The sequence below is a fragment of the Promicromonospora panici genome (genome assembly GCF_900608595.1).
GTDB lineage: Bacteria > Actinomycetota > Actinomycetes > Actinomycetales > Cellulomonadaceae > Promicromonospora > Promicromonospora panici.
On the sequence record NZ_UWYY01000015.1, the window covers coordinates 1 to 57,671 of the forward strand.

The following is a 57,671-nucleotide window of genomic DNA, read 5'->3' on the forward strand; positions in this document are numbered from 1 at the left end:
TCGGTCGTACCGTAGTCACATGCGACCCGTGACCGATCTGCAGCGCACGGTGGCCCCGTTCGAGGTCATCTCCGAATACGAGCCGGCAGGCGACCAGCCGACGGCGATCAGCGAGCTGTCCGACCGCATCCAGGCGGGCGAGAAGGACGTGGTGCTGCTCGGCGCCACCGGTACGGGTAAGTCGGCGACGACGGCCTGGCTGGTCGAGAAGCTGCAGCGACCCACCCTGGTGATGGCGCCGAACAAGACGCTCGCCGCGCAGCTGGCCACGGAGTTCCGGGAACTGCTGCCGAACAACGCCGTCGAGTACTTCGTCTCGTACTACGACTACTACCAGCCCGAGGCGTACATCGCGCAGACTGACACGTACATCGAGAAGGACTCGTCGATCAACGACGAGGTGGAGCGCCTCCGGCACTCGGCCACGTCGTCGCTGCTCACGCGGCGCGACGTCATAGTGGTCGCCTCGGTCTCGTGCATCTACGGCCTGGGCACGCCGCAGGAGTACGTGGACCGCATGGTCCGGCTCGACGTGGGCGACGTCGTGGACCGGGACAAGCTGCTGCGCCAGTTCGTGACCATGCAGTACACGCGCAACGACATGTCGTTCACCCGCGGCACGTTCCGGGTGCGCGGCGACACCGTGGAGATCATCCCGGTGTACGAGGAGCTCGCGATCCGGATCGAGATGTTCGGCGACGAGATCGAGTCGATCCAGACCCTGCACCCGCTCACGGGTGACGTCGTCCGCAACGAGCAGTCGATCTACGTGTTCCCGGCGACGCACTACGTGGCGGGCCCGGAGCGCATGGAGCGGGCCATCGGCGGTATCGAGAAGGAGCTCGAGGACCGGCTGGCCGAGCTCGAGAAGCAGGGCAAGCTGCTGGAGGCGCAGCGCCTGCGCATGCGCACCACGTACGACATCGAGATGATGCGCTCGATCGGCACCTGCGCCGGCATCGAGAACTACTCGATGCACATCGACGGCCGCGACCCCGGCACGGCGCCCAACACGCTGCTCGACTACTTCCCCGAGGACTTCCTCCTCGTGATCGACGAGTCCCACCAGACGGTGCCGCAGATCGGCGCGATGTACGAGGGCGACGCCTCGCGCAAGCGCGCGCTGGTCGACCACGGCTTCCGCCTGCCGAGCGCCATGGACAACCGCCCGCTGAAGTGGGAGGAGTTCACGGAGCGCATCGGGCAGACGGTCTACCTGTCCGCCACCCCGGGCGACTACGAGCGTTCGCTGTCCGACGGCGTGGTCGAGCAGGTCATCCGCCCCACTGGCCTGGTCGACCCCGAGATCGTCGTGAAGCCGACGACCGGACAGATCGACGACCTGCTGGGCGAGATCCGGGACCGGGTGGACCGCAACGAGCGCGTGCTGGTCACCACCCTGACCAAGAAGATGGCCGAGGACCTCACGGACTACTTCCTGGAACGCAACGTGCGGGTACGTTACCTGCACTCCGACGTCGACACGCTGCGCCGCGTCGAGCTGCTGCGCGAGCTGCGGCTCGGCGAGTACGACGTGCTCGTGGGCATCAACCTGCTGCGTGAGGGCCTCGACCTGCCCGAGGTGTCGCTCGTGGCGATCCTCGACGCCGACAAGGAGGGCTTCCTGCGGTCCGGGCGGTCCCTCATCCAGACCATCGGCCGCGCGGCTCGTAACGTGTCCGGCCAGGTGCACATGTACGCGGACAAGATCACGCCGGCCATGCGCGAGGCGATCGAGGAGACCACCCGGCGCCGCGAGAAGCAGGTCGCCTACAACACCGAGCGCGGGCTCGACCCGCAGCCGCTGCGCAAGAAGATCGCGGACGTCACTGACATGCTCGCCCGCGAGGACCTGGACACCCAGGAGCTGCTGGCCGGCGGGTACCGGAACGCCCGCAAGGCGAAGGGCGAGGGCCGGGGCGCCCGCGTGCCGGGTACGCCGAAGGAGGCCGCGACGTCGGGCAACCGGCTGGCGGGTGCGGCGGCGAGCGAGCTGGCCGAGCTCATCCAGGAGCTGACCGAGCAGATGCACGCGGCCGCAGCAGAGCTGCAGTTCGAGGTGGCGGCCCGGCTGCGTGACGAGATCTCGGGGCTGAAGAAGGAGCTGCGGCAGATGCAGGCCGCGACGGCGTGAGGTTCATCCTTGACCTGGTCACGGGCCTGGAGGACGCTGATCCCGCGAGAATCCAGAGCACGTCAGGGAGCGGGGCAGGGCCAGGAGGCCGTGATGCGGGCACTGACGCAGGACAGGTACGGCTGGGACGCCCTCGGGGTGCGTGACCTGCCCGACCCGGTGCCCGGCGCGGAGCAGGTCCTGGTGCGGGTCTACGCGGCCGGCGTCAACCCGTACGACTGGCACTACGCCGCGGGGCAGCCGTTGGTCGCCCGCCCGATGCTGGGCGGGTTCACCGGACCGCGACCGCGGGTCCGGGGCGCCGACCTGTCCGGCCTCGTCGTGGCGGTCGGGCCCGGCGTCACCACCTTCGCGGTGGGCGACGAGGTGTTCGGGTTCGGTGTCGCGGGGACTTTCGCCGAGCTGGCCGTCGCCGCGGTGGACGGTCTCGCCCACCGGCCGGTCGACCTCACGCACGTGGAGGCGGCGGCCATGCCGATGGCCGCGGTCACGGCGCTGCAGTTCCTGCGTTCCGCGGGCCTCACGGCTGGGCAGCGGATAGCGATCACCGGCGCGGGCGGTGGGATCGGCCACTTCGCGGTGCAGATCGCGACCGCCTGGGGCGCTGACGTCACGGGCGTGTGCAGCGGGCGCAACGCCGCGATGGTGCGTGAGCTGGGCGCCTCCGACGTCGTCGACCACACCCGCGCGGACTTCACCGCCGGAGACCAGCGCTACGACGTCGTCTTCGCCAATGCCGGCCGGTACCCGCTGCGCGCGCTCGGGCAGGTCGTGGCGCCGGGCGGGGTGGTCCTCGCCAACGACGGGAGCAAGGACGGCCTGCTCGGATCCATGCCCGACATGGTCTCCGCGCCGCTGGTGTCGAGGTTCCGGCCGTACCGGGTCGTCAACGTCGCGCTGTCCGAGAGCGGCGCGGACCTCGCCGCGCTCGCCGGGATGGTGTCGCACGGCGTGCTGCGGCCTGTCGTGAGCGCCACGTACCCGCTCGACGACGCGGTGGAGGCGATCCGGCAGGTGGCGGGGCACGGCCACGCGCGGGGCAAGCTGGTCGTCACGCTGGTCTGACCGGCACCGACCCGCGCCTGGCGGGGCACCTGCCCGCACTCCGGCGGCTCGCCGTTCCGTGCCGTACGTCACGTTCAGGAACAAACCTCGCGTCCCGTATGCTTCCTCCGTTGGAGGGGAGTACCTCGAAACGGCTTGGTCGTCATCACAGCTGCCGATGACGTCAGCTCGGCCTGGCCGGCTCGTCGTGCGTCATCGCCTGGTTTCGTCCAGGCTGGTGCGCGGGCGAGCGAGGAAGACCTCCGGTGCCCTGCTGTACTCACCGGAGGCTCGATGCGGTCGCGCGTTCCTCCCAGTTCCGGAAGGAAACAATGGTCCACGAACTTCCCGTGACCTTCGAGGCGATCTCGCTCGGGGCGATGCTCGTCCTGCTGATCGCCGACCTCCTCATCGTCGGCCGACGACCGCACGTCCCGTCCATGAAGGAGAGCGCCATCTGGGTGGGCTTCTACGTGGGCCTGGCGGTGATCTTCGGGTTGGTCGTCTGGGGCGTCGGTGGCGTCACGCCGGCGGCGGAGTTCTATGCCGGCTGGCTCATGGAGTACTCCCTGAGCGTCGACAACCTGTTCGTGTTCGTCATCATCATGGCCCGGTTCGCGGTGCCCCGGGACCAGCAGCAGCGCGTGCTGATGATCGGCATCATCATGGCGCTGATCTTCCGCGCCGTGTTCATCCTCGCGGGTGCGGCACTGATCGAGCAGTTCACCTGGCTCTTCTACATCTTCGGCGCGTTCCTCATCTACACGGCGATCCAGCAGGCGATCCCGGAGACGCCGGAGGAGCACGACGACTACAAGGAGAACGCGCTCATCCGCGTGATGCGGCGGGTCCTCCCGCTGCACCACCAGTACAACGAAGGGAAGCTGACGACCACGATCGACGGCCGCCGGCTCTTCACCCCGCTGATCATCGTGTTCCTGGCGATCGGCTCCACGGACGTCCTGTTCGCTGTCGACTCGATCCCCGCGATCTTCGGCATCACGCGGGACCCGTTCATCGTGTTCGCGACGAACCTGTTCGCGCTGATGGGCCTGCGCCAGCTCTACTTCCTGCTGGGCGGTCTGCTCGACCGGCTGGTGTACCTGCCGTACGCCCTCTCGGCGATCCTCGGCTTCATCGGTATCAAGCTGATCCTCGAGGCGCTGCACACCAACACGCTGTCGTGGATCAACGGCGGTGAGGGCTTCGAGTGGGCGCCCGAGGTCCCGATCTGGCTGTCGCTCACGGTGATCGTCGTATCGCTGGCGGTCGGCACGGTCGCGAGCCTTATCAAGTCGGCGTACGACGAGCGGATCGACGCGGCGCGGATCGCCGCCGAGAAGGCCGAGGAGGAGGCCGAGGAGGCGGCGGAGGAGGCGGCGAAGTAAGGGCCTGACCGCCGCGAGCTTCGCCGGCCAGGTTCCGCTGGTCGAGCTCGTTCCGCTGGTCGAGCTCGTCGAGACAGGTCTCGACGAGCTCGACCGGCGGAGACCGGCGGAGACCGGCGGGGACACCAGTAGTCAGACGGTGGTGTAGTCCATCTGGATCGCGAAGACGTTCCTGTCCCCGGACCGGAGCGTCCCGGAGAACGCCCGGTCGTGGGTGTCGGGCTCGGCGGGCGCCCTCGGCTCGACGTCGACCACGCAGGTCTGGCCCGCCGCCGCGAGATGGTCGGCCCGTAGCCGGTAGACGCCGGCCTGCCACTGGGCGTCCGGTCCGGCGGCCGCCTCCAGGACGTGGTCGAAGAGCGCGAACGACGCGTAGCCCGCCACGGACACGGGCAGCGCCGGGTAGCCGGCGAAATGCCCCTGGCACATGATGGCCTCGACGGCCAGCTTGGCCGTGGCGTTGTGGGTGTCGGCGGCGACGTCGGCGAGCGGTGCCGGCGCGCTGTACGGATTGCCGGGCTCGGCCGCGTCGGGGCCGGTGGCCGGGCCCATGAGGCGCCGGAAGACCGGTACCGACATCACGAGGTACTCGAGGTCGAGCCGCGCGACGATGTTCCCGTCGTCGTCGTGCAGCTCGGTCTCGGCGACCGCCCGGTTGCGCCCGGTCATCCGGGCGCTCGCGGTCCCGTGGAGAGTGGTCAGGGTCCCCACGGGTGGGTACATCCGGCCGACGCCGCGGTGGGCGAGGTAGTAGTGCCGAGTGCTCTTCGGGTTGGTCGACGCGGCGGCGCACAGGCCGAGGATGGCGAGGTGCCGGCCCGCTTCCGCCACGTTGATCAGGGTTGCCTGCCGCCCGGTGGGCGTCTGGACCGGGACCGTGGCACCGGCGAGCCCGGGGGCGGGGCTGGCCAGGTCGCGGAGTGCGTAGTACGGCGGCGTCACGCAGATGCGCGGGCCGATCTCCTCGTAGGTTGCCGTCGTACTCTCGACAGAGGTCATATGGTGCCTCCCCGAACGTAGTCAGCAGTGCTCGAACAGGCATCATGCGCACCACGAAGCACGCCACGCTATGCCTCGAACGTGACTATTGCGTAAAACTATTCCTATGACCTGATATTGGGTGAATTTTGGCGGTTCTCTACCCCGCCAGGCCGCCGATCACCACGTCCCACTGGCGCACGCTGCGCTCGGCGATGACGCCCCGGACCTCGAACGGGTCTGCGTCGAGGACGGCCAGCGCCGCGTCCGAGGACTCCGCCTCCACGATGACGAGCGCACCGATCCCGCCGTCGACCGGGCCGGAGGCGCGGACCACGCCCTCCGCGTTGAGGCCGCGCAGGAAGTCACGGTGGCTGGGGCGGACCTCGTCGCGGGTGGCGACGTCGTCGGTGTAGGTGTAGCTGACGGCGTAGATGCTCATGGGCGTCAGCCTGCCATCCGGGCGGCGGCACCGGTAAATTCTTGATGAAGTCGCTCGTCACTGACGGTTCCTACCGCCACACTCGGACCATGGACGCACGTGAGAACCACTACGACCTCGTCGTGATCGGTTCCGGCCCCGGTGGCCAGAAGGCCGCGATCGGCGCCGCGAAGCTCGGCAAGAGAGTCGCCGTGGTCGAACGGCGCGACAAGGTCGGCGGCGTGAGCCTGCACACCGGCACCATCCCGTCCAAGACCCTGCGCGAGGCGGTGCTCTACCTGACCGGGCTGCAGATGCGCGACGTGTACGGCTCCAGCTACCGGCTCAAGGAACACATCACCGTCCCGGACCTCCTGGCCCGCCTGCAGCACGTCATCGGGCGCGAGATCGAGGTGGTGCGCAGCCAGCTCGCCCGCAACCACGTCGAGACCGTCGTAGGCAGCGCCCGGTTCGCCGGGCCGCACGACATCGAGGTGACGGACGCCGAGGGCGACGTCGTCCGGCGGCTGACCGCCGACAAGATAGTCGTCGCAGTCGGCACCCGGCCCGCCCGGCCCGCCAACATCGCGTTCGACGGCGTCCGCGTCGTCGACTCGGACGGGATCCTCGACATGACCGAGGTGCCGCGGACCATGGTCGTGGTCGGCGCAGGCGTGATCGGCATCGAGTACGCGTCGGTCTTCGCCGCGCTCGGCGCACGCGTCACGGTCGTGGAGGCCCGCGAGAAGATCCTCGACTTCTGCGACTCGGAGGTGGTCGAGGCGCTCAAGTTCCAGCTGCGCGACCTGTCGGTCACGTTCCGGCTGGGGGAGACCGTCGAGTCCGTGACCGCCGGCGAGGACGGCACGGTGACCGCCCTGGCCTCCGGCAAGCGGATCCCGGCCGACTGCGTGCTCTACTCGGCCGGCCGGCAGGGCTCCACCGACGGGCTCGAGCTCGCTGCCGCCGGGCTCGCGGCGGACAAGCGCGGGCGGCTGCAGGTCGACAAGCAGTTCCGCACCGACGTCGAGCACATCTACGCCGTCGGCGACGTCATCGGGTTCCCGGCGCTCGCCGCCACGTCGCAGGAGCAGGGGCGGCTCGCGGCCTACCACGCGTTCGGCGAACCGGTCTCGTCCGTGCTGGAGCTGCAGCCCATCGGGATCTACACGATCCCGGAGATCTCCTACTGCGGGGACACCGAGGACCAGCTCACCACGGCGGGCGTGCCGTACGAGGTGGGGGTCGCGCGCTACCGCGAGCTGGCGCGAGGGCAGATCGTGGGCGACTCCTACGGGATGCTCAAGCTGCTCGTCTCCACCGAGGACCGCAAGGTGCTGGGCGTGCACGTCTTCGGTACGGGGGCCACGGAGATCATCCATATCGGGCAGGCGATCATGACCACCGGCGGCACCGTCGACCATCTCGTCGACACCGTGTTCAACTACCCGACGCTGTCCGAGGCCTACAAGGTCGCGGCGCTGGACGCGACCAACAAGATGCGCGACGTTGAGCGGTTCGGGCTCTGACGGCGGGGCGATGGCGGGCTCCGGCGGCGACGTATTCGTGAACTGCGTGAAACGGTTTGCGTCTACCCCTTGCGGTGCTGGACGTTCGTCCGGTTGACTGGCTCATCGTGGTGGTCTCGGAGGTGTCGACCCGGTTGGCCGCCGCGGTCCGGGCCGCCCGCACGGCGGTACGCCGCGGCCCGCTCCAGGCTGCTCCGGGCGACGCGCCACGGGACGCCGCCCAGTGGCCGACTGCGCTCCTCGACCCGGCCGAGGCCGTCGTCCCCTTCATGGGCCGAGAGCAGGAGCTCGACGAGCTCCGCTCGTGGGCCGAGCGCTCCGCGCCGATCAGCCTGCGGCTCGTCATCGCTCCCGTGGGCTTCGGCAAGACCCGCCTCGCGAACGAGTTCGGCACCCGCATGGGCGAGTCCGGCTGGACCGTGGTCCCCGTGCCGCGCGGCCGGGAGGCCGCCACGGTCCGCGCCCGACCGCAGGGCGACGTGCTGTTCGTCGTGGACAACGCCGCTACCCGGCTCGGCCTGGCCACCATGCTCGACGCCGTGGCCCGCCGCGCGCACGGCCGCACCCGCGTCCTCCTGCTCGCCCGCGTCGCCGGGGAGTGGGTACGCCGGCTGCGCTGGGGCTCGACGCTCTGGACGCGCCTCGAGCGCGACGACGCCACACAGACCGCGCTCGACCTGCCGCTGGCGCCCGGGCTGCCCGACCTGACCGTCCTGGAGGCCGCCGTCGCGGCGTTCGCCGAGCGCCTCGGCGTCGAGGACCCCGGCGTGTCCGCGGTGCGCCTGCCCGAGCCGGTCGGCGGCACCCGGGTGTCCGACCTGCACGCGGCCGCGGCGCTCGCGGCCCTCGAGGCGGCGGGTGCGCCCGTCCCGGCGACCGAGCCGAACCCGGTGCGCGGGCTCCTGGAGGTCGCTGCGAGCTCGTGGGCGTGGTCGGCGCGCGAGGCCGGGCTGGAGCTCACCATCGACGAGGTCCAGGACGTCGTGGCGGCGGCGTGCCTGCTCGGCGCGGACGACGTCGCGAGCGCGCGCGACGTGCTGCGCCGCGTCGTCCCGGGGCTGCCGGGACGCGCGGGGGCGCGCTGGCTGCTCGGGCTGCAGGGTTCCGCGGTCGAGCTCGGGGCGAGCGCGGCCGGGCACGACCGGATGGGCGACCTGCTCATCGTGGAGCGGCTCGGCAGGTCGGTCGCCCTGGTGGGCTCCTGCACGTGGGGCCTGTCCCGCAAGGTCGCGCTCCGGGTGGTGCGCATCGCCCGCCGGCTCGAGGTCGAGCTGGGCGAGGTGTCCGGGGTGGCCGACCTGACCGGCGAGCTCCTGCGCCGCGCCGCCGACTCCTGCGGCGACGACCCGCGCGCCCTGCGGACGATGTTCGTGCTCAAGCCGCGCAGCCTCCTCGGCGGGACCGCCGACGACGTCGACCGCGGCCAGCAGGCGGTCGCGGCGGCTCGGGATGCCGTGGGCCGGGCCGAGGCACTCTCCGACCTGGGCGTCGCGCTGAAGGAGTCGGGCCGGCTGGCCGAGTCGCTCGACACCCTGGACGCCGCCGTCGCGGCCTGGCGCCGGCTCGCGGCGGGCGACGCCGACCGGTACCGCACTGCGCTGATCGACACGCTCAACACGCTCGGTAGTGCGCACTGGGGGGCCGGGCTGCCGCAGGAGGCGTCGGTGCTGCAGCTCGAGGCGCTCGAGCTGTGCCGGGCGGCACCGGACCGCGACGTGAGCTGGGTGGAGCCCGAGCTGGCCCGGACCCTGATCAGCCTGACCGTCTCGTTCGACGAGACCGGGCGCCCCCAGGAGCACGAGGCGGGGATCGCGGAGGTGATCCCGATCCTGCGGACCCTCGTGGCGCGCGACCCGCGGCAGTGGGGCGTCGCCCTGGCGCAGACGCTGTCCAACCGCGCGGTGACGCTGACCGAGAGCCGCCCGGAGGAGGCACCGCCGGTCGCGCTGGAGGCGCTGGAGCTCAGCCGCAAGCTCGTGCTGCAGTCCGCCCAGCGGCACCGTCCGCAGCTCGGTTTCGCGCTGACGAACCTGGGCAACGCGTATGCGGCGCTGGGCCGGGACCGGGAGGCGATCGAGCCGCTCGACGAGGCCGTCGCCCTGCGGCGCGAGCTCGCCCGCGAGAATCCCGTCGCGCACACGTGGACCCTCGCTTACACGCTCGCGTCGCTCGGCGCCGTCCGCTCCCGGCTCGGCGACCTGGACGAGGCGATCACGGTCGAGCGCGAGGCGGTCCTGCTCCGTCGTCGGCTCGTCCGGGAGAACCCGACCCGGTACCGCCGGATGCTGGCGGCGTCCCTGTCGAACCTCGCTGTCACCTACTCGCGGTCCGGCGAGCCGGAGGAGGCGCTGCCCCTGGAGCAGGAGGCGGTGGCGATCCGGCGCGGCCTGGCGGACGAGGGGCAGCCCGGCGAGGAGTACCTGGCGCGCTCGCTGTCCAACCTCGGCGTGCTCTTCTCGGAGCTGGGCCGGGCCGCCGACGCCGTGGCGCCCAGCGAAGAGGCAGTCGCCCAGCTGCGGCTCCTGGCCGTGAGCGATCCGGACCGCTTCGAGCCCGACCTCGCCGACGCGCTGCTCAACCTGGGGGCAGCCCTCATCGACGCCGGCCGGCCGGACGCGGGCGCCGAGCCGACGGCGGAGGCGGTGCGGGTGCGCCGGGACCTCGCGCGCCGGAGCCCGGACCTCCACCTGCCGGGCCTGGCGGCTGCGCTGTCGAACATGGTGTCGGTCCACCTCGAGCTGCAGAAGCTCGACTCCGCAGCGGAGTACGCGCAGGAGGTCGTGGACGTGCGGCGTCGGCTCGTGGACGGGTCCTACGCCCACGAGCAGGACCTGCTGCGGGCGCTGGACCTGCAGGCACGCGTGCGGCGATCGGGCGTGGCCGGCGGCCGTCCGGTGCACTGACGCACCCGGGTGTGACGAGTCTGTCAGAATGAGTCATAGAACAGGCGTGCGAATGTCAGTGGGTCGCCCTAGTATGCCTCTGTGAGCAATCGCCTCGTCGTCTCGGGAGCCCGAGAGCACAACCTCAAGAACGTTTCTCTGGACCTGCCCAGGGACCGGCTGATCGTGTTCACAGGGCTGTCGGGTTCCGGTAAGTCGTCGCTCGCGTTCGACACGATCTTCGCCGAGGGTCAGCGCCGGTACGTCGAGTCCCTGTCCGCGTACGCGCGCCAGTTCCTGGGTCAGATGGACAAGCCTGACGTCGATTTCATCGAGGGGCTGTCGCCCGCGGTGTCGATCGACCAGAAGTCGACCAACCGCAACCCGCGCTCCACGGTCGGCACCATCACGGAGGTCTACGACTACCTGCGCCTGCTCTTCGCGCGCGCGGGTACGCAGTACTGCCCGGTGTGCGGCGAGAAGGTGCAGTCGCAGACGCCCCAGCAGATCGTCGACCAGATCCTCGAGCTGCCCGAGAACACGCGGTACCAGGTCCTCGCGCCCGTGGTTCGCGGTCGCAAGGGCGAGTACGCCGACCTGTTCAAGGAGCTGCAGGCCAAGGGCTTCTCCCGGGCCCGGGTCGACGGCGAGGTCGTGCAGCTGACCGACCCGCCCACGCTCGAGAAGAAGCTGAAGCACGACATCGAGGTGGTCGTGGACCGGCTCGTGTCGCGCGAGGGTGTGCAGCGCCGGCTCACGGACTCCGTGGAGACTGCGCTCACCCTGGCGAACGGCCTCGTGATGATCGAGCTGGTCGACGCCGACATCGACGACCTGACGCGTACCCGGAAGTTCTCGGAGAAGCGTGCCTGCCCGAACGAGCACACCCTGGCGCTCGACGAGATCGAGCCACGGACCTTCTCGTTCAACGCGCCCTACGGTGCATGCCCGGAGTGCACCGGCATCGGCTTCCGCCTGGAGGTCGACCCGGACCTCATCGTGCCGGACGACGAGCAGACGCTGCGTGGTGGCGCCGTCGCCCCGTGGGCGCAGACGTCGTCGGAGTACTTCGAGCGCGTGCTGACGGCGCTCGCCGACGAGATGAAGTTCTCGATGGACGTGCCGTGGCGGGCGCTGCCCCAGCGGGCCAGGGACGCGATCCTGCACGGGCGCGACCACAAGGTGCACGTCAAGTACAAGAACCGCTGGGGCCGCGAGCGGCAGTACTCGACCGGGTTCGAGGGTGCGGTGACGTTCCTTGAGCGTCGGCACCGCGAGACCGACTCCGACTGGTCCAAGGAGAAGTACGAGGCCTACATGCGCGAGGTCCCGTGCCCCACGTGCGGCGGAGCGCGCCTCAAGCCCGAGGTGCTCGCGGTCAAGGTGGACGGGCTGTCCATCGCCGACGTCTGCCGCCTCCCCGTGGGCGAGGCCGCCGAGTTCCTCAAGGGCATCGAGCTCGGCGTCCGCGAGGCGCAGATCGCGACCGAGGTGCTCAAGGAGATCCACGCGCGCCTCGGCTTCCTGCTCGACGTCGGACTGCACTACCTGACCCTGGAGCGCCCCGCCGGCACGCTGTCCGGCGGCGAGGCCCAGCGCATCCGGCTCGCCACCCAGATCGGCTCCGGCCTGGTCGGCGTCCTGTACGTGCTGGACGAGCCGTCGATCGGCCTGCACCAGCGCGACAACCGCCGCCTCATCGAGACGCTGACCCGGCTGCGGGACCTGGGCAACACGCTGATCGTCGTCGAGCACGACGAGGACACGATCCGCGCGGCCGACTGGATCGTCGACATCGGCCCGGGTGCCGGCGAGCACGGCGGCGACGTCATCCACTCGGGCGACTACGCCGGGCTGCTGGAGAAGAAGGACTCGCTCACCGGCGCGTATCTGTCCGGCCGCCGCTCGATCCCGGTCCCGGCCGTGCGCCGCCCGATCGACAAGGACCGCCAGGTCACGGTCGTGGGCGCCCACGAGAACAACCTGCGGAACGTCGACGTGTCGTTCCCGCTGGGCGTGCTGACCGTCGTGTCCGGCGTCTCCGGGTCCGGCAAGTCGACGCTGGTGAACTCGATCCTGTACACGGTCATGGCGAACCAGCTCAACGGCGCCCGCCGTGTGGCGGGGCGGCACAAGCGCGTGACGGGCCTGGAGAACCTCGACAAGGTCGTGCACGTCGACCAGGGGCCGATCGGCCGTACACCGCGCTCGAACCCCGCGACGTACACGGGCGTCTGGGACCGGATCCGCAAGATCTTCGCCGAGACCGAGGAGGCGAAGGTCCGCGGGTACGGGCCGGGCCGGTTCTCGTTCAACGTCAAGGGCGGCCGCTGCGAGGCCTGTGCGGGCGACGGCACGATCAAGATCGAGATGAACTTCCTGCCGGACGTCTACGTGCCGTGCGAGGTGTGCCACGGGGCGCGGTACAACCGCGAGACGCTCGAGGTGCACTTCAAGGGCAAGACGGTCGCAGACGTCCTCGACATGCCGATCGAGGAGGCCGCGGAGTTCTTCAAGGCGTTCCCGGCGATCTCCCGGCACCTGTCCACGCTGGTCGACGTCGGCCTGGGCTACGTGCGGCTCGGGCAGCCTGCGCCCACGCTCTCCGGTGGTGAGGCGCAGCGCGTCAAGCTGGCGGCGGAGCTGCAGAAGCGGTCGTCGGGCCGCTCGGCGTACGTGCTGGACGAGCCGACCACGGGCCTGCACTTCGAGGACGTCCGGCGGCTGCTGGGCGTGCTGCAGTCACTGGCCGACAAGGGCAACACGGTCATCGTGATCGAGCACAACCTCGACGTCATCAAGAACGCCGACTGGGTGGTCGACATGGGGCCCGAGGGCGGCAGCGGCGGCGGCATCGTCGTCGCGCAGGGTACGCCCGAGGCGGTCGCGACGGTCCCGGAGAGCCACACCGGTACGTACCTCGCGGAGATCCTCGAGGTGCACGCGCAGGCCGGTGAGGTCCCGGTGCTGCAGCCCACGAACGGCGCGGCGAAGCGGAAGCCAGTGGCCAAGAAGGCGCCGGGCAAGGTCAAGGCCGGCGCGGGCGCCTGACCAGAGCTCGCGAGGGGAAACGGGTACGCCTGGGACGAGGTAACGGTGAGGTAGCAGTGCTCCCTCTCCGTTACCTCGTCCCGGGCGTTTCCGTTTCCCCCGGACCGGTTTACCCATAGGGTGGGCAGCATGAGCGGAGCCACGCATGACTACGCCGTAACGGTGCGGTGGACGGGCGCAGGGGACGCGGGTACGTCGTCGTACACCTCGTACTCGCGTGACCACGAGATCGATCTGCCGCACAAGCCGCCCCTGCTCGGGTCATCGGACCCCGCGTTCCGGGGCGACCCTGGCCGGTACAGCCCGGAAGAGCTGTTCGTCGCGAGCCTGAGCCAGTGCCACATGCTGTGGTTCCTGCACCTGGCGGCGGAGTCGGGCCTGGTCGTGCGGGAGTACACCGACGCGGCGACCGGCACCATGCGCGTCGAGTCGCGGGGTGAGGGTGCGTTCAAGGACGTGACGCTGCACCCGAAGGTCGTCACCGACCCGGGCGAGCTCGCGACGGACGAGCACCTCGCGGCCCTGCACCACAAGGCCCACGCGATGTGCTTCATCTCCCGGTCGGTGAACTTCCCGGTCCTCGTCGAGCCCACCCCGCTGCGCGTCGCCGTGTGACGCTGCGCGTGGTGGCCTGACCGCGGTTCACCGCGTGTCAGTGGCAGCGCATAGGTTTGGGTCATGGCGGATCCAGCTACCTATCGACCCAAGGCGGGAGAGATCCCGACGTCGCCCGGTGTCTACCGGTTCCGCGACGAGCACGGCCGGGTCATCTACGTGGGCAAGGCGAACAACCTGCGCCAGCGTCTGGCGAACTACTTCCAGGACGTTGCGCACCTGCACGAGCGCACCCAGCGCATGGTGACGACCGCGGCGTCGGTCGAGTGGACCGTGGTCGGCACGGAGGTCGAGGCGCTGGCCCTCGAGTTCACCTGGATCCAGCAGTACGACCCGCGGTTCAACGTGAAGTACCGGGACGACAAGTCCTACCCGTATCTCGCCGTGACCCTGGGCGAGGAGGTCCCGCGCGCCCAGGTCATGCGCGGGGCCAAGCGCAAGGGCACCCGCTACTTCGGCCCGTACGGGCACGCGTGGGCGATCCGTGAGACCCTCGACCTGCTGCTGCGGGTGTTCCCGATCCGGACGTGCTCGGCCGGGGTCTACAAGCGGGCCGGCCAGTCGGGCCGCCCGTGCCTGCTCGGGTATATCGACAAGTGCTCCGCACCCTGCGTGGGCCGCATCAGCGTGGACGACCACCGGGCCCTGGTGCTGGACTTCTGCGACTTCATGGCCGGTGACACCGCGAAGTTCGAGCGGCGGCTCACCAAGCGCATGCAGGAGGCGGCCGCCGAGATGGAGTACGAGCAGGCGGCCCGCCTGCGCGACGACATCGAGGCGCTACGGCGCGCCACCGAGAAGAACGCGGTGGTGCTCGGCGACGCCACGGACGCCGACGTCTTCGCCCTGGTGGGGGACGAGCTCGAGGCCGCGGTCCAGGTGTTCCACGTGCGCGGGGGCCGCATCCGCGGCCAGCGCGGCTGGGTCGTCGAGAAGGTGGAGGACATCACCGACGGCGAGCTCGTGGAGCACCTGCTGCAGCAGGTGTACGGATCCGCTGAGGAGACGACGGGGGCGGAGGCCCGGGACGCCGTGCCGCGCGAGGTCCTCGTGCCGGTGCTGCCGCCCGACCTGGAGCAGATCGGCACCTGGCTCAGCGGCCTGCGCGGCGCCCGCGTGGACGTGCGCGTGCCCCAGCGCGGCGACAAGAGGGAGCTCGCGGCCACCGTCCGCAAGAACGCCGAGCACGCCCTCATGCTGCACCGCACGCGGCGCGCCGGTGACCTCACGACCCGCAGCCAGGCCCTGCAGGAGATCCAGGAGGCGCTCGACCTGGAGTCGGCTCCCCTGCGCATCGAGTGCTACGACATCTCGCACACGCAGGGCACCTACCAGTCGGCGTCGATGGTCGTCTTCGAGGACGGCCTGCCCCGCAAGAGCGAGTACCGCTCGTTCAGCATCCGGGGGTCCGACGGCGATGGTGCCCGCGACGACACGCAGGCCATGCACGAGGTCATCACGCGCCGCTTCAAGCGCTACCTCAGCGACCGGCTCAAGGCCAACGACGTCGAGATGGCCGACGGCGAGGTCGTCGCCGACGCGCCGGAGGAGAAGGCGCGCTTCGCGTACCCACCGAGCCTCGTCGTGGTCGACGGCGGGCCGCCCCAGGTCGCCGCCGCGAAGCAGGCGATGGACGAGCTCGGCATCACCGACGTCGCGCTCTGCGGCCTCGCCAAGCGGCTGGAGGAGGTGTGGGTGCCGGGCGAGGACTACCCGGTCATCCTGCAGCGCTCCAGCGAGGGCCTGTACCTGCTGCAGCGCGTCCGCGACGAGGCGCACCGGTTCGCCATCACGCAGCACCGCAGGCGGCGCAGCAAGGGCATGACGGCGTCCGTGCTCGACGACGTACCGGGGCTCGGGCCGGCGCGCAAGAAGATGCTGCTGACCCACTTCGGGTCGGTCAAGCGGCTCAAGGCCGCGAGCGTCGAGGAGATCGCCAGCCTGCGCGGTATGGGGGACAAGACCGCCGAGGCGGTGGTGGCGGCCCTGAAGGCCTGACGCTGGCATGCTTGGAGCCATGAGCAACACCGAGCCGTCGCCCACCACCGCACCCGACGGAATCGCCGAGGTCGAGGCGTCCACGCCCGCTCCCGAGCACAGCCAACCGCAGGTGCTGGTGATCACCGGAATGTCGGGCGCCGGCCGTTCGCGCGCGGCTGCCGTGCTGGAGGACCTCGACTGGTACGTGGTCGACAACCTGCCGCCCATGATGCTCGTGCCCCTGGTCGACCTCATGGCCAAGGGTTCGAGCATCGAGCGCGTCGCCGTCGTCGTGGACGTGCGCGGCCGGCACTTCTTCCCGGAGCTGGACAAGGTCCTCGCGCACATGACCGAGGCCGGGGTGGCCTACCGGATCCTCTTCCTGGACGCCAGCGACGAGGTCCTCGTGCGCCGCTTCGAGCAGGTGCGCCGCCCGCACCCCCTGCAGGGCGACGGCCGCATCCTGGACGGCATCGCCGAGGAGCGGTCCGTCGTCGCGACGCTTGCCGAGCGGGCCGACCTGCGGATCGACACGTCCGAGCTGTCCGTCCACGACCTCGCCCGCGAGATCCGCGCGTGGCTCGCACACGACGCCACCGAGGTGCTGCGCATCAACGTCATCTCGTTCGGGTTCAAGTACGGCATACCCCTGGACGCCGACCACGTGGTGGACGTACGGTTCCTGGCCAACCCGTACTGGATCACCGAGCTGCGGCACCTGACGGGACGTGACCAGCCCGTACGCGACTACGTGCTCGCCCGACCGGGCGCCGTCGAGTTCGTGGACCGCTACGTCGACGCCCTGGCGCCGGTGCTCGCCGGCTATCTCAACGAGGAGAAGCGCTACGTGACCATCGCCGTGGGATGCACGGGCGGCAAGCACCGGTCCGTCGCGATGTCGGACGCCATCGCCGAACGTCTTCGCGCCCGGGGACAGCTCGTCTCCGTCTCGGCGCGTGATCTGGGCCGCGAATGATCCCGCACGCACCGGGGCTGCCCGACGCGCCCGCACCGGAGTGGAGCAAGAACCCGTCAGTCGTCGCACTGGGCGGGGGCCACGGCCTTTCGGCAAGCCTGTCCGCGCTGCGCCTCATGTCGGACCGCCTCACGGCCGTCGTCACGGTGGCCGACGACGGCGGCTCCTCCGGCCGGCTGCGCGAGGAGCTCGACGTGCTGCCCCCGGGCGACCTGCGGATGGCGCTCGCGGCGCTCTGCGATGACTCGGAGTGGGGCCGTACGTGGAGCGCGATGCTGCAGCACCGCTTCTCGTCGTCGGGCGAGCTGGACAACCACGCCATGGGCAACCTGCTGATCGTGGCGCTGTGGGAGCTGCTCGGCGACGAGGTGGAGGGCCTCGACTGGGTCGGCCGCTTGCTCGGCGCCCGTGGCCGGGTGCTGCCGATGGCCTCGGTGCCGCTGGTCGTCGAGGCGGACGTCCGGCACGCCGCGGCGCCGGGGGAGCCCGAGCCGGCGCTGCAGACCGTGGTCGGGCAGAGCAAGGTGGCCGTCACCGAGGGCCGGATCGAGCAGCTGCGCCTGCTCCCGGCGGATCCGCCCGCCGCGCCGGAGGCGGTGCAGGCCGTGCTCGACGCCGACTGGGTGGTCCTGGGGCCGGGGTCCTGGTACTCGTCGGTGCTCGTCCACCTGCTGGTGCCGGCCCTCGCGGACGCCCTGCACACCACCAAGGCGCGACGCTGCGTGACGCTGAACCTGTCGGCGGAGAACGGCGAGACCGAGGGGCTCACCGCCGTCGACCACCTGGAGGCGCTGCACAAGCACGCTCCAGGCCTGCGGATCGACGCCGTCCTGGCCGACCCGTCCGCCGTCGAGGACGTGACGGCCCTGGAAGCCGCGGCCGCGTCCATGGGCGCACGCGTGATCATGCGGCAGGTCCGGCGCGGCGACGACACCGCCCGGCACGACGGGCTACGCCTCGCCGCCGCCTACCGGGACGTGTTCGAGGGCATCTACGGCGACGTCTGACGTTGCCCGCCTGCGGCCGGTCCCGTCCGGGCTGCGGGGCCTGGACGGGCCGTGACCCGGCCGGCGGTGCGCTCCGTTGACATGCCCTGATCAGCGACGTAACTTCGAGCAGACAATTCCCTATCAATCCGATACACATTGGACTGATAGGATAAATTGCCTGCGACTTCACCCGTTCGCAGAACAACCATTCGGGCCGCCCAGCCGTCCTGTAGCGGTGGGGGCAATTGCTGCTACAGGCGGCACCCCGACCGAGAGGACATGAGACATGACCGAGGCTCCGCAGACCGGTACGCCCAGCGTGACCACCATCGACGACGCCGCCGTCCGCGCGCACGTCGCATGGCGCGCCGCGCGCGAGCGTGAGCTGCGTGAGCCATACGGGCCCTTGAGTCCGGTCGCCCTGCACTGGCCGACGTCGCGGCCCCAGCGCCTGCCCGGCCTGCCCGGCGAGTGGTGGTCCGCCAACGGGGCGCTGTTCACGCAGCCCGTAGCGGGGGACACGACCGCGCTGACCGGCGAGCACATCGAGCCGGACGGCCCGACGGCGATCGGCGTCCGCGACGGGCGCAGCCGCATCCTCGGCACGTTCCTCCCGGACGGGCGCGACAGTTCCGTGGAGGGCCCGGACGGCGAGCGCGCGGTCGCGGTCGAGGTCGTGCTGCGCACGGGCCGGCACGGCGTCCGACCGCTCGATCCGCAGGCCGCCACGCGTACCGCGTTCGACGGCGTCCCGACGTTCGACTACGACCCCGCGTGGGTGCTCGACGTCCCCGTGCGCTGGTACGACGAGCCGGAGGCCGTCACCGTGGGCAGCGCGCGGGCGGGACTGGTGCACCACGTCGAGGCGTTCGGCGAGGTCGACCTCGTGGTCGGGGGGCACGCGGCCACCCTCGCGCTCACGGGCAGCCTGACGGCGCCCGTCGTCGTGTTCAGCGACGAGGCCGACGGCGTCGCGCCGTGGCGGGTGCTCCAGGTCACCACTCCGGACGGCGCGGGCGCCGGCGCGGACCAGACGGACGAGGCGGCGGAGGTGGCGATCGCGACGTCGGACACGCTGCGCCTGGATCTGAACCGCGCGGTGAACCCGTCGTACGCGTTCACGGACTTCGGGACCAGCGCCGCGCCGCTGGCGGGCAACCACCTGCCGTTCGCCGTGACGGCGGGGGAGAAGGCGCCGCGGTGAGGCGCGTTTTCGCGAGGGCTGGCCGGTCGTGGCGTGGCGAACAACATGTGTGACGCGACACGCCGAGACAAAACGCCCGAGTTTCCGCGATTCCACCCGGTTGGTCGGCGCGTGACCATGGCAGTATGACGCCATGGCGCTCACGGGACAGGTCAAGGAGGAGCTCGCGCGGGTGAGGGTGGCGAAGACGTCCTGCCGGAAGGCGGAGGTCTCCGCCACGCTGAGGTTCTCCGGCGGGCTGCACATCATCTCCGGTCGGGTAGTGATCGAGGCCGAGCTCGACACGGAGTCGGCCGCTACCCGTCTGCGGCATGCCATCCACGACCTGTACGGGCACACGAGCGAGCTCATCGTGGTCCAGGCGGGTGGGCTGCGGAAGACCTCGCGGTTCGTGGTGCGGGTGGTGCGTGAGGGCGAGTCGCTCGCCCGCCAGACCGGACTCCTCGACGCGCGAGGCCGCCCCGTGCGCGGCCTCGCGCCCGAGGTCGTGTCAGCGGGCGTGCAGGAGGCGGAGGCCGTGTGGCGCGGCGCGTTCCTGGCGCACGGCTCGCTCACCGAGCCCGGCCGGTCGATGGCCCTCGAGATCACCAGCCCCGGGCCGGAGGCGGCGCTCGCGCTCGTCGGGGCAGCCCGCCGCCTGGGCGTGGCCGCCAAGTCCCGCGAGGTGCGCGGCATCGACCGCGTGGTGATCCGCGACGGCGACTCGATCGGGCGGATGCTGGAGCGGATCGGAGCCCCCGAGACGCTCAAGGTCTGGGAGGAGCGGCGGGAGCGCCGCGAGGTGCGCGGCACGGCCAACCGCCTCGCGAACTTCGACGACGCGAACCTGCGCCGCTCCGCCCGGGCCGCCGTGGCGGCGGGCGCGCGGGTGCAGCGGGCCTTCGAGATCCTGGGCGACGAGCTGCCGGACCACCTGCGCCAGGCCGGTGAGCTGCGCCTCGCGCACAAACAGGCGTCGCTGGAGGAGCTGGGACGGCTGGCCGAGCCGCAGCTGTCCAAGGACGCCGTGGCGGGCCGGATCCGCCGTCTGCTGTCGACGGCGGACAAGCGCGCCCTCGAGCTGGGTATACCCGACACCGAGGCAGGGCTCCCCGCTGACCTGCTCGATCTCTGACCCGCGCCCGCTCGGCCTGTGCTGCCCGCCCGCCCACCCTGGGGCCGGGTCGGATCCGGTTTGTGAGAACGAACAGAACCGTGAGTTCCATGCTGTCCGGCTCGGGTCACGGTTCGGCCGGGTTCGGGTATAGGCTCGAATTCGTCAGGTGACGACGCCGTGACCATCGCGTTTCCCGTTCGGGTCGTCGCGGGGTCGCGGCGCCCGGAAATCCCGGCAACGCACTTCGCCGTCGGGCATCGACGGCAGTCGCGAAAGAACCAAGGAAACGTGTGCGCCGGGACGGCCGGCGCCCCCTGAGGAGGGCATTGTGACCATCCGCGTCGGCATCAACGGCTTCGGCCGTATCGGCAGGAACTTCTACCGGGCTCTCGTCGAGTCGGGTGCAGACATCGAGGTCGTCGGTGTCAACGACCTGACCGACAACAAGACGCTCTCGCACCTGCTCAAGTACGACACCGTCCTGGGCCGGTTCGGCAAGACCGTCGACTTCGACGACGAGAACATCATCGTGGACGGCAAGAAGATCCGTGCGCTCGCCGAGCGCGACCCCGCGAACCTCCCCTGGGGCGAGCTGGGCGCGGACATCGTCATCGAGTCCACCGGCTTCTTCACGGACGCCACCAAGGCCAAGGCGCACATCGACGCCGGCGCCAAGAAGGTCATCATCTCGGCCCCGGCCAAGAACGAGGACGCCACCTTCGTGATGGGCGTCAACAACGAGCTGTACGACCCGGCGGCGCACCACATCATCTCGAACGCGTCGTGCACCACGAACTGCCTGGCCCCGCTGGCCAAGGCGCTGAACGACTCGATCGGCATCGAGCGTGGCCTCATGACCACGATCCACGCCTACACGGGTGACCAGAACCTGCAGGACGGTCCGCACAAGGACCTGCGCCGCGCCCGTGCGGCCGCGCAGAACATCGTCCCCACCACGACCGGTGCCGCCAAGGCCGTGTCGCTGGTGCTCCCGGAGCTCAAGGGCAAGCTGGACGGCTACGCGCTGCGCGTGCCGGTCATCACGGGCTCGGCCACGGACCTCACGTTCGAGGCGCCGCGTGACGTGACGCTCGAGGAGGTCAACGCCGCGGTCAAGGCCGCCGCCGAGGGCCCGCTCAAGGGCATCCTGGAGTACGTCGAGGACGACATCGTCTCCTCGGACATCGTGACCAACCCGCACCAGAGCATCTACGACGCGAAGCTCACCAAGGTGATCGGCAACCAGGTCAAGGTCGTCTCCTGGTACGACAACGAGTGGGGCTACTCGAACAGCCTCGTGAACCTCACCGTGTTCGTCGGCGAGAAGCTCTGACCTTCTTCGTCCCAGCGTGAACCACGACGTCCGCGTGCGCATCGGCCTGCCGGCGCACGCGGACGTCGTCGTGTCACGGAACCTCGGCAGCTGGAATCTCACTCTGGAGTGCTCATGAAGACCATCGACTCCCTCGGCGACCTGCGCGGCAAGCGCGTCCTGGTCCGCTCCGACTTCAACGTCCCGCTCGACGGGACCACCATCACCGACGACGGCCGCATCCGCGCGGCCCTGCCGACGCTGAAGCGGCTGACCGACGCCGGCGCGCGCGTCGTCGTGATGGCACACCTCGGCCGCCCCAAGGGCACGCCGGACCCCCAGTACTCCCTCGCGCCCGTCGCGGCCCGCCTGGGTGAGCTGCTCGGGCAGGACGTGGTGCTCGCCGAGGACCTCGTCGGCCCGTCGGCGAAGGCGACCGCGGAGGCACTGGCCGACGGCCAGGTCGCCCTCCTGGAGAACGTCCGGTTCGACGCCCGCGAGACCGCCAAGGTCGACGCCGAGCGCGCCGAGCTGGCCGGCGAGCTGGCGCAGCTCGCCGACGCGTTCGTCTCGGACGGCTTCGGCGTCGTGCACCGCAAGCAGGCGTCGGTGTACGACGTCGCGCAGGTGCTGCCCGCCGCGGCCGGTGACCTGGTGCTGGGCGAGGTCGAGTCGCTGTCGAAGGCGACCGGCGACCCCGAGCGGCCCTACGCCGTCGTGCTCGGCGGGTCCAAGGTGTCGGACAAGCTGGGCGTCATCGCGAACCTGCTGACCAAGGCGGACCGCCTGCTCATCGGCGGCGGCATGGTCTTCACGTTCCTGGCGGCCAAGGGGCTCTCGGTGGGCAACAGCCTGCTGGAGGAGGACCAGATCGAGACCGTCAAGGGCTACATCGCCACGGCGGAGGAGAACGGCGTCGAGATCGTGCTGCCCGTCGACATCGTGGCGGCGGACTCGTTCGCCGCGGACGCGCCGCACCAGGTCGTCGGCGCCGACGCGATCCCCGACGGCACCCTGGGCCTCGACATCGGCCCGGAGTCGGGCAAGCTGTTCGCCGGCAAGCTCGCCGACGCGAAGACCATCGCGTGGAACGGCCCCATGGGCGTCTTCGAGTTCGAGGCGTTCGCCGCGGGCACCAAGGCCGTGGCGCAGGGCATCATCGAGGCGACGACGGCGGGCGCGTTCTCCATCGTGGGCGGCGGCGACTCGGCGGCTGCCGTGCGCGCCCTCGGCTTCGACGAGGCCGGGTTCAGCCACATCTCGACCGGCGGAGGCGCGAGCCTGGAGCTGCTGGAGGGCAAGGAGCTCCCGGGGCTCACCGTCCTCGCCGACTGACACCAGCCGTACCTCCACAGAACTCATAACGAAGGAAGAAACACGTGGCTACCACTCGCACGCCGCTGATGGCGGGCAACTGGAAGATGAACCTGGACCACCAGCAGGCGATCAGCACGGTCCAGAAGCTGTCCTGGTCCCTGAAGGACGCCAAGCACGACTACTCCGCGGTCGAGGTGGCTGTGCTGCCGCCGTTCACCGACCTGCGGTCGGTGCAGACGCTCGTGGACGGCGACAAGCTGGAGCTCGTCTACGGCGCCCAGGACATCTCCAAGCACGAGTCCGGCGCGTACACCGGCGAGATCTCCGGGTCGATGCTGTCGAAGCTGGGCTGCACCTACGTCGTCATCGGGCACTCGGAGCGCCGTGAGTACCACGCCGAGTCCGACGACCTCGTGAACGACAAGGTGCGCGCCGCCTTCGCCCACGGCCTGACCCCGATCCTGTGCGTCGGCGAGGGCCTGGAGGTCCGTAAGGCGGGCAACCAGGTGTCGTACACGCTGGCGCAGGTCGAGGCCGCGCTGGTCGACGTCCCGACCGAGCAGATCGCGCAGATCGTCATCGCCTACGAGCCCGTCTGGGCCATCGGCACCGGCGAGGTGGCGACCCCGGAGGACGCGCAGGAGGTGTGCGGCGCGATCCGCCGGGTGCTCGGCGAGCTGTGCGACCCGAGCGTCGCCGACGGCGTCCGCGTCCTGTACGGCGGCTCGGTGAAGTCGGGCAACGTCGCGCAGATCATGGCGCAGCCGGACGTCGACGGCGCCCTGGTGGGCGGGGCGAGCCTGGACCCGGAGGAGTTCGCCAGAATCGCCCGCTACCAGTCCCACGTCACCGCCTGATTGGTTGTGGGCGTGATCGTTGCGCCTAGAACGGGCACGTAGCAGCAACGATCACGCCCACAACCACGCCGTGTGAGACCGTCTCGCAACCTGGCTGAGGTACCCTCGCTCGGGCGTGATGTTCCGGGTGTGACTCCTGCTCAGGGCGCTACAAACCCCTGAGCAGGGCGTTCGCACTGTGAGGTACGTCTCGCTTACTCTTGACCGATCCGCCGCCGGGAGACGCCCGGCACACCTACAACCGAGGACGTGAACCCGTGGACGCGCTCCGCATCATTCTGGAAGTCCTGCTGGTCCTGACCAGCGGCTTTCTCACCATGCTCATCCTGCTCCACAAGGGCAAGGGTGGCGGACTGTCCGACATGTTCGGTGGCGGTATCTCGATGGGCGCCGGCTCGTCCGGCGTTGCCGAGCGGAACCTCAATCGCATCACCATTGCCTTCGCCCTCGTGTGGGCCGTGGTGATCGTCCTGCTCGGACTCATCCAGAAGGTCAGCTGACCCGGTCGCCAAGCGCCTAGCAGCTGACGGCCACACACAGAGGGGACGACAGACGTGGCATCAGGCGGTCATGCGATTCGGGGGAGCCGGGTAGGCGCCGGCCCCCTCGGGGAGACGGAGCGCGGCGACACAGCGCCCCGGATCCGAGTTTCTTACTGGTGTGCCAACGGGCACGAGACAGCACCGAGCTTCTCGGTGGGCGAGGACGTCGAGGCCCCAGCGCAGTGGGACTGTCCGCGCTGCGGCTTCCCGGCGGGGATGGATCCGGTGAATCCGCCGTCTCCGGTGCGGAACGAGCCGTACAAGACGCACCTCGCCTACGTGAAGGAGCGCCGGTCCGACGAGGACGGCGCCGCTCTCCTGGAGGAGGCGCTGGAAGCACTGCGCATCCGCCGCGGCGGACGCGTAGCACGCTAACGTTTTTTGCAGTGGCGACGTAGAGCGCCTGTCCTGGTCATCTGACCGGGACAGGCGCTCTACGTGCTTCGCGGGTCAGTTCCGGGCGCCGGCCGCTTGCGCGTCCAGCAGCCACAGTGTGCGGGCCTGGCCGACGGCGCCCGCGGCCGGGACCTCCGTCACCGGGCCGTCGGCCAGCGCCGCGGCCACCTGCTCCGCCTTCTCGGCGCCCGCCGCCACGATCCACACCTCGCGGGCGGACCGGATCGCGTCGAACGTGAACGAGATCCGCTCGGGCGGCGGCTTGGGTGAGCCGTGCACGCCCGTCGTCGTGCCCTGGGCGGCCAGACCGTCGTGGCCGGGGAACAGGGACGCGACGTGCCCGTCCGGCCCCATACCGAGCAGCAGGACGTCGAAGGCGGGGACCGCGACGGTGCCCTCGCTCTGCTTGCTCGCGCCCCGCTCGCCCGCGTGCTCGCGCAGGAGCGCCGCGTAGGCCGTGGCGCCCTCCTCGGGAGTCGTGACGGACGTCGGCCCCGGCATGGGGTGGACGTTGGCCTCGGGGAGCCCGTGCTCGGCGACGAGGCCGTCGAGCAGGGCCTCCCGCGCCTGCGTCTCGTTCCGGTCGGGGTCGCCGTCCGGCAGGAACCGCTCGTCGCCCCACCACAGGTGGACACCCGACCAGTCGACGGCCGGCACCAGCGGGCTCGCGGCGACCGCCGCGAGCGTCGCGATGCCGACCGAACCACCCGTGAGCACCACGTGCACGGGGGAGCGCACCGACTGCACGTCCAGCACACGCGTGAGCAGCCGTGCGGCCGCCGCCTGCGCGAGCACCTCCTTGTCGGGGTGCACGACGACGAGCCGCACGCCCGGCGTCGTGCCGACTGCCGGGTGAGCCATCAGGCCGCCGTCCGCGTGGTGATGTTCCCCAGGCCCCGCATGAGGGTCTCCTCGAAGACCTCGTCGGGGTCGAGCCGGCGCAGCTCCTCGATCAGTGCCTCGTTGAGCGCCCGGATCGGCAGGGCGATGCGACGCGCCGGCTTGCCCGGCTGCGTGATCGTCACGGTGCGCCCGTCGGGACGGTCGAGCACGATCGGCCCGCTCCTGCGCTCCAGGGTCACGCGGGTGATCGCGTCGTCGCTGTCGGTGCGCACCACCTCGGCCGGGCAGTTCAGCCGGGTGCCGAGCCAGGCCGCGAGCAGGTCGAGCGATGTGTGCCGCTTCTGGCCCTCGACCGTGACGCCGAGCACCGGCTCGTACGGCGGCTGCTCGACGGCGGCCGCGATGAGCGCCCGCCAGAGCGTGACGCGCGCCCACGCGAGGTCGGTGTCCCCGGGGGCGTACGTCCCGGCGAGGTTGCCGAGCATCTCCACGGGGTTCTTCGCGATGGTGCTGTCGATGATCCGGCGGGCCGCCATGGCGCCCACCGGGTCCTGCGACGGCACCGCCGGCGCCTCACGGGGCCACCAGGCCACGATCGGGGCGTCGGGCAGCAGGAGCGGCATCACGAGGGTGTCCGTCCGCTCCAGGAGCGGACCGAAGGCGCGCAGCACCACCACCTCGGAGGCGCCGGCGTCACCGCCCACGCGGATCTGGGCGTCCAGCCGGGCGTCGGTACCCCGCGCCGCCGGGGCGACGACGATGACCCGGCACGGGTGCTCGCGGCTCGCGTCGTTGGCGGCCTCGACCGACTCCTCGACGTCACGCTCGTCGGCCAGGACCACGAGCGTGAGCACGCGGCCCAGGGCCACCGCGCCACCCTCGTCACGCAGGCGTACGAGACGCTTGTTGACCTGGTTGGTCGTGGTATCCGGCATGTCGATGATCATTGCGCCGTACTCGCCTTCTCGATGTGGCGTCGTGTCGTCAACCGCGTCACTGGGCTGTCCCCACCTCTGCGTGGTGGAGCCATGTCGCCAACCGCGTCATCAGGGCCTCCTCCAGGTCCTGCCGTCGCGCTCCATCATGGCGTCGGCCGACGGCGGGCCCCAGGTGCCCGACGCGTAGGGCTCGGGCTTGCCCTTGCGTGCCCAGTAGGCGGTGATCGGGTCGAGGATCTTCCAGGAGAGCTCGACCTCCTCCCGCGTCGGGAAGAGCGGCGGGTCGCCGAGCAGCACATCGAGGATGAGCCGCTCGTAGGCCTCGGGGGAGGACTCGGTGAACGAGTGCCCGTACCCGAAGTCCATGGTCACGTCGCGCACCTGCATGGCGGTGCCCGGCACCTTGGCGCCGAACCGCATGGTGACGCCCTCGTCGGGCTGCACCCGGATGACCAGCGCGTTGTTGCCGAGCTCGGACGTCAGGGACGACTCGAACGGCAGGTGGGGCGCCTTCTTGAACACCACCGCCACCTCGGTGACGCGGCGGCCCAGGCGCTTGCCGTGCCGCAGGTAGAACGGGACGCCCGCCCAGCGGCGGTTGTCGACGTCGACCCGGATCGCGGCGAAGGTCTCCGTGGCGGAGTCCTTCGCGATGCCGTCCTCCTCGAGGAAGCCCGGCACCTCGTCGCCGCCCTGCCAGCCGGCCTCGTACTGTCCGCGGGCGGTGTGCTTGCCGAGGTCGCGCGGCAGGCGCACGGACGAGAGCACCTTGATCTTCTCGGCGCGCAGCTCGGCGGCGTCGAAGTTGACGGGCTCCTCCATGGCCACCAGCGCCAGGAGCTGGATCAGGTGGTTCTGGATGACGTCGCGTGCGGCGCCGATCCCGTCGTAGTACCCGGCGCGGCCACCGATGCCGATGTCCTCGGCCATGGTGATCTGCACGTGGTCCACGTAGTTCGAGTTCCAGATGGGCTCGAACATGGTGTTCGCGAAGCGCAGCGCCAGCAGGTTCTGGACAGTCTCCTTGCCGAGGTAGTGGTCGATGCGGAACACCGACTCCGGCTCGAAGACCTTCGACACGACGGCGTCGAGCTCCTTGGCACTGGCCAGGTCGTGCCCGAACGGCTTCTCGATGACCACCCGCCGCCACGCGTCCACGCCGTCGCCGTTGGCGTCGTTGTCGGGGTGCGACAGCCCGTGCTTCGAGAGCTGCTCGCACACCACGGGGAACGCCGAGGGCGGGACCGACAGGTAGAACGCATGGTTGCCGCCCGTGCCGCGCTCCTTGTCGAGCGTCTCGACGGTCTCCCGCAGACGCTCGAACGCGTCGTCGTCGTCGAACGAGCCCTGCACGAACCGGATGCCCTCGGCGAGCTGGCGCCACGTCGCCTCCCGGAAGGGAGTGCGGGCGTGCTCCTTGACGGCGTCGTGCACGACCTGCGCGAAGTCCTGGTTCTCCCACTCGCGCCGGGCGAAGCCCGTCAGGGCGAAGCCCGGCGGGAGCAGACCGCGGTTGGCGAGGTCGTAGACGGCCGGCATGAGCTTCTTGCGCGCCAGGTCACCGGTCACGCCGAAGATCACCAGGCCGCTGGGCCCGGCGATGCGGGGCAGGCGGAGGTCGAGGGGGTCGCGCAGGGGGTTGACCCCCCGCGCGATCTTCGTCGGCCTCACCGGGCGCCGGCCTCGTCGAGACCGGTCTTCGTGGTCGTCAGGAGCTCGTCCCAGCTGACCTCGAACTTCGTCACGCCCTCGTCCTCCAGCTGTGCCGTAACGGAGGCCATGGAGATGCCCTGCGCCTCGATCGCCGCGATCGTCGCGGCGGCCTCCTCGCCCGAACCGGTCACGGTGTCGGCGAGGACTATGCCGTGGTCGGCGAACGCGTCGAGGGTCTTCTCAGGCATGGTGTTGACCACGCCGGCCACCACGAGCTCGTCCACGTACATCGTGTCGCGGTAGCTCGGGTCCTTCACGCCGGTGGACGCCCACAGCGGACGCTGCGGCTGGGCGCCGGCGGCACGGAGGGCGTCCCACCGCTCCGACGAGAAGACCTCCTCGTAGGCGGCGAAGGCCAGGCGGGCGTTCGCGATGGCGGCCTGACCGCGCAGCGCGAGCGCCTCGTCCGTGCCGATCGTCTTGAGGCGCTTGTCGACCTCGGAGTCCACTCGGGACACGAAGAACGACGCGACCGAACCGATCACCGACAGGTCGTGGCCCGCGGCCCTGGCCTGCTCCAGGCCGGCCAGGAATGCGTCCATCACCGCCCGGTACCGCTCGATCGAGAAGATCAGCGTCACGTTCACGCTGATGCCCTTCGCGAGGGTCGACGTGATCGCCGGCAGCCCCTCGACCGTGGCGGGGATCTTGATCATCACGTTCGGCCGGTCGACGGTCTCCCACAGCCGGACGGCGGTGGCCTCCGTCGCCTCGGTGTCGCGCGCCAGCCTCGGGTCCACCTCGATCGACACGCGGCCGTCCACGGCGGACGTGGCGTCGTAGACGGGGCGCAGCAGGTCTGCGGCGTCGCGGACGTCGTCCGTGGTGATGCGCTCGACGGCCGCCTCGACGTCGCCGCCGTTCGGCGGCCCGGCCAGCTCGGCCAGGATGCCGTCGTAGGCGTTGCCCTGCGCGAGGGCGGCGGCGAAGATCGTCGGGTTCGTGGTGACACCCACGACGTTCTTGGTCGCGATCAGCTCGACGAGGTTGCCGGTGCGCAGACGCTCACGCGACAGGTCGTCCAGCCAGATGGCAACACCCGCCTCGGACAACCGCTGGGTGGGACTGACGTTCTCGCCTGAGCTGTCGGTGCTGTCGGTCATCGTGCCCTTTCCTCTCGTGTCCGTATTCGATCCGGAGCGGTTCAGGACGCCGCCTCGATCGACTCCTTGGCGGCCTGGGCGACCGCCTGGGCCGTGATGCCGTACTCGGTGTAGAGCGTCTTGTAGTCGGCCGACGCGCCGTAGTGCTCGAGCGACACGATGCGGCCGGCGTCGCCGACGATCTCGCGCCAGCCCTGCGCGACGCCCGCCTCGACAGAGACGCGCGCCTTCACACCGGACGGGATGACCGACTCGCGGTAGGAGTCGTCCTGCTTGTCGAACCACTCGCGCGAAGGCATGGAGACCACGCGGGCCCGGATGCCGTCGGCGGCGAGGATCTCGCGCGCCTCGACGGCGAGCTGGACCTCGGAGCCGGTGCCCACGAGGACGACGTCGGGCGTGCCCTCGGTGTCCAGGAGCGTGTAGCCGCCCTTGAGGGTGCCCTCGGCGCCGGCGAAGCCGTCGGTGCCACGCGGGTAGGTGGGCACGTTCTGGCGGGTCAGCACGAGGCCGGCCGGGTTGTCCCGGTTCTCCAGGATGCCGCGCCAGGCCCAGGCGGTCTCGTTCGCGTCGGCGGGGCGGACGATGTCGAGGTTCGGGATGGCCCGCAGCGCCGCGAGGTGCTCCACCGGCTGGTGGGTGGGGCCGTCCTCGCCGAGGCCGATCGAGTCGTGCGTCCAGACGAACGTGCTGGGGATGCTCATCAGCGACGCCAGGCGCACCGAGGCGCGCATGTAGTCGGCGAACTGCAGGAACGTCCCGCCGTAGGGGCGGGTCAGGCCGTGCAGCACTATGCCGTTGAGGATGGAGCCCATGGCGTGCTCGCGGATGCCGAAGTGCAGGGTGCGGCCGTAAGGGTCGCCCGGGAACTTCTTGGTCGCGTGCTCCGCCGGTACGAAGGACGGCGCGCCGTCCATCGTCGTGTTGTTGGAGCCGGCGAGGTCGGCCGAGCCGCCCCACAGCTCGGGCAGCACGTCGGCCAGGGCGCTGAGCACCTTGCCGGACGCCGCACGGGTCGCCACGCCCTTCGCGCTGGCCTCGAACTCCGGCAGGGAGTCGGTCCAGCCGGCGGGCAGCTCGTGGGCGCGCAGGCGCTCCAGGAGCGCCGCCTGCTGCGGGTTGGCGTCCTGCCACGCGGTGAAGGCGGACTCCCAGGTCTCGCGCTGGGTGGCCTGCCGCTGCGCGACGGAGCGCGTGTAGGCCAGCACCTCACCGTCGATGGCGAACGACGCCTCGGGGTCGAGGCCGAGCACGGACTTGAGGCCCTTGACCTCGTCGGCGCCCATGGCCGAGCCGTGGATGCCGCCGGTGTTCTGCTTGGTGGGGGCGGGCCAGCCGATGATCGTGCGGAGCGCGATGATCGACGGCTTGCCGGTCTCCGACTTCGCGGCGTCCAGTGCCGCGGCCAGGGCGTCGGTGTCCTCCGCGTAGCCGCCGTCGCCCGAGGTCCAGTCCACGCGCTGGGTGTGCCAGCCGTACGCCTCGTAGCGCTTCAGGACGTCCTCGGTGAACGCGATGTCGGTGTCGTCCTCGATCGAGATCTTGTTGTCGTCCCAGATCAGGATGAGGTTGCCGAGCTGCTGGTGGCCCGCGAGCGACGAGGCCTCGGAGGTCACGCCCTCCTGCAGGTCGCCGTCGGACGCGATGACGTACACGTGGTGGTCGAACGGGGACTCGCCGGGGGCGGCGGCCGGGTCGAGCAGGCCGCGCTCGCGGCGCGACGCCATCGCCATGCCGACGGCGGAGGCGAGGCCCTGGCCCAGCGGGCCGGTGGTGATCTCGACGCCCTTGGTGTGGCCGTACTCCGGGTGGCCCGGGGTCTGCGAGCCCCAGGTGCGCAGGGCGGCGATGTCGTCGATCTCGAGGCCGTAGCCGGCGAGGAAGAGCTGCAGGTAGATCGTCAGGGACGAGTGGCCTGCGCTCAGCACGAACCGGTCGCGGCCCAGCCATTCCGGGTCGGACGGGTCATGGCGCATGGCCTTCTGGAAGAGGAGGTACGCGGCTGGCGCCAGCGAGATCGCGGTGCCGGGATGTCCGTTGCCCACCTTCTCGACGGCGTCCGCGGCCAGTGCCTTGATGGCCTTGACGGCTCGCTCGTCGAGCTCCGACCACTCCAGGGGCTTCAGCACGGGGTCGAAAGCGTTCACGAGTCCTCTTTCTCTCCGCCGTCGACTCTCGCCTGCCCTATGAGCGGACGGGTCGGAGAGCCGCGCAGCGTGCCTGCGGCGGCGGCGGGATGCCGGCCGCCCTTGGTTCTTCGTTCGATAACGAAATCAACCCTATACGCGCACCCCGACACCCGCGCAGACCTGTCCACCGTCTGTCATGTCACATGTCTGGTCGGGAATTTCACAGCGTTCCGCGGGAATGTGGTGCATTACCTCGCGACGGCTCGACGTACGATGGGCACGCGCCGGGCGGCAATAGGGCCTACCAGGTGCCTTGTCGACTTCAGAACTCTCCCGAACGGAACTGCGACGCGCGTGAGAACGAGCCACACGACAACCGGCCAGACCGCGCGTCCCGAGACGTCCGGTGCAGGCGAGCCCGGCGCCGACGTCGGGCAGCGTCCCGGGGGATGGTTCCTCAGCCGGGCCGGCGCGTACGTCGCGCTGACCAAGCCGCGGGTCATCGAGCTGCTGCTCGTGACGACCGTGCCCACCATGATCCTGGCGGCCGACGGACTGCCCGGCTTCTGGCTGATCATCGCCACGCTCATCGGCGGGGCCGGTGCCGCGGGCAGCGCCAACGCGTTCAACATGTGGTGGGACCGCGACATCGACCAGGTCATGAACCGGACCAAGAAGCGTCCGCTGGCCACGGGGGAGATCACCCCGCGCGCGGGCCTGGTGTTCGCCTCGATCCTGGGCCTGCTGTCGCTGACGTGGTTCGCGCTGGTCATCAACTGGGCGGCGATGTGGCTCACGCTGGGCGCCATCGCCATCTATGTCGTCGGCTACACGATGATCCTCAAGCGCCGCACCCCGCAGAACATCGTGTGGGGCGGCATCGCGGGCTGCATGCCCGTGTTCATCGGCTGGGCGTCCGTGACGGGTGAGCTGAGCTGGGCCGCTCTGGCACTGTTCGGCATCATCTTCTTCTGGACGCCGCCGCACTACTGGCCGCTGTCCATCAAGTTCAAGAAGGACTACGCGAACGCGAAGGTCCCGATGCTGCCGGTCGTCAGTGACGACAAGCGCGTGGCCGCCGAGATGGTCGGCTACACGCTCGCGATGATCGCCTGCTCCCTCCTGCTGACGCCGCTCGCGGGTATGTCCTGGGTGTACACCGTGGTGGCCGCCGCGCTGGGCGCGTGGTTCCTCTGGTCCACGATCGCCATGCTGCGCCGGGCGCAGGGCCGGGCGAGCGGCAAGCTGGGCGCCATGAAGGTGTTCCACGCGTCGATCACCTATCTGTCGCTGCTCTTCGTGGCCGTCGCGGTGGACGTCTTCCTGCCGTTCTGACGCTGCTTCGTCAAGGTGGTCTTCTGTTCATATTGTTCGCGCCCATGTAGTGGTTCATGATTCGGTCGGTGTCGGTGTCCCCGCCTAGGCTGAGCGCGTGACCGAGACCCCAGCCGACCGAACCACCGACTCCGCCGAGCAGTCCGCGGGCTACTCCTCCGGCCTGCCGACGGCGTCCGCCGTCGCGCCGGAGGGCGACCTGGCTCCCCGCCGGGCCGCGCGCGAGAAGTCGCGGGTCGCCCCCGACTACGCGCGCGCCTGGCTCCTGCTGTCCGCGATGCGCAGCGAGCTCTTCGACAAGGCTCAGCTCTCGCGCGCGGACCAGGTCATCCTCGACTGCGAGGACGCCATCGACGACTCCCTGAAGGACGAGGCGCGCGAGAACGTCATCCGGTGGGTCAAGAACGGCGGCAGCGCCTGGGTCCGGATCAACGACCGGCAGGCGCCGTCCTGGGCGGACGACGTCGCCTACCTGCGCGGCCTCAAGGGCCTCAACGGCGTCATGCTCGCCAAGACCGAGAGCGCGGACGACGTCATCGACACCGCGCAGCGCCTCGGCGGCGACGTTCCCGTCATCCCGCTGGTGGAGTCCGCCCTCGGGATCGAGGAGGCCGTCAACATCGCCAAGGCCCGCGGCGCGTTCCGCCTCGCGTTCGGGTCCGGCGACTACCGTCGCGACACCGGCGCCGCGAACGAGCCCATGGCCATGGCCTACCCGCGCACGCGCCTCGTGGTCGCGAGCCGCATCGGCGGCCTGCCCGGCCCGGTCGACGGCCCCACGGTGGGCTCGTCGCACGCGCTGCTGCGCGAGCAGTCCGCCGACGCCGTCAACCTCGGCATGACCGGCAAGCTCTGCCTGGACTTCGAGCAGCCGGCGGTCATCAACGAGTCCTTCGCGCCGTCGCCGTCCGACGTCGCCTGGGCCGTCGACTTCTTCGCCGAGTTCGAGGCCGGCGGTTCGGTCATCCGCGACGGCAGCGACAAGCCGCGCCTCGCACGCGCGCAGGTGATCCACTCGCGCGCGGAGCTGTTCGGGATCAACCCGGCCTGACCCGGCGTGGCCCGCCTGCCCGGCGGGCCACGCTCGGCATGATGGGGCGGTGTCCACCGTACTGGCCAACCTGCCGTCGTCCCGTGCGACCCAGCCCGGACCGTCGCCGAGCGCCCGGCTCGACCGCGCGCTGCGCGACTACCTCGCGCACCTGAGCGTGGAGCGCGGTCTCTCGGCGAATACCGTCGCCGCCTACCGCCGCGACCTCGTGCGGTACGCCGGGTTCCTCGCCACAGCGGACCGGGCCGGCCTGGACGGCGTGACGGAGGCGGACGTCACCGGTTTCATCGAGTCCGTCCGGCAGGGGTCCGACGGCGGCCGGCCGCTCTCGCCGTCGTCCACCGCGCGGGCGCTCGCCGCCGTGCGGGGCTGGCACCGGTTCGCGCAGGCCGAAGGACTCGCGGTGGACGACCCCTCCGCCGACGTGCGGGCCCCCACCCAGCTGCGGCGCCTGCCGCACGCGCTGTCCGTGGACGATGTCGCTGTGCTGCTCGACGCCGCGGGCACCGGCGACGGGCCGCTGCCCCTGCGGGACCGGGCGCTGCTCGAGCTGCTGTACGCCACGGGCGCGCGGATCTCCGAGGTCGTGGGGCTCGACGTCGACGGCGTGGGCGACGCCGCCGCGGTCCGGCTGTACGGCAAGGGCTCCAAGGAGCGGGTGGTCCCCGTGGGCTCGTTCGCCCGCGACGCGCTCGAGGCCTACCTGGTCCGGTCGCGCCCGGCGCTGATCGCCGCCGGCCGGGGCACGCCGGCTCTGTTCCTCAACACGCGCGGCGCACGGATGTCCCGGCAGACCGCCTGGGCCGCGCTGCAGTCCGCCGCGGCGCGGGCGGGCCTGACGGAGCACGTCTCGCCGCACACCCTGCGCCACTCTTTCGCCACGCACCTGCTGTCGGGCGGCGCGGACGTGCGCGTGGTCCAGGAGCTGCTGGGGCACGCGTCCGTCACCACGACGCAGATCTACACGATGGTCACGCCGGACGCGCTGCGCGAGGTCTACGCGGCGGCCCACCCGCGGGCCCGGTAGCCCGGCGAGGAAGTCCCGGGGAACGGGCCGTCGGCCGAAGGACGCCACGCCGAGGCTTTCGCGGAGCCGCGCCCACACTCTGGTATAGCGTGGCGGGCGTGAGCGAGGCACCCAGCCAGGAGGGAGCGGACACGATGACCGACATGCTTCTCGGTAAGACGGTCGTCGGCGCACCCACGGACTCGGAGATCGTGCGCGACGTGGTCGGGCGTGTGATGCCCGAGCTGCCGGAACCGGCGCCCCTCACGAGCCACGGCCCGGCGCGCATCATCGCGATGTGCAACCAGAAGGGCGGGGTCGGCAAGACGACGACCACCATCAACCTCGGCGCGTGCCTCGCCGAGTACGGCCGCAAGGTGCTCCTGGTCGACTTCGACCCGCAGGGCGCCGCGTCGGTCGGCATCGGCGTCAACCCGCACGAGCTCGACCTCACCGTCTACAACCTGCTCATGGAGCGGGGCGTGGACATCGCCGACGTGCTGATCCCGTCGGGGATCGAGAACCTCGACGTGCTGCCGGCCAACATCGACCTGTCGGCCGCGGAGGTGCAGCTCGTGGGCGAGGTCGCGCGCGAGTCCGTGCTCGCCCGCGCCCTGCGTCCGGTGATGGACGACTACGACGTCATCCTCATCGACTGCCAGCCGAGCCTCGGCCTGCTCACCGTGAACGCCCTGACCGCGGCGCACGGCGTGCTGATCCCGCTGGAGTGCGAGTTCTTCGCGCTGCGCGGCGTCGCGCTCCTGGTGGAGACCATCGAGAAGGTGCGGGACCGGCTCAACCCGGCCCTGGAGATCGACGGTATCCTCCCCACCATGTACGACTCGCGCACCCTCCACTCCCGGGAGGTCGTGGCCCGGGTGCACGAGGCCTTCGGCGACACGCTGCTGCACTCGATCATCGGGCGCACGGTGAAGTTCCCCGACGCCACGGTCGCCGCGGAGCCCATCACCGCCTACGCCCCGGGACACCCGGGCGCGGCCGCATACCGTCAGCTCGCCCGGGAGCTCGTGGCCCGTGGCGACGCTGCCTGACGCGGCGGTGTCGCCCGACACCGTGTCGACGGTGACGGCGGTGACGGCGGCGGAACGGGTCGGCGTCCTGGAGGCGGAGCCGGTCGCGGAGCCCGCCCCGGACCGGGACCAGCAGGGGCCCGACGCCGAACCGGCCCCGCCAGTGGACGAGCGGCGCGCCTCCCGGACGTTCCAGGTCCACCTGCACAACTTCGAGGGCCCGTTCGACCTGCTGCTCTCGCTCATCGCGAAGCACAAGATGGACGTCACCGAGGTGGCGCTCGCGGTCGTGACCGACGAGTTCGTCGCGCACATCCGCGAGGCGGAGCGCGCGTCCCGTGAGGCCGCCGCGCGCGGCGAGGACCACGAGTCCTGGGACCTCGGGGTGGCCAGCGAGTTCCTGGTCATCGCCGCGACCCTGCTCGACCTGAAGGCCGCGCGCCTGCTGCCCGGCGTCGTCGACGAGGACGAGGAGGACCTCGAGCTGCTGGAGGCCCGCGACCTCCTGTTCGCCCGGCTGCTGCAGTACCGCGCGTACAAGGAGGTCTCGAAGTTCGTCGCGGAGCGGCTGGTGTCGGCCGGACGCCGCGTGCCCCGCCTGACGCCGCTCGAGCCGCACCTCGCCGCGATCCTGCCCGAGCTGGTCTGGGACACGACGGGGGAGCAGCTCGCCGAGCTGGCCGCGCGCGTGCTGGCCCCCAAGCCGCCGCCCGTGGTGGGCCTGGCCCACCTGCACGGGTCCGCGGTGAGCGTGCGCGAGGAGGCGGGCGTCATCGTGAAGCGCCTGCGTGCCGAGCGCTCGGTGACGTTCAGGTCGCTGACGGCAGGGACCGAACGTCTCGTGACCGTCGCCCGGTTCCTCGCGCTGCTGGAGCTGTTCCGCGACTCGCTGGTCGGGTTCGAGCAGGTCAGCCCGCTGGGCGAGCTCACGGTGCGGTGGACCGCAGGGCCCGGGGACGGCGAGAAGTACCTCGACCCCGAGGCCGGGCCGAGCGAGTTCGACGAGGGCGATCTGGTCGTGCCGTCGGGGGCCGGTCCGGAGCGCTCGGTGACCGAGCAGGCGCAGGCCGAGCAAGCAGAGACCGAGCAGGCAGAGACCGAGCAGGCAGAGACCGAGCAGGCAGAGACCGAGCGGACCGGAACGGAGGCGCCAGTATGACCGTCGAAGAGCAGGCCCCCGAGGCGGTGCAGGCGGACGCCCCGGCCGACACCGCCCCGGCCGACACCGCGACGCAGGACGAGCTGGCGTTCGTCGACGTGCACACGCTCCCGGGCGGCGCGCACGCGGCGGTCGAGGCGGTGCTCATGGTGGCCGACGCGCCGATCGGCGCGGACCGGATCGCCGCGGCGCTGAACCTGACGCAGGACGAGACCGACGACATCCTGCACGAGCTGGCCGACGAGTACGCGGGCCACCTGGGGTCGCGCCCGCGCGGGTTCGAGCTGCGCCGCACCGTCGAGGGCTGGCGCATCTACTCGTCGGCGGCGCACGCGGACCCGGTCGGGCGGTTCGTCCTGGACGGCCAGTCAGCGAAGCTGAGCCAGGCCGCCCTGGAGACCCTCGCGGTGATCGCATACCGTCAGCCGGTGACGCGAGGCCAGGTCAGCGCGGTGCGTGGCGTGAACGTCGACGGCGTCGTGCGGACCCTGCTGACCCGCGGCCTGATCGCCGAGATCGGCCAGGACCCGAGCTCGGGTGCGGTTCTGTTCGGAACCACGGGATACTTCTTGGAGCGGATGGACTTCTCGTCGCTCGACGAGCTGCCTCCGCTGGCGCCGCACCTGCCGGACCTCGACATGATCGAGGGCCTCGACGGGCTCGATTCCTAGCCCCTCCGCGGGGTCCGTGCACCGGATCCCGCAGCCAGGTCCGCAGCGCCTTTCCGACTCACCGAGAGACGAATCATGAGCAACGAACGCCGCGGCGGGAGCCGCCGCGAATCCAGTGGTGGCCAGCAGCCGCGCCGTCCCGCACAGGGCGGCAAGAACTTCCGGGGCGGCAGCTCGGCCAAGAGCCGCGCCCAGGCGAACACGCCGCGCCGTCGGCCCGCGAAGCCCGAGGAGCAGGGCCGCGACGTCCACGTCGAGGGCGGCGTGCGGCTGCAGAAGGTGCTCGCGCAGGCCGGGATCGGGTCCCGCCGCGCGAGCGAGGAGATGATCGCCAACGGCCGCGTCGAGGTCGACGGGCAGATCGTCACGGAGCTCGGGGTGCGGATCGACCCGGCCACCGCCGTCGTGCACGTGGACGGGCTGCGGATCCAGCTGGACCAGGCCAAGGTGACGATCGCGCTGAACAAGCCGCTGGGCGTGGTGTCCACGATGGACGACCCCAAGGGGCGTCCGACCGTGGCGGACCTCATCAAGAACCGCGAGGAGCGGCTCTTCCACGTGGGCCGGCTCGACGCCGACAGCGAGGGGCTGCTGCTCCTGACCAACGACGGCGAGCTGGCCAACCGCCTGTCGCACCCCAAGTACGAGATCGCCAAGACGTACCTCGTGACCGTCGAGGGCGAGATCTTCCCGCGGGTCGGCAAGCAGCTCCTGAAGGGCGTCGAGCTCGACGACGGCATCGCGAAGATGGACGCGGTGCACGTGCTGCAGCAGATCGACGGCTTCGCGATGCTCGAGGTCGTGCTGCACGAGGGCCGCAACCGGATCGTGCGCCGGATGTTCGACGCCGTCGGGCACCCCGTGACGCGCCTCGTGCGCACCCGGATCGGGCCGATCCCGCTGGGCGACCTGAAGCCGGGCCGCACCCGCGTCCTGGGCCGCACTGAACTGGGCACCCTCATGGGTGCGGTAGACCTGTAACCTCTCTCGCTGAGTGCTGGGTATTCGCCCTTCGTACGCACTCTGACGGGCAAATATCCAGCACTCAACGAAAGCGAGCGGGACTGTGACCAGCCCTGTTGTTGTCGCCATCGACGGGCCGTCCGGGTCCGGGAAGTCGAGCGTGTCGAAGGCCGTCGCCGCCCGGCTGGGCCTCGCCTACCTCGACACCGGCGCCATGTACCGGGCGGCCACCGTCTGGAGCATGGAGACGGCGGACCTGGACGACGCCGCCTCCGTGGCCACGGCGGTCCGGGCGATGCCGCTGGTCATGGGCTTGGACCCGGCGGAGCCGGGCGTCGAGCTGGACGGCCGGGACGTCGTGGTGACGATCCGCAGCACCGAGGTCACGAGCGCCGTCTCGAAGGTGGCGTCCAACCTGGAGGTGCGGGCCGAGCTCAAGCGGCTGCAGCGCCAGATCATCGACCAGGAGTCCAGCGTGGTGCAGGCGGTGCACTCCCACGGCCGCGGGATCGTCGCCGAGGGCCGCGACATCACCACGGTCGTGGCGCCCGACGCCGACGTCCGCGTGCTGCTCACCGCGTCCGAGGAGGCGCGCCTGCGCCGCCGGTCGCTGGAGGTGCACGGCGCCGCCGACGCCGGTGCGGTGGACGCCACGCGGGACCAGGTGCTGCGCCGCGACCGGGACGACGCGAAGGTGACGCAGTTCCAGGTCGCCGCGGACGGCGTCGCGACGGTCGACTCCAGCGACCTCGACTTCGAGCAGACGGTGGACGCCGTCCTCGCCGTCGTCGCGCAGGTGACGGGGCGTGCGGTGGCGCCGTCCGCCTGACCTGCTCGTGTCAGACGCTCAGGTCACCTGAGCGTCTGACACGTCGCCGGGGCGGGGCGGGAGCGACGCAGGTCATACGGCCGCGAGGCGGCCTCAGGGCGCCAGGCCTGCGACAATGGGCGCATGACCCACGACTCCTCTGCATCGGAGGCTGCTGCCCTGGACGCGGTGGCCCGAGATGATGCTGCCCTGGACGCTGCCGCTCCGGCCGCTCCCGACCTCGATCTCGCCGAGTCCGAGGACGACCTCGCGCGCGAGCGTGCGCTGCGCGCCGGCCTCGAGGAGTTCGAGCTCGACGAGTCGGACCAGGAGCTCCTGGAGTCCGAGTGGACCGACGAGCAGGCGGAGGCCGAGCAGGCGCTGCCCGTGCTCGCCATCGTCGGACGGCCGAACGTCGGCAAGTCGACCCTGGTCAACCGGATCCTCGGCCGCCGCGAGGCGGTCGTGGCGGACAAGCCGGGCGTGACGCGCGACCGTGTGTCCTACCCGGCCGAGTGGGCCGGCCGCCGGTTCATGCTCGTGGACACGGGCGGCTGGGAGGTCGACGTCGCCGGCATCGAGTCCAAGGTGGCCGAGCAGGCCGAGGTGGCGATCTCCCTGGCTGACGCCGTGGTGTTCGTGGTCGACGCCGCCGTCGGCGCCACCGCGACCGACGAGCGCGTCGTGGAGCTGCTGCGCCGCTCCGGCAAGCCCGTGGTGCTGTGCGCCAACAAGGTGGACGGCGCGTCGGGCGAGGCGGACGCCACCTACCTGTGGGCCCTCGGCCTGGGGGAGCCGCACCCGGTCTCCGCCCTGCACGGCCGCGGCACGGGCGACCTGCTCGACGCCGCGATCAAGGCGCTGCCCACCACGTCCGAGCACGGCAAGGTGCGCCCCTCCGGCCCGCGGCGTGTGGCGCTGGTCGGGCGGCCGAACGTCGGCAAGTCCTCGCTGCTGAACAAGATCGCGGGTTCGGAGCGCGTGGTGGTCGACGAGGTCGCCGGCACCACACGTGACCCGGTCGACGAGCTCATCGAGCTGCGCGGTATCCCCTACTGGTTCGTGGACACCGCCGGCATCCGCCGCCGCGTGCACCAGACCAAGGGCGCCGACTTCTACGCGTCGCTGCGCACCGCAGCCGCGATCGAGAAGGCGGAGATCGGCGTCGTCCTGGTGGACGCGTCGCAGCCGCTGACCGAGCAGGACATCCGCGTGATCCAGCAGGTCGTGGACGCCGGTCGTGCGCTCGTCATCGCCTACAACAAGTGGGACCTCATGGACGAGGACCGCCGCCCCTTCCTCGAGCGCGAGATCGAGAAGGAGCTGGTGCAGATCGCCTGGGCACCGCGGGTCAACCTGTCGGCGCGCACCGGCTGGCACAGCGAGCGACTGGTCCCGGCGATCGAGCGCTCGCTCGCGTCCTGGGACCGGCGCGTCCCGACGGGCAAGCTCAACTCGTTCCTCGGCGAGCTCGTGGCCGCGCACCCGCACCCGCTGCGCGGTGGCAAGCAGTCCCGCATCCTGTTCGCGACGCAGGCCTCGACCCGGCCGCCGCGGTTCGTCATCTTCGCCACCGGGTTCATCGAGGCCGGCTACCGCCGGTTCATCGAGCGCCGCCTGCGCGAGACGTTCGGTTTCGAGGGCACGCCGATCGAGATCTCGGTGCGCGTGCGGGAGAAGCGCCGCCGCTGACGCATTCGTCGCCGAGTCGATGCCCACGATGTGGGTGAGTCGCGGTACCTTCGGGTCGTGCTTCCGGCCAGTATCCCCAGCCCCGATCCGGTGTGGTCCCAGTTCAACGTGGGCCCGCTCACCATCCATACCTACGCCCTGTGTCTGCTGGCCGGCATTGCCGCCGCCGCGTACATCACGGACCGGCGGCTCCGCGCGCGCGGAGCCGCCCCCGGGCTCGCCCTCGACATCGCGATGTGGGCGGTGCCGATCGGCATCGTCGGCGCCCGGATCTACCACGTGCTCACCCACCTGAGCGACTTCACCGGACCCGGCGTCGACACGTGGGCGTGGATCCGGATCTGGGAGGGCGGCAACGCCCTGTTCGGGTCGCTCCTCGGCGGCGCCGTCGGCGTCTGGATCGGGTGCCGCCAGACGGGCCTGCGCTTCGGGTCGTTCGCCGACGCGCTCGCGCCGGGTCTGCTCGTGGCCCAGGCGATCGGCCGGCTCGGCAACTACGTGAACCAGGAGCTGTTCGGCCTGCCGACGACGCTGCCGTGGGGCCTGGAGATCCGGTCCGACGCGCCGATGTTCCCGGCGGGCACGCCCGAGGGCACGCTGTTCCACCCGTTGTTCCTGTACGAGATGATCTGGAACCTCATCGGGGTCGCCCTGCTGCTCACCATCGAGCGGCGGGTCTCCCGCCGGAACGCCGCCCTGGAGAACCCGGGCCCGGGCCTGCGCTGGGGCCGCATGTTCGGCCTCTACCTGATCTGGTACGGGCTGGGCCGCAGCTGGCTCGAGGCGATCCGCATCGACCCCACGAGCGACGCACCCCTGGGCATTCCCGCGAACATCTGGACGTCGGGGCTCGCGATCCTGCTCGGCATCACGATCGTCGTGGTGCAGGGACGGCGGCACTCCGGGCCCGAGCCCTCGGTGTACCAGCCGGGGCGGGAGCCTGAGGACGAGGACGCCGAGAGCACTGGGGCGGAGTCCGACGCCGAGGACTCCGGGGCCGGTGACTCCGGTCCCGCCGCGGAGAAGGGCACGGACGGCGAAGCCGCCGATCGCGATGCTGACGCCGATGCGAGCCCCGTGGATCCGGCCGGCAGCAAGTAACGCGCCGCAACCGCCTCGGACCCCGGTTGCGTCAGGGGAAAGGCATACCCAGCGGGGAGGGTAACGGAGAGTAGACAATGTCTACGTTCCGTTACCCTCCCCGCTGGCGTGGCTGCCCACCTCGGAGGCGAGCACCGCGAGCAGGGGCCGGTCTGTGCGCACCCTCACAGCCCTGAGCCTTGTTCCCCGGGTGGCGATTACCCAGGATGAGGTCATGCCGCATGAGCTACAGGGGGACCCGTCTGCCAAGAACCGGCACCCCGTGGGGCAGCGAACCTGGTGGGCGGTCGCCGCGGTCCTGCTCGCGGTGGCGTGGGGTGGCAACGAGTTCACGCCGCTGCTCGTGATGTACCGCGCGCAGGGGGACATAGGGCCTGTCACCGTCGACGCGCTGCTCGCCGTGTACGTGTTCGGCCTCGTGCCCGCGCTGCTGCTGGGCGGGCCGCTGTCGGACCGGTTCGGCCGGCGTCCGCTGCTGCTGCCCGCCGCGCCCGTCTCGGCGCTCGGCTCGCTCGTGCTCGCGCTCGACCCCGCCAGCCCTGTGCTGCTCGCGGTCGGGCGGCTGCTGTGCGGCATCGCGCTCGGCCTGGCCATGGCCGTCGGATCCACCTGGCTCACGGAGCTCAGCGCCGCCACCGGCGACCGGGCGGCCGGACCTCGCCGCGGATCGCTGTCCCTGACCGCCGGGTTTCTCGCCGGTGCGGGCGTGGCCGCCATGCTCGCGCAGTTCGCCCCGTGGCCCACGCTCCTGTCGTACGTGCTGCACGCCGCCGGCGCCCTGATCGCCGGGATCGTGCTGCTGCGCGTGCCGGAGACCCGACCGAGCCTGCCGCGCGGCGAGCGGGCGCCGCTGCTCGACGACCTGCGCATCACCGCCGTCCGGCACCCTCGTTTCCTGCGGGTGGTCGTGCCGCTCGCGCCCTGGGTGTTCGGCTGCGCGGGCTGCGCCTTCGCGGTGCTGCCCAGCCTGCTGACCGACCGCGTCGGCGGTTTCCCCATCGCCTTCGCGGGGATCATGGCCATCCTGGCCCTCGGCTGCGGCATCGGCATCCAGGTGCTCGCCCGGCGGATCGACACGCCGTCGTCGGCCCGGGCGTCCGTGGTGGCCCTGAGCATCGTCGCGGTGGGGATGGCGCTCGCCGCGTGGGCGTCGTTCGAGCTCTCGCTGCCGGTGGGCGTCGTGGCCGCGGTGGTGCTCGGGACCGGATACGGCCTCGCGATGGTGGCCGGGCTGAGCGAGGTCGCGCGCATGGCAGGGCCGGGGCAGCTCGCCGGACTGACGGCGGTGTTCTACTCCCTGACCTACCTCGGGTTCTTCGTCCCGATGGTGCTCGCCTGGCTGCGCGACACCTGGTCGTACGGTGAGATGTTCGGCTTCGGCGCGGTCGCCGTCGCGCTGTGCCTGACGATCGTCGCGGTCTCGTCGCGCCGTGCGCTCCCGGACGGGCTCCGGCGGTAGCTCTGGCCCCGGTGGGCAAAGAATTCCGACATTTCACCCCGGGGCGCTATCGTTTCGCCGTGAGGGAGAACCCGAGGCCGACACGACACCTCGAGCACGTCGAGCCGGAACAGCTCGGCAGGCCCGTTCCGGGTTCCATCAGCGGACCGGCGTGGGACCTGGTGCCGTTGCCGGGATCGCCGGATCCGCCGGTCGGCGGTGAGCCGACGCCGTCCGGGGATACCGCCAGCCCTGCTGAGCAGTGGGGTGCGGGTTGGCCCGCGCCGTCCGACGACGTCTGGTCTGCGCGATCCGCCGAGGCCTCGTCTGCACCGTCCGTCGATATCTGGCCTCCACCGACCGCGGAGGCCGCGTCCGCGCAGTCCGACGTCTGGCCCCCGCCGTCCGCCGAGGTCGAGCCCGCGTCGTCCGGCGACCGCTCGTGGAGCCGGCCGGCGATGGTGGTGGGCGGTGCGGTGGTCGCCGTCCTGGCGGTGGGTATCGGCGGGTTCGCCCTGCTCGGCCAGCTCCGGCCTCACGACGCCGACACCGCCCCGGCGGTCGACCTCGCCGACGTGGAACTGCCGATCACCATCCCGCAGACCCCGGCCTCCGATGGCTCCGCCGGTCCGGCCCGGCGCGCGGAGAGCCAGCCCCGGCGCAGTGACGCGCCCGGGACCGGCCACGGCGCGGCCCTGAGCCCGCCGGGAGACGCGACAGCGGCGCCGGGTACCCAGCCGGGCACGGGCGGCACGAGCGAGGGCGGCGCGGACACCGGTACCGCGAGCGGCACCGGTCCGAGCAGCGGCGGCAGCACCGGCGGCGACACCGGTTCGAGCGGCGGCTCCGCGACGCCGACAGCCACGGCACCGCCTCCGACGTCGGCCCCGACCCCGACGTCAAGACCGAGTCCGAAGCCCACGCCTTCGACGAGCGGTGAGCCGACCCCGGATCCGACGCCGACCTCCAGCGTGTCGCCCGCCCCCCAGCCGACTGGCGCCCCGGTGTCCCCGGGCAGCGGCGAGTGAGCAGACCCTGACGGGGCAGTGACGAGGGCCGGCCTGCTACGACCCGGCTGAGTCCCACCACACAGGCGGGCTGGACGCCGATGCTGATCTGCGGTGGGGTAGCCGTCATGAGGTGGCGCAACGGCGAGCACGGGTACGGGATCGTCACGAAGGTCCTGCACTGGCTGACCGTCGCGCTGCTCGGCGCCCAGCTCGCCGTCGGCTACGTGATGGAGACCGACGCAGCTCCGCCCGACGTCGACTGCGACCCGGTCGGCGAGGACCGCAGCGGCGGCGACACGTCGGACGCGGAGGAGGAGCGGCTCGACCAGCTCGAGGACCGGTGCGAGGAGGCGCAGGAGCTCCGCGAGCAGGACGCCGAGGACGCGGTCGGCACCGCGTGGTCAGACCTGTGGTCGGGCGATCTCATCAGCACAGGCCCCGCCGACGGCGGGCTGTCGCTCCCGGGATGGCACGTCCTGCTCGGGCTGACGATCGTCGCCGTGGGAATCCTGCGAGTCGTGTGGCGCAGCACGACGCCGCTGCCGCCGTGGGACGCGCGGCTGACCGCGAGCGACCGGCGGGTGCTGCACTGGGCCGAGCGCATCCTGCTGGCGCTGCTCTTCGTCGTCCCGGCGACCGGCATCGTGCTGGTGGTCGGCAACGAGGACCTGGTCCCGCTCCATGTCGGCGCCCATCTGTGCTTCTACGCCGCCCTGGCCGTGCACGTCGCCGTGGTGGTCCGACGGCGGGTGGTGGGCCGGATGCTCTGGAGGGCGGGTCGCGCCTCGCAGCGCGTGCTGGTCGAGAACCCGTAGTCAGACGCCGACGATCAGACCACGTACGTGGTCTGATCCGGCAAGCGCGCATTTCCGGCGCAGCCGGTGGAAGATCGTTGGGTGACAACTCCGCGCCGGTCCAGCCAGCCGCCGTCCGCCCAGCCGTCCGCCCAGCCGTCCGCCACGCCGCCCGCCGATCCGTCCGTACGGGACGCCGACGACGTCGCCCGCGAGCTCGGCGTCGACCCGGCCGCCGGGCTGAGCGACGCCGAGGCCGCGCGCCGCCTGGCCGCCGAGGGACCCAACGAGCTGCGGTCCAGACCGCCCGTGCCGTTCTGGCGCAAGGCCCTGGACCAGCTCCGAGACCCGTTGGTGGCGTTGCTGCTGGTGGCGGTGGCGATCTCGGTCGCCGTCTGGTGGATCGAGGGCGCCGACGGCGTGCCCGTGGACGCCGTCGTGATCGCGGCCATCATCCTGCTCAACGCCGTGCTCGGCCTCGTCCAGGAGAGCAAGGCAGAGAACGCCGTCGCGGCCCTCCGGTCGATGACCGAGGCGACGTCCACCGTGTTGCGGGACGGCCGCCGGGTCACCGTGCGGTCGGCGGAGCTGGTGCGCGGCGACGTGCTCGTGCTCGCCGAGGGCGACGCCGTCGGCGCGGACGCGCGCCTGCTGAGCGCGACGGCCCTGCGGGTCCAGGAGTCGTCGCTGACCGGCGAGAGCGAGGCGGTCCTCAAGGACGCGACGGCGCTCGCGGCCCCGGCGCCGCTCGGCGACCGGTTCGACATGGTCTACAAGGGCACGGCGGTCGCCCAGGGGGTCGGCCGCGCCGTTGTGGTGGCCACCGGCATGAACACGCAGATGGGCGCCATCGCGCAGCTGCTCGACGCCACTGAGGAGGAGGTCACCCCGCTGCAGCGGGAGATCTCGCGCGTCGGCAAGGTGCTCGGCCTCACGGTGATCGGCATCGCGGTCGTCGTGATGGTCCTCGCGGCGCTGGTCAACGACGTCCGCTCGGCGGCCGACCTCGTCACGGTACTGCTGCTCGGCGTCTCGCTCGCCGTGGCCGCCGTGCCCGAGGGGCTGCCCGCGATCCTGTCGGTGGTCCTGGCCGTCGGGGTGCAGACCATGGCGCGCCGGAACGCCGTGGTCAAGAAGCTGCACTCCGCGGAGACGCTCGGCTCGGCGTCGGTGATCGCGTCGGACAAGACCGGCACCCTGACCAAGAACGAGATGACGATCCAGCGGGTCGTGACGGCGTCCGGCGAGGTAGCACTTACCGGCGTCGGCTACCGGCCGGACGGCGAAGTGCGGACCGGCCCGGACGCCGCCGCCGGCGGAGAGCTCACCGACGACGACCTCGTGCGCGAGGTGACCATGGTGCTCGGCGGCGGCTCACTGGCCAACGACGCCCAGCTCGTGGAGACCGACGGCGAGTGGACCGTGCAGGGCGACCCGACCGAGGCCGCGTTCCTCGTCGCGGCACACAAGCTCAGCGGCACCGTCGACCGGGTGGCTGCCTTCGAGCGCCGCGGCGAGGTCCCGTTCACTTCCGAGCGCAAGCTGATGTCCGCACTCGTGGACCCGCCGGGCGACGGCGCCTGGGCGCTCGTGACCAAGGGCGCGCCCGACGTGCTCCTGACGCGCTGCACGGACGTGCAGGTCGGCGAACAGGTCGCCCCGCTCGACGACGAACGCCGGGCCGCGGCGCTCGCTGCCGTCGAGTCGCTGTCCCGGCAGGCCTACCGCACCCTCGGCGTCGCCTACCGGCGAGTCGCGGAGGGCATCGGCTCCGAGGGCCTGGAGGAGCACGAGTCCGACCTGGTGTACCTGGGTGTGGTCGGCATCATCGACCCGCCGCGGCCCGAGGTCACGGCGGCGGTCGCCGAGGCCCACCGGGCCGGCATCCGCGTCATGATGATCACCGGCGACCACCCGATCACGGCCACTCGGATCGCGAGCGACCTCGGCATCGTGGAGCCCGAGGCCCGGGCCGTGACCGGCGTCGAGCTCGACCGCCTCGACGGCGCCGGCCTGCGCGAGACGGCACGCACCGTGTCCGTGTACGCCCGCGTGGCGCCGCAGAACAAGCTGCAGATCGTGGACGCGCTCCAGGCCGACGGGCACGTGGTCGCCATGACCGGTGACGGTGTGAACGACGCCCCCGCCCTCAAGACCGCCGACATCGGCGTGGCCATGGGCATCACCGGCACGGAGGTGACCAAGGAGTCGGCCAAGATGATCCTCGGCGACGACAACTTCGCCACCATCGTCGCCGCCGTGCGCCAGGGCCGGATCATCTTCGACAACATCAAGAAGTTCCTGCGCTACCTCCTGTCGTCGAACATGGGCGAGGTCGCCACGGTGCTGCTCGGCGTCGTGCTGGCCGGGGTCATCGGCCTGGACGGGGCGGCCGGCGGCGAGTCCGTCGTCGTGCCGCTGCTGGCTACCCAGATCCTTTGGATCAACCTCGTCACCGACTCCGGGCCGGCCCTTGCCATGGGTGTGGACCCCGAGACCGACGACGTCATGGCCCGGCCCCCGCGCGGCATGCACGAGCGCATCATCGACGCACGCATGTGGATCGGCGTCCTGAGCATCGGGCTCGTCATGGGCGTCGTGACCCTGCTGACCATCGACATCTTCCTGCCGGGCGGCATGATCGAGGGAACCGACTCGCTCACGGTTGCCCGCACCGCCGGGTTCACCACGCTCGTCCTCGCCCAGCTCTTCAACGTGCTCAACTCCCGCTCGGAGACCACGAGCGCGTTCCACCGGATGTTCGTCAACCGCTGGCTCTGGGGAGCGATCGGGCTCGGTGTGCTGCTGCAGGTCGCCGTCGTGGAGGTGCCGTTCCTCCAGGTTGCCTTCGGCACCGCGAGCCTCGACCTCGCGCACTGGGGCGTCGCGGTCGCCATGGCCTCGTCCGTCCTCTGGTTCGACGAGCTCCGCAAGCTGGTCCTGCGCTCGCGTCACCGGGCCTGATGTGGGGTCGATCGTCCAGCGTCGCGCTGCCGGATCGGCTTGCGGCGGTAAACCCTTGCCGTCCGGACCCGGTCATCGTCACGCTTGAGCGCGATGACTACTGACGAAGCGGTTCTGGACTGGCGCGGCCCGGTGTCGGACGAAGAGATCGTCGATCTCACCACGTCCCACGGCGGAAACCCGGAATCGGGATGGTGGGACCGGGTCCGCGGGCACTCGCTGGGGTGGGTCACCGCCCGGAGTGGCAGCGGCCTGCTGGTGGGGTTCGTGAACGTGGCGTGGGACGGCGGAGGCCACGCCTTCCTGATCGACACCAAGACGCGCCCGAGCCACCAGCGGCAAGGGCTCGGCACCGCCGTCGTGCTCCGTGCGGTCGAGGAGGCGAGGGCGGCGGGCTGCGAGTGGATGTTCGTCGACTTCGAGCCGCACCTCGAGGCGTTCTACTTCGAGTCCTGCGGCTTCCGCCCGACGCCCGCCGGCCTGATTCACCTCACCGAGGCCTGACGACGCCGCTCAGCCCACTCCCGCGAGCGCCTCGCCCAGCGGGGTGCGGGTGTGCAGGACGCGGACGCCGTTGCGCCGGCTGTCGATGAGGCCGGCGTCGCGGAGCACGGTGAGGTGGTGGGACGCGGTGGACACGGCGAGCTCGGTCAGCGCGGCGCACTCGGAGGTGGACAGCGGCTGCTGGAGCTCGAGGACGAGCCGGGCGCGGGTCGCACCGAGCAGGGCGGTGAGCGCGTCGAGGGCGTCGGCGCCGTCGCGGTGCCAGGTCTCGGACACGCCGTGGGCGGGGTAGAAGATCGTGGGCTGTGCTGGGCGTTCGGTGAGGACGGCGCAGCCGCGGGCGTTCATCATGACGGAGGGGACGAGCACCAGTCCGGTGCCTCCGCAGTCGACGATCTCCTCGTGGCGGCGCATCTGGACGCGCACGATCTCGTCGGCCCAGGTCACCGTCGAGTGCAGGGTGGAGGCCATCTCGGCGAGGCCGCTGTCGCTGCTGCGCCGAGCGCGGACGGCGACGTCGGCCCGCAGGAGGCGGAGCATCTGCGGCCAGACGGGGGCGAGCAGCGCGTCCCAGACCTCCTGCCACGCCTCGACGATCATCGCCCGGGCCCGGTCGGGTGCCGCGATCAGGTCCCGGATCTCCTGCTGCCGGGCGCCGGTCGAGCGGAGCACCATCTTCTCCAGGTCGAACCGCAGCCTTTCGTCGGGCACCTCGCGGAGCCGTTCGGCTTCCTCCTCAGGGGTCATGTCGCCCGACGGCGTCGCGGTGAGGAAGTCGGGCATGTAGCCGTCCACACCGCAGATCACCGCCATCAGCCGGAAGGACTCGCCGGACGGCTTGGCGGGCAGGCTGCGGAACCATCCCCAATGGAGCGGAGCGCTCTGCGGGCGCAGGATGGTGCGCAGCGCGTGCACCAGCTCGTGGCCGGGGGAGATGCCGAACCGCACCGCTGAGATGTCGCTCGACCCGAGCCGGAACTCTACGAACTTTCGATCCACATCGAAAGCGTAGCCAGTGGTGGCCCGCCCGGCGGAAGGTTGCTCCATCAGCAGGAACACCCTCCGTTGAAAGGAACACCATCATGAGCACCCCCGCAGCGATCCCCGCCGACAGCATCCGCATCGGCGACACCCGCAGCCTCCGGTTCGAGGGGGCGGCGTACGGGTCGAACGTGTCGTTCTTCCTCGTCACCTCCGACCCGGGTCAGGGCCCGGGCCTGCACCGCCACCCCTACGACGAGACGTGGTCGGTGCTGGAGGGGGAGGCGACGATCGTCGTCGGCGACAAGACGTTCGTCGCCCGGGCCGGCGACACCGCCGTCGCGCCGGCCGACACGTGGCACCGCTTCACGAACACGGGCACCGGGACGCTCCGGATCGTCTGCATCCACGCGTCGCCGGTGATGATCCAGGAATTCGCCCCCGAATCCTGACCACTTTGCTTGCCCGCGTTTGCTCGCTTGGCTTCACTTCAGATCACCGAGACAGAAGGAGAGTAGTCCGATGACGCAGTACTTCCTGACCATGCCGCACGACACCGCCGACGAACCGACGATGGAGTCGATGCAGGAGATGGATCCTGCCGAGCTGGAGGCGATCATCGCCGCCGTCGACGGGTTCAACACCGCGCTCACCGAGTCCGGAGCGTGGGTCACGGCGGGCGGGCTCATGCCGCCGTCGACGGCGATCACCGTCGACGCCACCGGTGGCGAGGCGAAGCGCATCCCGGGGCCGTTCGTCGAGGCGCCCCAGTACGTGGGCGGTTTCTGGATCATCGACGTCGCCGACGAGGAGGCCGCGCTCGGCTGGGCCGAGCGGTGCTCGGCGGCGCTGCAGTCGCGGATCGAGGTGCGTGCGCTGCAGGAGGGGCCCGAGTAACGTCACAGGCTCTGGCAACGGCCCCGGCGTTCCCGCCGGGGCCGTTGTTTGTTGGTGTTTGTCGGATCGATGTGGTTCTGTAGCCGAGGCCAGGTCTAGGCTGCCTGGCGAACCGAGTCCTGGCCAGGACGCGTCTCGACAGGACGAGATCCCGGCCGGCCGTGAGACAGGGAGCGACATGTCCGCACGCGACGACCACGCCAGGCGTGTGCGTGCGTTGCGTGGTGGGCTCGCGGCGTCGTCGGCGACGTTCGTCGCGCTGGCGTCCCACCTTGCCGGTGGCGGGCAGATGCCGGGCCTGCTGGGCATCGTGGTCCCGCTCGCGCTCTCGCTGCCGGTCAGCATGGCGTGGGCCGGACGTCGCCTGTCGTTGCTCGGGCTGTCGGCCTCGGTGGTGGCGAGCCAGCTGTTCTTCCATGTGCTGTTCATGCTGGGCACGCCCGTGCGACCCGCGCAGGCCTCCTCGGGTTCCGGTGCGCATGCCGGGCACCAGGGCATGGTCGTGCCGACCTCGGCCGAGACCGCCGGGCAGACAACAGAGATGGCGCATACCGACGCCACGATGTGGGTCTGGCACGCCGTGGCGGCGGTCGTCACGATCGTCGTCCTGTACCGCGGCGAGCTGATGCTGCTCCGCCTGCGCGACCTCGCCGTCCGGACGGCCGCCTGGCTGTTGCGCGGGCGTGCCGTCGTCGAGGACGCCGGCTCCTTTGTGCGTCCGGCGCTGCCGAGCGTGGTCGCCGCGACCTTCCGGCCCTTGCATCCGGACCCGCAGCTTTCCCCTCTGCGCCGCAGGGGACCTCCCGTACCGCACGCGGTCTGAGCTCTGCATCACGGGCACGTCCTGTGCCCATGTGCCGTTCCGCTCGCCTTGCGTGGCGAGCGGGGACCCAGGTCCCTGTGCGTGCCGACGCCGTTCCCGGCGTCGGAGGAGAGGTTTCTTCATGCCCCGATCCCGTCCCCTCGTGGCCGGGCTGGCGGTGGCTGTCGTCGCGACGATCGCGACGGCGGCTCCGGCGTCCGCCCACGACAAGCTGATCTCCAGTGATCCAGCGTCCGGCCAGACACTGGCCGAGGCACCGTCCGCGGTGTCCTTGACGTTCTCGGCCGATGTCCTGGACATGGGCGCCGCGGTCGTCGTGTCCGACGACGGCGGCACCGACTGGGTGTCCGCCGCCCCCATGGTCGACGGGCCGACGGTGACGGCGGCCCTCGACCCGGGGATGGCCGACACCGGGTACGAGATCCGGTGGCGGGTCGTGTCCTCCGACGGGCACCCCATCTCGGGTGTCGTCCCGTTCGCCGTCGGCGACGGCAAACCGGCGGACGCAGCGGAAGGTACCGGGTCCGGTGGCGACGGGGGAGGCGTGTCGGTACCCGACACGGCCGGCGCGCCCGATGCCGGCGCCGACGCGCGGAGCAGTACGCAGAGCAGTACGCAGACTCAGATCGCACAGGAGGGCGAGGTGCCCTGGCGGGTCGTCCTCGTCGGTGCGGGCGGGGCCGCCGTCGCGGTGGCCCTGCTCGCTCTTGTCCAGTTTCTCCGCCGCCGCAGCGATGCGGGCGGTGCCGACGGTCCCGGGGACGACCCGGGCTCGTCGGAAACAGTGTGAGAGGTACTCCTGTGAACAACCAGCTGACCATTCGTCAGAGCAAGACCCAGAGCAAGACCATGACCGCCTCGACCAGCACGCGGCTCGGTGCTCTTCTCGCCGCCGCCGCGCTGGCCCTTGCAGGCTGCGGCACCACCGTCGGCGCCACGGACGGCGGCGCCGACGGCTCGGCGTCGTCTGCCGGTCAGAGCGTGGCGATCGCCGACGGCTGGGTGAAGGCCGCCGGCTCGGGGATGTCCGCCGCCTTCGGCGGGCTCACCAACTCCGGCTCCGGGGACGTCACGGTCGTCTCGGCGACCACCGAGGCGTCCTCGATGCTCGAACTGCACGAGACCGTGGAGAACGAGGCCGGCGAGATGATCATGCGCGAGATCGAGGGTGGTTTCGTCATCCCCGCCGGTGACACTCTCAGCCTGGAACCGGGCGGCAACCACATCATGCTGATGGACCTCACGGACCCGCTGGAAGCGGGCGAGGAGGTCGCGTTCACGCTCACGTTCTCCGACGAGTCGACCTACGAGTTCACGGTGCCTGTGAAGGACTATTCCGGGGCGAACGAGAACTACGTAGGCGGCGACCCGGAGCCGGAGATGGGCGACGCCGACGCCGGGGCCGACGGCACGGGTACGGAGGGCTGATGCCCGCGCCCGGCACGGGCGCGGGGTCCGGTCGCGGCGGCATGACCGGGTCGACCCGGCGACAGTTCCTCCTCGGAGGAGCTGTCGCCGGCGTCGGCGCGGCCACCGCGATCGGCGCCGACCACGCCCTGAACACCACGCCCTCCACCGAGGAGGCGTCCGTTCCGCTGAACGGCCAGGAGACGGTCCCGTTCCACGGCACGCACCAGGCGGGCATCGACACCGACGCCCAGGCCCACGGACTCTTCGTCGCGCTCGACCTGCTCGACACCACCGACCGTGACGACCTGGCGCGGATGATGCGCATCCTGACGGACGACGCCGCACGCCTGACCCAGGGCAGTCCCGCACTGGCTGACTCCGAACCCGAGCTCGCGCTGTCCCCGGCGAGGCTGACCGTGACATTCGGGTTCGGGCCCCGGTTCGTCGCCCGGGCCCAGGGCGAGGCACCCGGCTGGCTGAAGGCCCTGCCCTCGTTCACGGTCGACCGGCTGCTGCCCGAGTTCAGCGACGGCGACGTGCTGCTGCAGATCGCCGCAGACGACCCGCTGACAGTGGCGCACGCCGCCCGCATGCTGCTCAAGGACGCGCGCAGCTTCGCGTCCGTGCGCTGGAGCCAGCAGGGGTTCCGGCGAGCGCACGGCAGCGTCCGGCCGGGCACCACGATGCGGAACCTCTTCGGTCAGGTCGACGGGACGTCGAACCCGGCCCCGGGCACCGCGGACTTCGACCAGGTCGTCTGGAACGGCGAGGGGTGGCTGGCCGGCGGGACCAGCGCCGTCGTCCGCCGCATCGGCATGGACCTGGACAAGTGGGACCGGCTCGACCGCGGCGGGCGGGAACAGGCCGTGGGCCGTTTCCTGTCCAACGGGGCGCCCCTGACCGGCACGAACGAGTTCGACGAGCCCGACTTCGAGGCCACCACGCCGATCGGGTTCCCGGTCATCCCCGAGTTCTCCCACGTGCGTCGTGCGCGCAGCGAGAACCCTGCCGAGCGGATCTTCCGGCGCGGCTACAACTACGACGACCGCCCGGCGGGCGGCGCCGTCTCCAGGTCCGGTCTGATCTTCGTGTCGTTCCAGGCTGACGTCGCCCGCCAGTTCGTCCCGGTCCAGACGCGCCTGGACCAGCTCGACCTGCTCAACGAATGGACAGTTCCGATCGGCTCGGCCGTCTTCGTGATCCCGCCAGGGTGCTCCGAGGACGGCTTCGTCGGTGACACCCTTCTCACCGGAAAGCAGGCCCCTCAATGACAGAGACGCTTGCCACCAACCCGTCCGACCTGCCCGCCGATGTAGACGTCTCGCCGCCGCGCCAGGGTCGGCTTCCGTGGTTCGGCCCGCTGCTACGGCGGCTGCACTTCTACGCCGGGCTCCTGGTCGGGCCGTTCATCCTGGTCGCCGCGACCAGCGGTGCCTTGTACGCACTGACCCCCGCCCTGGAACAGGTGGTCTACGAGCATGAGCTGCACGCCCCGGTCACCGACGCCCGCCTGAGCCTGGCGGAGCAGATCGAGATCGCCCAGCAGGAGGTCGGCGAGGCCGGCGTCCTGACCGCGGTGCGTCCCGCACCCGAGCCGGGGAACACCACCCGGGTCATGTTCGCCCAGGACGGCCTGGGCCCCAGCGAGTCTCGCGCGATCTTCGTCGACCCCGGCACCGGCGAGGTCCGCGGCGACCTGGTCACCTACGGCTCCAGCGGCTCGCTCCCGCTGCGCACCTGGATCTCCAACCTGCACCGCAGCCTGCACCTGGGCGATCCCGGGCGGCTGTACAGCGAGCTGGCGGCGTCCTGGCTCGGCATCGTGGTGACGGCAGGCCTCGTGCTGTGGATCAACCGGCTGCGTGCCTCCCGGCGTAAAGCTGACAAGCGGCGGCGCACCGGGTACCGGCGGGTGCTGTCCTGGCACACGACCGTCGGCGCGCTGGTGGTGCTGGGCGCGCTGTTCCTCTCCGCCACCGGCATCACGTGGTCCCAGTACGGAGGCGCGAACTTTGGTGACCTGCGCGCCGCGGTCGGTTGGGCGACGCCCGCCCTGGACACGAGCCTGACCGGTGCGGGCGGCGACGAGGGTGGTGGCCACTCACACGGCGGGCATGATTCCGCAGGACCTACCGGCCCGGTGAACCCCGCGACGTTCGACGCCGTCCTGGCCATCGCCCAGCGCATCAACGTGGACGCTCCGGAGATCGAGATCACCCCGCCCGCTGAGCCGGGCACCGCGTGGGTGGTCAAGGAGAACAAGCGAAGCTTCCCGACGGCGGGTGACTCGGTCGCGATCGACGGCGCCACGATGCAGGTGACCGACCGGTCCGACTTCGCGGAGCTCCCGCTCATCGCGAAGCTCAGCTCCTGGGGGATCGCATTGCACATGGGAGTCATGTTCGGCCTGACCAACCAGCTCGTGCTCTTCGTCCTCGCGCTGGGTATCGGGTCGATGGTCGTGCTCGGGTACACCATGTGGTGGAGGCGGCGTCCTACCCGCGAGCCGCGGGGCCGGGGCGGTCCGCCGCCCGCCCGCGGTGCGCTGCGCGGCGCGCCCTGGTGGGGCCTGGGAATCGTCGCGGTGGTCGCGGTCGGCGTCGGGCTGTTCCTGCCGCTGGTCGGGTACACCTCGCTCGGCTTCCTGGTGCTGGACACCGTCATCGGCCTCCGCGCCGCGCGAACCAGGCCTCCCGCACCGGTCACGACCTGACCGGCAGCGCGGACCTTCCGCCATCTCTACATCAAGTGGTACTGTCGCGACGGCTCGACCACTGTTGTTTGCACGCATCTGTTGCCAGGTACTTGCCGTCAGGCATCGTGGGGGAGCACAGGGGGCGCCAGTGATATCGGACCCGGCCGTGCAGTGGGCAATGGCGGGCCTCTTTGCTGCCTTGAGTGCCCACTCGCTCTGGCGACTTGTCGCTGCTCGACAGGCGTCCGCCGCGGCGGGCAACCTGTTCCACCTGGGTATGAACCTCGTCATGGTCGCGATGGTGTGGCCGTGGTGGGTTCATCTGCCCGTGCTGCCGCAGCTCGTGTTCTTCGTCGTGGCGGCAGTTTTCCACGCCGCCATCGCGGGGTGGTACGCGGTCGATGCGCTGACCCGCACCGGGTCAGCGGGTCAGCCGCGGACGGGGCGCCATCGGAACGCATTGGTCCAGGCGGTGCATGTCGCGATGATGCTCGCGATGGTGTGGGCACTGGCGGCAATGAGCCCTGCACCCGGCTACGCGCACCACGTCGATCACACGGTTCCCCATGCCGGACTGGATACCGGGGCAACAGTCGGGGGAGTGGTGCTCGCCGCGATCCTGCTGGCCGGCGGAGCTTTGTTCCTGGTCCACTTCGTCCGGGACCGACGCGAGCGCGGCATGGTCTGGTGGGGTGAGAGCGCCGATGATCTCGCGCACGCCCTCATGAGTTTCGGGATGGCCGCGATGTGCGGGCTGATGCTCACGGGTTGATCGGTGGCGATCGGCCGGGCGCCGCCCTCAGCCCGCTTGCTTGTGTCCCGTCGCATGCTTCGGTCGTAGTGCGCGTTCCAGCATCTCGACGTCGCGTGCGGTCAGGTGGTCGGCGAACCGGGCCAGGGCTTCCTCGCGGTCGCCGGTGCCTTCGAGCACCGACAGCATCGCCGCACCCGCGCGCTCGCCGTCGGAACGGGTGGGGCGGAAACGGACCTTGCGGGGGGAGGTTGCGATGCGGACCACCTCGCCCTTTTTCTCGAGGCGGTCGAGCACGGTCAGGAGCGTCGTGTACGCCGGGACGTGGCCGTCCTCGAACGACTCCTGGATCGCTCGCGCGCCGACTGCGTCGTCGTGGTCCCAGAGGATGCGCATGACCTCTGCCTCGAGCTGTCCGCGTTCGCGAGTCCTGCCTGACATGTTGCCCTCCTGGCAGGACCATACTGCAAAGGTGGTCGCCCACTCGCTCGTGGGCGACCACCTTTGCCGTCGTCCGGAATATCGGACGGAACCGTCCCGCTGTGTTAGGCCCAGCGAAGCGCGTTCAGCTCGTCGAGGGCGCGATGGCCGCGCGCGACAACCCCTGGAACGACATCGTGGCGCCCGTGACGGATGGGGATCTCCAGCATGTGGAGGACGTGCGCCGCTACGAGCACCGCCGCCCCTTCCCAGCCGACCAGGTCGAGGATTCTCGTCCACAGCCGCCTTCGGACACCGTCCAGCAGCGGATCCTGGAAGGTGTACCACAAGAGGGCGATGAGATCAGTCGCCCGCGTGCCGCTACCGGCGTTCCCGATATCCACGACCGCCACGACCGCTCCGTCACGGACCAGGACGTTGCTGGGGGTCGCGAGATCGGCATGGACCATGTCAGGTGCCTCTCGTGGCGGCGGGACGTCGGCACACACGAGCCGCAGGCGCTCCACCAACGCCGACACCACGGAGGAGTAGTCCGGGAGCCTGGCCAGGGACTGGCGGAGATGCGACTGCTCCGGCGTCTCGTTGAGATCCCGCCCGGCGACAGCCGGGTCCTGACCGGTGGCGACCCGCCAGGCGTACGACCAGTGGTCATAGGGCTCGGAGGCTTGGCCGGCCTGGAGCTCGATGATCTCCATCAGCTGCTCAATGA

General features: G+C 71.2%; 50 protein-coding genes (1 of these 50 running past the window's edge). 40 read left to right on the forward strand and 10 right to left on the reverse strand.

Annotated elements, in window-relative coordinates:
• Nucleotides 1-19: 19 nt before the first annotated feature.
• From uvrB to EW117_RS17925, 3 genes are all read left to right on the forward strand, one after another.
• On the forward strand, nt 20-2,134 hold the full coding sequence (gene uvrB, locus EW117_RS17915; protein ID WP_129788080.1) for an excinuclease ABC subunit UvrB: 2,115 nt from the start codon (nt 20-22) through the stop codon (nt 2,132-2,134).
• A 93-nt stretch (nt 2,135-2,227) separates the two neighbouring features.
• The gene (locus tag EW117_RS17920; protein WP_129788081.1) at nt 2,228-3,199 is read left to right on the forward strand and encodes an NAD(P)-dependent alcohol dehydrogenase; all 972 of its coding nucleotides are present in this window, start codon (nt 2,228-2,230) and stop codon (nt 3,197-3,199) included.
• Between the two features lie 311 nt (nt 3,200-3,510).
• Nucleotides 3,511-4,566 (forward strand): TerC family protein, encoded by a 1,056-nt coding sequence (locus EW117_RS17925; RefSeq protein WP_129788082.1) that lies wholly within the window; start codon nt 3,511-3,513, stop codon nt 4,564-4,566.
• A 132-nt stretch (nt 4,567-4,698) separates the two neighbouring features.
• Here EW117_RS17925 and EW117_RS17930 read toward each other — a convergent pair whose 3' ends face one another.
• Nucleotides 4,699-5,565 carry a hypothetical protein gene (locus EW117_RS17930; protein WP_129788083.1) on the reverse strand — a complete coding sequence of 289 codons (867 nt, stop codon included), beginning with the start codon at nt 5,563-5,565 and terminating at the stop codon, nt 4,699-4,701.
• Nucleotides 5,566-5,704: 139 nt separating this feature from the next.
• On the reverse strand, nt 5,705-5,986 hold the full coding sequence (locus EW117_RS17935) for a YciI family protein (protein ID WP_129788084.1): 282 nt from the start codon (nt 5,984-5,986) through the stop codon (nt 5,705-5,707).
• A gap of 89 nt (nt 5,987-6,075) precedes the next feature.
• Between EW117_RS17935 and sthA the strand changes: the two genes are divergently transcribed.
• The 14 genes from sthA (at nt 6,076) to EW117_RS18005 (ending at nt 24,690) form a co-directional block, all read left to right on the forward strand.
• Nucleotides 6,076-7,494: a Si-specific NAD(P)(+) transhydrogenase gene (sthA, locus tag EW117_RS17940; protein WP_129788085.1), complete on the forward strand. Its 1,419-nt coding sequence runs from the start codon at nt 6,076-6,078 to the stop codon at nt 7,492-7,494.
• A gap of 74 nt (nt 7,495-7,568) precedes the next feature.
• The gene (locus EW117_RS17945; RefSeq protein ID WP_129788086.1) at nt 7,569-10,397 is read left to right on the forward strand and encodes a tetratricopeptide repeat protein; all 2,829 of its coding nucleotides are present in this window, start codon (nt 7,569-7,571) and stop codon (nt 10,395-10,397) included.
• A gap of 81 nt (nt 10,398-10,478) precedes the next feature.
• The gene (gene uvrA / locus EW117_RS17950) at nt 10,479-13,427 is read left to right on the forward strand and encodes an excinuclease ABC subunit UvrA (protein ID WP_129788087.1); all 2,949 of its coding nucleotides are present in this window, start codon (nt 10,479-10,481) and stop codon (nt 13,425-13,427) included.
• A gap of 129 nt (nt 13,428-13,556) precedes the next feature.
• The gene (locus EW117_RS17955; protein WP_129788088.1) at nt 13,557-14,042 is read left to right on the forward strand and encodes an OsmC family protein; all 486 of its coding nucleotides are present in this window, start codon (nt 13,557-13,559) and stop codon (nt 14,040-14,042) included.
• A 63-nt stretch (nt 14,043-14,105) separates the two neighbouring features.
• Nucleotides 14,106-16,040 carry an excinuclease ABC subunit UvrC gene (uvrC, locus tag EW117_RS17960; RefSeq protein WP_129788089.1) on the forward strand — a complete coding sequence of 645 codons (1,935 nt, stop codon included), beginning with the start codon at nt 14,106-14,108 and terminating at the stop codon, nt 16,038-16,040.
• 19 nt (nt 16,041-16,059) lie between these two features.
• A complete protein-coding gene (rapZ, locus tag EW117_RS17965; protein ID WP_129788090.1) occupies nt 16,060-16,998 on the forward strand; it encodes an RNase adapter RapZ in 939 nt (312 codons plus the stop codon).
• Nucleotides 16,995-18,005, forward strand: a complete 1,011-nt coding sequence (locus tag EW117_RS17970) for a gluconeogenesis factor YvcK family protein (protein ID WP_129788091.1) — start codon at nt 16,995-16,997, stop codon at nt 18,003-18,005. The genes rapZ and EW117_RS17970 overlap by 4 nt, the downstream gene beginning before the upstream one ends.
• 268 nt (nt 18,006-18,273) lie before the next feature.
• Nucleotides 18,274-19,191 (forward strand): DUF1684 domain-containing protein, encoded by a 918-nt coding sequence (locus EW117_RS17975; RefSeq protein ID WP_129788092.1) that lies wholly within the window; start codon nt 18,274-18,276, stop codon nt 19,189-19,191.
• 133 nt (nt 19,192-19,324) lie between these two features.
• A complete protein-coding gene (gene whiA / locus EW117_RS17980; protein ID WP_129788093.1) occupies nt 19,325-20,305 on the forward strand; it encodes a DNA-binding protein WhiA in 981 nt (326 codons plus the stop codon).
• 310 nt (nt 20,306-20,615) lie between these two features.
• Nucleotides 20,616-21,620 carry a type I glyceraldehyde-3-phosphate dehydrogenase gene (gap, locus tag EW117_RS17985; RefSeq protein WP_129788094.1) on the forward strand — a complete coding sequence of 335 codons (1,005 nt, stop codon included), beginning with the start codon at nt 20,616-20,618 and terminating at the stop codon, nt 21,618-21,620.
• 114 nt (nt 21,621-21,734) lie between these two features.
• On the forward strand, nt 21,735-22,934 hold the full coding sequence (locus tag EW117_RS17990; RefSeq protein ID WP_129788095.1) for a phosphoglycerate kinase: 1,200 nt from the start codon (nt 21,735-21,737) through the stop codon (nt 22,932-22,934).
• Between the two features lie 68 nt (nt 22,935-23,002).
• Entirely contained in the window at nt 23,003-23,773 is a 771-nt protein-coding gene (gene tpiA, locus EW117_RS17995) for a triose-phosphate isomerase (RefSeq protein WP_242504374.1), read from the forward strand.
• Nucleotides 23,774-24,030: 257 nt separating this feature from the next.
• The gene (secG, locus tag EW117_RS18000; RefSeq protein WP_020014806.1) at nt 24,031-24,273 is read left to right on the forward strand and encodes a preprotein translocase subunit SecG; all 243 of its coding nucleotides are present in this window, start codon (nt 24,031-24,033) and stop codon (nt 24,271-24,273) included.
• Between the two features lie 54 nt (nt 24,274-24,327).
• Nucleotides 24,328-24,690, forward strand: coding sequence for an RNA polymerase-binding protein RbpA (locus EW117_RS18005; protein ID WP_129788097.1), 363 nt, complete (start codon nt 24,328-24,330; stop codon nt 24,688-24,690).
• 75 nt (nt 24,691-24,765) lie between these two features.
• Here EW117_RS18005 and pgl read toward each other — a convergent pair whose 3' ends face one another.
• The 5 genes from pgl to tkt all read right to left on the reverse strand — a co-directional run bounded on the left by pgl (nt 24,766) and on the right by tkt (nt 31,455).
• The gene (gene pgl, locus EW117_RS18010) at nt 24,766-25,572 is read right to left on the reverse strand and encodes a 6-phosphogluconolactonase (RefSeq protein ID WP_129788098.1); all 807 of its coding nucleotides are present in this window, start codon (nt 25,570-25,572) and stop codon (nt 24,766-24,768) included.
• The gene (opcA, locus tag EW117_RS18015) at nt 25,572-26,501 is read right to left on the reverse strand and encodes a glucose-6-phosphate dehydrogenase assembly protein OpcA (RefSeq protein WP_129788099.1); all 930 of its coding nucleotides are present in this window, start codon (nt 26,499-26,501) and stop codon (nt 25,572-25,574) included. The genes pgl and opcA overlap by 1 nt, the downstream gene beginning before the upstream one ends.
• Nucleotides 26,502-26,600: 99 nt before the next feature.
• The gene (zwf, locus tag EW117_RS18020) at nt 26,601-28,163 is read right to left on the reverse strand and encodes a glucose-6-phosphate dehydrogenase (RefSeq protein ID WP_129788100.1); all 1,563 of its coding nucleotides are present in this window, start codon (nt 28,161-28,163) and stop codon (nt 26,601-26,603) included.
• On the reverse strand, nt 28,160-29,308 hold the full coding sequence (tal, locus tag EW117_RS18025; protein WP_129788101.1) for a transaldolase: 1,149 nt from the start codon (nt 29,306-29,308) through the stop codon (nt 28,160-28,162). The genes zwf and tal overlap by 4 nt, the downstream gene beginning before the upstream one ends.
• Nucleotides 29,309-29,349: 41 nt before the next feature.
• Nucleotides 29,350-31,455, reverse strand: coding sequence for a transketolase (gene tkt, locus EW117_RS18030; protein ID WP_129788102.1), 2,106 nt, complete (start codon nt 31,453-31,455; stop codon nt 29,350-29,352).
• Between the two features lie 336 nt (nt 31,456-31,791).
• Between tkt and EW117_RS18035 the strand changes: the two genes are divergently transcribed.
• The 15 genes from EW117_RS18035 to EW117_RS18105 all read left to right on the forward strand — a co-directional run bounded on the left by EW117_RS18035 (nt 31,792) and on the right by EW117_RS18105 (nt 48,964).
• Nucleotides 31,792-32,772 carry a heme o synthase gene (locus tag EW117_RS18035; RefSeq protein ID WP_129788103.1) on the forward strand — a complete coding sequence of 327 codons (981 nt, stop codon included), beginning with the start codon at nt 31,792-31,794 and terminating at the stop codon, nt 32,770-32,772.
• Between the two features lie 199 nt (nt 32,773-32,971).
• On the forward strand, nt 32,972-33,823 hold the full coding sequence (locus EW117_RS18040; protein ID WP_129788223.1) for an HpcH/HpaI aldolase/citrate lyase family protein: 852 nt from the start codon (nt 32,972-32,974) through the stop codon (nt 33,821-33,823).
• 70 nt (nt 33,824-33,893) lie between these two features.
• A complete protein-coding gene (xerD, locus tag EW117_RS18045; protein ID WP_129788224.1) occupies nt 33,894-34,850 on the forward strand; it encodes a site-specific tyrosine recombinase XerD in 957 nt (318 codons plus the stop codon).
• Nucleotides 34,851-34,993: 143 nt separating this feature from the next.
• Nucleotides 34,994-35,881 carry a ParA family protein gene (locus EW117_RS18050; RefSeq protein ID WP_129788225.1) on the forward strand — a complete coding sequence of 296 codons (888 nt, stop codon included), beginning with the start codon at nt 34,994-34,996 and terminating at the stop codon, nt 35,879-35,881.
• Nucleotides 35,865-37,019 carry a segregation and condensation protein A gene (locus tag EW117_RS18055; protein WP_422891139.1) on the forward strand — a complete coding sequence of 385 codons (1,155 nt, stop codon included), beginning with the start codon at nt 35,865-35,867 and terminating at the stop codon, nt 37,017-37,019. The genes EW117_RS18050 and EW117_RS18055 overlap by 17 nt, the downstream gene beginning before the upstream one ends.
• Nucleotides 37,016-37,690 carry an SMC-Scp complex subunit ScpB gene (scpB, locus tag EW117_RS18060; protein ID WP_129788104.1) on the forward strand — a complete coding sequence of 225 codons (675 nt, stop codon included), beginning with the start codon at nt 37,016-37,018 and terminating at the stop codon, nt 37,688-37,690. Before EW117_RS18055 ends, scpB begins: the two co-directional genes overlap by 4 nt.
• 75 nt (nt 37,691-37,765) lie before the next feature.
• Entirely contained in the window at nt 37,766-38,671 is a 906-nt protein-coding gene (locus EW117_RS18065) for a pseudouridine synthase (protein WP_129788105.1), read from the forward strand.
• 85 nt (nt 38,672-38,756) lie between these two features.
• Complete coding sequence (gene cmk, locus EW117_RS18070) at nt 38,757-39,482, forward strand: (d)CMP kinase (protein WP_129788106.1); 726 nt, start codon at nt 38,757-38,759, stop codon at nt 39,480-39,482.
• A gap of 123 nt (nt 39,483-39,605) precedes the next feature.
• Nucleotides 39,606-41,153, forward strand: a complete 1,548-nt coding sequence (gene der, locus EW117_RS18075) for a ribosome biogenesis GTPase Der (RefSeq protein ID WP_129788107.1) — start codon at nt 39,606-39,608, stop codon at nt 41,151-41,153.
• A 57-nt stretch (nt 41,154-41,210) separates the two neighbouring features.
• Nucleotides 41,211-42,254, forward strand: coding sequence for a prolipoprotein diacylglyceryl transferase (lgt, locus tag EW117_RS18080; protein ID WP_129788108.1), 1,044 nt, complete (start codon nt 41,211-41,213; stop codon nt 42,252-42,254).
• A gap of 214 nt (nt 42,255-42,468) precedes the next feature.
• On the forward strand, nt 42,469-43,713 hold the full coding sequence (locus EW117_RS18085; RefSeq protein ID WP_242504359.1) for an MFS transporter: 1,245 nt from the start codon (nt 42,469-42,471) through the stop codon (nt 43,711-43,713).
• A 59-nt stretch (nt 43,714-43,772) separates the two neighbouring features.
• A complete protein-coding gene (locus EW117_RS18090; protein WP_129788109.1) occupies nt 43,773-44,720 on the forward strand; it encodes a hypothetical protein in 948 nt (315 codons plus the stop codon).
• A 107-nt stretch (nt 44,721-44,827) separates the two neighbouring features.
• On the forward strand, nt 44,828-45,517 hold the full coding sequence (locus EW117_RS18095; RefSeq protein ID WP_165362757.1) for a cytochrome b: 690 nt from the start codon (nt 44,828-44,830) through the stop codon (nt 45,515-45,517).
• Nucleotides 45,518-45,598: 81 nt separating this feature from the next.
• On the forward strand, nt 45,599-48,460 hold the full coding sequence (locus EW117_RS18100; protein WP_129788111.1) for a cation-translocating P-type ATPase: 2,862 nt from the start codon (nt 45,599-45,601) through the stop codon (nt 48,458-48,460).
• A 93-nt stretch (nt 48,461-48,553) separates the two neighbouring features.
• Nucleotides 48,554-48,964: a GNAT family N-acetyltransferase gene (locus EW117_RS18105; RefSeq protein WP_129788112.1), complete on the forward strand. Its 411-nt coding sequence runs from the start codon at nt 48,554-48,556 to the stop codon at nt 48,962-48,964.
• Nucleotides 48,965-48,973: 9 nt separating this feature from the next.
• Here the strand turns inward: EW117_RS18105 and EW117_RS18110 are convergent, their stop codons facing one another.
• Nucleotides 48,974-49,963, reverse strand: coding sequence for an ArsR/SmtB family transcription factor (locus tag EW117_RS18110; RefSeq protein WP_129788113.1), 990 nt, complete (start codon nt 49,961-49,963; stop codon nt 48,974-48,976).
• 83 nt (nt 49,964-50,046) lie between these two features.
• Here EW117_RS18110 and EW117_RS18115 point away from each other — a divergent pair, with 83 nt between their 5' ends.
• The 8 genes from EW117_RS18115 to EW117_RS18150 all read left to right on the forward strand — a co-directional run bounded on the left by EW117_RS18115 (nt 50,047) and on the right by EW117_RS18150 (nt 56,542).
• Nucleotides 50,047-50,397 (forward strand): cupin domain-containing protein, encoded by a 351-nt coding sequence (locus EW117_RS18115; protein ID WP_129788114.1) that lies wholly within the window; start codon nt 50,047-50,049, stop codon nt 50,395-50,397.
• A 70-nt stretch (nt 50,398-50,467) separates the two neighbouring features.
• On the forward strand, nt 50,468-50,842 hold the full coding sequence (locus EW117_RS18120; protein ID WP_129788115.1) for a YciI family protein: 375 nt from the start codon (nt 50,468-50,470) through the stop codon (nt 50,840-50,842).
• Nucleotides 50,843-51,020: 178 nt separating this feature from the next.
• Entirely contained in the window at nt 51,021-51,665 is a 645-nt protein-coding gene (locus EW117_RS18125; RefSeq protein WP_129788116.1) for a hypothetical protein, read from the forward strand.
• Between the two features lie 121 nt (nt 51,666-51,786).
• The gene (locus EW117_RS18130) at nt 51,787-52,455 is read left to right on the forward strand and encodes a copper resistance CopC family protein (protein ID WP_165362758.1); all 669 of its coding nucleotides are present in this window, start codon (nt 51,787-51,789) and stop codon (nt 52,453-52,455) included.
• Nucleotides 52,456-52,466: 11 nt separating this feature from the next.
• A complete protein-coding gene (locus tag EW117_RS18135; protein WP_242504360.1) occupies nt 52,467-53,093 on the forward strand; it encodes a copper chaperone PCu(A)C in 627 nt (208 codons plus the stop codon).
• A complete protein-coding gene (locus tag EW117_RS18140; protein ID WP_129788117.1) occupies nt 53,093-54,346 on the forward strand; it encodes a Dyp-type peroxidase in 1,254 nt (417 codons plus the stop codon). Before EW117_RS18135 ends, EW117_RS18140 begins: the two co-directional genes overlap by 1 nt.
• On the forward strand, nt 54,343-55,788 hold the full coding sequence (locus EW117_RS18145) for a PepSY-associated TM helix domain-containing protein (RefSeq protein ID WP_129788118.1): 1,446 nt from the start codon (nt 54,343-54,345) through the stop codon (nt 55,786-55,788). The genes EW117_RS18140 and EW117_RS18145 overlap by 4 nt, the downstream gene beginning before the upstream one ends.
• A 160-nt stretch (nt 55,789-55,948) precedes the next feature.
• On the forward strand, nt 55,949-56,542 hold the full coding sequence (locus EW117_RS18150; protein ID WP_277986477.1) for a DUF5134 domain-containing protein: 594 nt from the start codon (nt 55,949-55,951) through the stop codon (nt 56,540-56,542).
• 27 nt (nt 56,543-56,569) lie between these two features.
• Here the strand turns inward: EW117_RS18150 and EW117_RS18155 are convergent, their stop codons facing one another.
• Together EW117_RS18155 and EW117_RS18160 are read right to left on the reverse strand one after the other, a co-directional pair.
• Entirely contained in the window at nt 56,570-56,962 is a 393-nt protein-coding gene (locus tag EW117_RS18155; RefSeq protein ID WP_129788120.1) for a BlaI/MecI/CopY family transcriptional regulator, read from the reverse strand.
• Nucleotides 56,963-57,066: 104 nt separating this feature from the next.
• Nucleotides 57,067-57,671, reverse strand: the 3' portion of a protein-coding gene (locus EW117_RS18160; protein ID WP_129788121.1) for a phosphotransferase family protein. It continues 346 nt past the right edge of the window; the window shows 605 of its 951 coding nt (coding positions 347-951); its start codon lies beyond the right edge, outside the window — the gene reads right to left on this strand; it ends in the stop codon at nt 57,067-57,069.

Coding starts and splice junctions, on each gene's coding strand:
- EW117_RS18125 (WP_129788116.1), top strand. CDS start 51,021: ATGTCCGCACGCGACGACCACGCCAGGCGTGTGCGTGCGTTGCGTGGT.
- EW117_RS18130 (WP_165362758.1), top strand. CDS start 51,787: ATGCCCCGATCCCGTCCCCTCGTGGCCGGGCTGGCGGTGGCTGTCGTC.
- der (WP_129788107.1), top strand. CDS start 39,606: ATGACCCACGACTCCTCTGCATCGGAGGCTGCTGCCCTGGACGCGGTG.
- whiA (WP_129788093.1), top strand. CDS start 19,325: ATGGCGCTCACGGGACAGGTCAAGGAGGAGCTCGCGCGGGTGAGGGTG.
- EW117_RS18145 (WP_129788118.1), top strand. CDS start 54,343: ATGACAGAGACGCTTGCCACCAACCCGTCCGACCTGCCCGCCGATGTA.
- EW117_RS18140 (WP_129788117.1), top strand. CDS start 53,093: ATGCCCGCGCCCGGCACGGGCGCGGGGTCCGGTCGCGGCGGCATGACC.
- EW117_RS17925 (WP_129788082.1), top strand. CDS start 3,511: ATGGTCCACGAACTTCCCGTGACCTTCGAGGCGATCTCGCTCGGGGCG.
- EW117_RS18115 (WP_129788114.1), top strand. CDS start 50,047: ATGAGCACCCCCGCAGCGATCCCCGCCGACAGCATCCGCATCGGCGAC.
- EW117_RS18155 (WP_129788120.1), bottom strand. CDS start 56,962: ATGTCAGGCAGGACTCGCGAACGCGGACAGCTCGAGGCAGAGGTCATG.
- EW117_RS17935 (WP_129788084.1), bottom strand. CDS start 5,986: ATGAGCATCTACGCCGTCAGCTACACCTACACCGACGACGTCGCCACC.
- uvrC (WP_129788089.1), top strand. CDS start 14,106: ATGGCGGATCCAGCTACCTATCGACCCAAGGCGGGAGAGATCCCGACG.
- EW117_RS18065 (WP_129788105.1), top strand. CDS start 37,766: ATGAGCAACGAACGCCGCGGCGGGAGCCGCCGCGAATCCAGTGGTGGC.
- sthA (WP_129788085.1), top strand. CDS start 6,076: ATGGACGCACGTGAGAACCACTACGACCTCGTCGTGATCGGTTCCGGC.
- rapZ (WP_129788090.1), top strand. CDS start 16,060: ATGAGCAACACCGAGCCGTCGCCCACCACCGCACCCGACGGAATCGCC.
- EW117_RS18150 (WP_277986477.1), top strand. CDS start 55,949: ATGGCGGGCCTCTTTGCTGCCTTGAGTGCCCACTCGCTCTGGCGACTT.
- pgl (WP_129788098.1), bottom strand. CDS start 25,572: ATGGCTCACCCGGCAGTCGGCACGACGCCGGGCGTGCGGCTCGTCGTC.
- EW117_RS18085 (WP_242504359.1), top strand. CDS start 42,469: ATGCCGCATGAGCTACAGGGGGACCCGTCTGCCAAGAACCGGCACCCC.
- EW117_RS17970 (WP_129788091.1), top strand. CDS start 16,995: ATGATCCCGCACGCACCGGGGCTGCCCGACGCGCCCGCACCGGAGTGG.
- EW117_RS17920 (WP_129788081.1), top strand. CDS start 2,228: ATGCGGGCACTGACGCAGGACAGGTACGGCTGGGACGCCCTCGGGGTG.
- EW117_RS18120 (WP_129788115.1), top strand. CDS start 50,468: ATGACGCAGTACTTCCTGACCATGCCGCACGACACCGCCGACGAACCG.
- tal (WP_129788101.1), bottom strand. CDS start 29,308: ATGACCGACAGCACCGACAGCTCAGGCGAGAACGTCAGTCCCACCCAG.
- EW117_RS18050 (WP_129788225.1), top strand. CDS start 34,994: ATGCTTCTCGGTAAGACGGTCGTCGGCGCACCCACGGACTCGGAGATC.
- EW117_RS18105 (WP_129788112.1), top strand. CDS start 48,554: ATGACTACTGACGAAGCGGTTCTGGACTGGCGCGGCCCGGTGTCGGAC.
- opcA (WP_129788099.1), bottom strand. CDS start 26,501: ATGATCATCGACATGCCGGATACCACGACCAACCAGGTCAACAAGCGT.
- EW117_RS18095 (WP_165362757.1), top strand. CDS start 44,828: ATGAGGTGGCGCAACGGCGAGCACGGGTACGGGATCGTCACGAAGGTC.
- uvrB (WP_129788080.1), top strand. CDS start 20: ATGCGACCCGTGACCGATCTGCAGCGCACGGTGGCCCCGTTCGAGGTC.
- tpiA (WP_242504374.1), top strand. CDS start 23,003: ATGGCGGGCAACTGGAAGATGAACCTGGACCACCAGCAGGCGATCAGC.
- EW117_RS17930 (WP_129788083.1), bottom strand. CDS start 5,565: ATGACCTCTGTCGAGAGTACGACGGCAACCTACGAGGAGATCGGCCCG.
- EW117_RS17955 (WP_129788088.1), top strand. CDS start 13,557: ATGAGCGGAGCCACGCATGACTACGCCGTAACGGTGCGGTGGACGGGC.
- EW117_RS17990 (WP_129788095.1), top strand. CDS start 21,735: ATGAAGACCATCGACTCCCTCGGCGACCTGCGCGGCAAGCGCGTCCTG.
- EW117_RS17975 (WP_129788092.1), top strand. CDS start 18,274: ATGACCGAGGCTCCGCAGACCGGTACGCCCAGCGTGACCACCATCGAC.
- scpB (WP_129788104.1), top strand. CDS start 37,016: ATGACCGTCGAAGAGCAGGCCCCCGAGGCGGTGCAGGCGGACGCCCCG.